55 protein-coding genes (2 of these 55 cut by a window edge) are annotated in these 57,671 nt (G+C 49.2%); 11 read left to right on the plus strand and 44 right to left on the minus strand.

Annotation, left to right across the window (positions count from 1 at the left end; translation table 11 throughout):
• From astD to KDN34_RS14130, 6 genes are all read right to left on the minus strand, one after another.
• Positions 1 to 749, minus strand: partial view of a succinylglutamate-semialdehyde dehydrogenase gene (gene astD, locus KDN34_RS14105; RefSeq protein WP_212594350.1) — the 5' portion only. The gene continues 712 nt to the left of window position 1, outside the view; the window shows 749 of its 1,461 coding nt (coding positions 1–749); it begins with the start codon at positions 747 to 749; the stop codon falls past the left edge of the window.
• Between the two features lie 10 nt (positions 750 to 759).
• A complete protein-coding gene (gene astA / locus KDN34_RS14110; RefSeq protein ID WP_212594351.1) occupies positions 760 to 1,779 on the minus strand; it encodes an arginine N-succinyltransferase in 1,020 nt (339 codons plus the stop codon).
• A gap of 99 nt (positions 1,780 to 1,878) precedes the next feature.
• Positions 1,879 to 3,096, minus strand: coding sequence for an aspartate aminotransferase family protein (locus KDN34_RS14115; RefSeq protein ID WP_212594352.1), 1,218 nt, complete (start codon positions 3,094 to 3,096; stop codon positions 1,879 to 1,881).
• A 418-nt stretch (positions 3,097 to 3,514) separates the two neighbouring features.
• Entirely contained in the window at positions 3,515 to 4,657 is a 1,143-nt protein-coding gene (locus KDN34_RS14120; protein WP_212594353.1) for an HDOD domain-containing protein, read from the minus strand.
• A 166-nt stretch (positions 4,658 to 4,823) separates the two neighbouring features.
• Positions 4,824 to 7,310 (minus strand): S9 family peptidase, encoded by a 2,487-nt coding sequence (locus KDN34_RS14125; protein WP_212594354.1) that lies wholly within the window; start codon positions 7,308 to 7,310, stop codon positions 4,824 to 4,826.
• A gap of 127 nt (positions 7,311 to 7,437) precedes the next feature.
• Complete coding sequence (locus KDN34_RS14130) at positions 7,438 to 8,034, minus strand: anthranilate synthase component II (RefSeq protein WP_212594355.1); 597 nt, start codon at positions 8,032 to 8,034, stop codon at positions 7,438 to 7,440.
• A 254-nt stretch (positions 8,035 to 8,288) separates the two neighbouring features.
• Here KDN34_RS14130 and KDN34_RS14135 point away from each other — a divergent pair, with 254 nt between their 5' ends.
• A complete protein-coding gene (locus tag KDN34_RS14135) occupies positions 8,289 to 8,858 on the plus strand; it encodes a LemA family protein (protein WP_212594356.1) in 570 nt (189 codons plus the stop codon).
• A gap of 58 nt (positions 8,859 to 8,916) precedes the next feature.
• Complete coding sequence (locus tag KDN34_RS14140; RefSeq protein ID WP_212594357.1) at positions 8,917 to 9,978, plus strand: hypothetical protein; 1,062 nt, start codon at positions 8,917 to 8,919, stop codon at positions 9,976 to 9,978.
• Between the two features lie 49 nt (positions 9,979 to 10,027).
• Here the strand turns inward: KDN34_RS14140 and KDN34_RS14145 are convergent, their stop codons facing one another.
• On the minus strand, positions 10,028 to 11,011 hold the full coding sequence (locus KDN34_RS14145; protein ID WP_212594358.1) for a DUF4382 domain-containing protein: 984 nt from the start codon (positions 11,009 to 11,011) through the stop codon (positions 10,028 to 10,030).
• Between the two features lie 336 nt (positions 11,012 to 11,347).
• On the opposite strand from KDN34_RS14145, the gene KDN34_RS14150 reads away from it, so the two are divergent.
• Entirely contained in the window at positions 11,348 to 12,469 is a 1,122-nt protein-coding gene (locus KDN34_RS14150) for an ISAs1 family transposase (protein ID WP_212593832.1), read from the plus strand.
• Positions 12,470 to 12,492: 23 nt separating this feature from the next.
• On the opposite strand, the gene KDN34_RS14155 is transcribed toward KDN34_RS14150, so the two are convergent.
• The 3 genes from KDN34_RS14155 to KDN34_RS14165 are packed head-to-tail and all read right to left on the minus strand — an operon-like array spanning position 12,493 to position 14,637.
• Positions 12,493 to 13,395, minus strand: coding sequence for a zinc metalloprotease HtpX (locus KDN34_RS14155; protein ID WP_212594359.1), 903 nt, complete (start codon positions 13,393 to 13,395; stop codon positions 12,493 to 12,495).
• Positions 13,388 to 13,711: a chaperone modulator CbpM gene (locus tag KDN34_RS14160; RefSeq protein ID WP_212594360.1), complete on the minus strand. Its 324-nt coding sequence runs from the start codon at positions 13,709 to 13,711 to the stop codon at positions 13,388 to 13,390. Before KDN34_RS14160 ends, KDN34_RS14155 begins: the two co-directional genes overlap by 8 nt.
• Positions 13,708 to 14,637, minus strand: coding sequence for a DnaJ C-terminal domain-containing protein (locus KDN34_RS14165; protein ID WP_212594361.1), 930 nt, complete (start codon positions 14,635 to 14,637; stop codon positions 13,708 to 13,710). Before KDN34_RS14165 ends, KDN34_RS14160 begins: the two co-directional genes overlap by 4 nt.
• 361 nt (positions 14,638 to 14,998) lie before the next feature.
• On the opposite strand from KDN34_RS14165, the gene KDN34_RS14170 reads away from it, so the two are divergent.
• Positions 14,999 to 15,559, plus strand: coding sequence for a DJ-1/PfpI family protein (locus KDN34_RS14170; protein WP_212594362.1), 561 nt, complete (start codon positions 14,999 to 15,001; stop codon positions 15,557 to 15,559).
• A gap of 68 nt (positions 15,560 to 15,627) precedes the next feature.
• Positions 15,628 to 15,903 carry a ribbon-helix-helix domain-containing protein gene (locus tag KDN34_RS14175; RefSeq protein ID WP_212594363.1) on the plus strand — a complete coding sequence of 92 codons (276 nt, stop codon included), beginning with the start codon at positions 15,628 to 15,630 and terminating at the stop codon, positions 15,901 to 15,903.
• On the opposite strand, the gene KDN34_RS14180 is transcribed toward KDN34_RS14175, so the two are convergent.
• From KDN34_RS14180 to KDN34_RS14225, 10 genes are all read right to left on the minus strand, one after another.
• Positions 15,904 to 16,554, minus strand: a complete 651-nt coding sequence (locus tag KDN34_RS14180; RefSeq protein ID WP_228730352.1) for a class I SAM-dependent methyltransferase — start codon at positions 16,552 to 16,554, stop codon at positions 15,904 to 15,906.
• A gap of 163 nt (positions 16,555 to 16,717) precedes the next feature.
• The gene (locus tag KDN34_RS14185; protein WP_212594364.1) at positions 16,718 to 19,018 is read right to left on the minus strand and encodes an immune inhibitor A domain-containing protein; all 2,301 of its coding nucleotides are present in this window, start codon (positions 19,016 to 19,018) and stop codon (positions 16,718 to 16,720) included.
• A 368-nt stretch (positions 19,019 to 19,386) separates the two neighbouring features.
• Positions 19,387 to 20,214 (minus strand): nitrogen fixation protein NifM, encoded by an 828-nt coding sequence (nifM, locus tag KDN34_RS14190; RefSeq protein WP_212594365.1) that lies wholly within the window; start codon positions 20,212 to 20,214, stop codon positions 19,387 to 19,389.
• Positions 20,187 to 20,714 (minus strand): nitrogen fixation protein NifZ, encoded by a 528-nt coding sequence (locus tag KDN34_RS14195; protein ID WP_212594366.1) that lies wholly within the window; start codon positions 20,712 to 20,714, stop codon positions 20,187 to 20,189. The genes nifM and KDN34_RS14195 overlap by 28 nt, the downstream gene beginning before the upstream one ends.
• 13 nt (positions 20,715 to 20,727) lie before the next feature.
• Entirely contained in the window at positions 20,728 to 21,060 is a 333-nt protein-coding gene (locus KDN34_RS14200; protein WP_212594367.1) for a nitrogenase-stabilizing/protective protein NifW, read from the minus strand.
• A 14-nt stretch (positions 21,061 to 21,074) separates the two neighbouring features.
• Entirely contained in the window at positions 21,075 to 22,226 is a 1,152-nt protein-coding gene (nifV, locus tag KDN34_RS14205) for a homocitrate synthase (RefSeq protein WP_212594368.1), read from the minus strand.
• A gap of 7 nt (positions 22,227 to 22,233) precedes the next feature.
• Entirely contained in the window at positions 22,234 to 23,478 is a 1,245-nt protein-coding gene (gene nifS / locus KDN34_RS14210; protein WP_212594369.1) for a cysteine desulfurase NifS, read from the minus strand.
• Complete coding sequence (gene nifU, locus KDN34_RS14215; RefSeq protein ID WP_212594370.1) at positions 23,468 to 24,394, minus strand: Fe-S cluster assembly protein NifU; 927 nt, start codon at positions 24,392 to 24,394, stop codon at positions 23,468 to 23,470. Before nifU ends, nifS begins: the two co-directional genes overlap by 11 nt.
• A gap of 535 nt (positions 24,395 to 24,929) precedes the next feature.
• The gene (locus KDN34_RS14220) at positions 24,930 to 25,364 is read right to left on the minus strand and encodes a hypothetical protein (protein WP_212594371.1); all 435 of its coding nucleotides are present in this window, start codon (positions 25,362 to 25,364) and stop codon (positions 24,930 to 24,932) included.
• 510 nt (positions 25,365 to 25,874) lie between these two features.
• Complete coding sequence (locus KDN34_RS14225; protein WP_212594372.1) at positions 25,875 to 26,288, minus strand: hypothetical protein; 414 nt, start codon at positions 26,286 to 26,288, stop codon at positions 25,875 to 25,877.
• 438 nt (positions 26,289 to 26,726) lie between these two features.
• On the opposite strand from KDN34_RS14225, the gene KDN34_RS14230 reads away from it, so the two are divergent.
• Entirely contained in the window at positions 26,727 to 26,975 is a 249-nt protein-coding gene (locus KDN34_RS14230; RefSeq protein WP_212594373.1) for a DUF6868 family protein, read from the plus strand.
• Positions 26,976 to 27,224: 249 nt separating this feature from the next.
• On the opposite strand, the gene fdxB is transcribed toward KDN34_RS14230, so the two are convergent.
• The 16 genes from fdxB to KDN34_RS14310 all read right to left on the minus strand — a co-directional run bounded on the left by fdxB (position 27,225) and on the right by KDN34_RS14310 (position 41,624).
• Complete coding sequence (gene fdxB, locus KDN34_RS14235) at positions 27,225 to 27,503, minus strand: ferredoxin III, nif-specific (protein ID WP_212594374.1); 279 nt, start codon at positions 27,501 to 27,503, stop codon at positions 27,225 to 27,227.
• Positions 27,504 to 27,537: 34 nt separating this feature from the next.
• On the minus strand, positions 27,538 to 28,035 hold the full coding sequence (locus KDN34_RS14240; RefSeq protein WP_212594375.1) for a NifB/NifX family molybdenum-iron cluster-binding protein: 498 nt from the start codon (positions 28,033 to 28,035) through the stop codon (positions 27,538 to 27,540).
• A complete protein-coding gene (gene nifN / locus KDN34_RS14245) occupies positions 28,032 to 29,402 on the minus strand; it encodes a nitrogenase iron-molybdenum cofactor biosynthesis protein NifN (protein ID WP_212594376.1) in 1,371 nt (456 codons plus the stop codon). The genes KDN34_RS14240 and nifN overlap by 4 nt, the downstream gene beginning before the upstream one ends.
• Positions 29,403 to 29,414: 12 nt before the next feature.
• Positions 29,415 to 30,830, minus strand: coding sequence for a nitrogenase iron-molybdenum cofactor biosynthesis protein NifE (gene nifE / locus KDN34_RS14250; RefSeq protein WP_212594377.1), 1,416 nt, complete (start codon positions 30,828 to 30,830; stop codon positions 29,415 to 29,417).
• Between the two features lie 211 nt (positions 30,831 to 31,041).
• Positions 31,042 to 31,311, minus strand: a complete 270-nt coding sequence (locus KDN34_RS14255) for a DUF6129 family protein (RefSeq protein ID WP_212594378.1) — start codon at positions 31,309 to 31,311, stop codon at positions 31,042 to 31,044.
• Between the two features lies 1 nt (position 31,312).
• Positions 31,313 to 32,008: a NifB/NifX family molybdenum-iron cluster-binding protein gene (locus KDN34_RS14260; protein ID WP_212594379.1), complete on the minus strand. Its 696-nt coding sequence runs from the start codon at positions 32,006 to 32,008 to the stop codon at positions 31,313 to 31,315.
• 14 nt (positions 32,009 to 32,022) lie between these two features.
• The gene (nifT, locus tag KDN34_RS14265) at positions 32,023 to 32,244 is read right to left on the minus strand and encodes a putative nitrogen fixation protein NifT (protein ID WP_212594380.1); all 222 of its coding nucleotides are present in this window, start codon (positions 32,242 to 32,244) and stop codon (positions 32,023 to 32,025) included.
• A gap of 63 nt (positions 32,245 to 32,307) precedes the next feature.
• Positions 32,308 to 33,879 carry a nitrogenase molybdenum-iron protein subunit beta gene (gene nifK / locus KDN34_RS14270; protein WP_212594381.1) on the minus strand — a complete coding sequence of 524 codons (1,572 nt, stop codon included), beginning with the start codon at positions 33,877 to 33,879 and terminating at the stop codon, positions 32,308 to 32,310.
• Positions 33,880 to 33,953: 74 nt separating this feature from the next.
• The gene (gene nifD / locus KDN34_RS14275) at positions 33,954 to 35,414 is read right to left on the minus strand and encodes a nitrogenase molybdenum-iron protein alpha chain (protein ID WP_228730353.1); all 1,461 of its coding nucleotides are present in this window, start codon (positions 35,412 to 35,414) and stop codon (positions 33,954 to 33,956) included.
• A 54-nt stretch (positions 35,415 to 35,468) separates the two neighbouring features.
• Positions 35,469 to 36,350, minus strand: coding sequence for a nitrogenase iron protein (gene nifH / locus KDN34_RS14280; RefSeq protein WP_212594383.1), 882 nt, complete (start codon positions 36,348 to 36,350; stop codon positions 35,469 to 35,471).
• 838 nt (positions 36,351 to 37,188) lie between these two features.
• A complete protein-coding gene (locus KDN34_RS14285) occupies positions 37,189 to 37,845 on the minus strand; it encodes a hypothetical protein (protein WP_212594384.1) in 657 nt (218 codons plus the stop codon).
• A 6-nt stretch (positions 37,846 to 37,851) separates the two neighbouring features.
• Complete coding sequence (locus KDN34_RS14290; protein ID WP_212594385.1) at positions 37,852 to 38,274, minus strand: STAS-like domain-containing protein; 423 nt, start codon at positions 38,272 to 38,274, stop codon at positions 37,852 to 37,854.
• Positions 38,267 to 38,968 (minus strand): ATP-binding protein, encoded by a 702-nt coding sequence (locus tag KDN34_RS14295; protein WP_212594386.1) that lies wholly within the window; start codon positions 38,966 to 38,968, stop codon positions 38,267 to 38,269. The genes KDN34_RS14290 and KDN34_RS14295 overlap by 8 nt, the downstream gene beginning before the upstream one ends.
• A 94-nt stretch (positions 38,969 to 39,062) precedes the next feature.
• Positions 39,063 to 40,184 carry an ISAs1 family transposase gene (locus tag KDN34_RS14300; protein WP_212593832.1) on the minus strand — a complete coding sequence of 374 codons (1,122 nt, stop codon included), beginning with the start codon at positions 40,182 to 40,184 and terminating at the stop codon, positions 39,063 to 39,065.
• Positions 40,185 to 40,269: 85 nt separating this feature from the next.
• Entirely contained in the window at positions 40,270 to 40,716 is a 447-nt protein-coding gene (locus tag KDN34_RS14305; protein WP_212594387.1) for a hypothetical protein, read from the minus strand.
• A gap of 599 nt (positions 40,717 to 41,315) precedes the next feature.
• Positions 41,316 to 41,624: a hypothetical protein gene (locus KDN34_RS14310; RefSeq protein ID WP_212594388.1), complete on the minus strand. Its 309-nt coding sequence runs from the start codon at positions 41,622 to 41,624 to the stop codon at positions 41,316 to 41,318.
• Positions 41,625 to 42,123: 499 nt separating this feature from the next.
• Here KDN34_RS14310 and KDN34_RS14315 point away from each other — a divergent pair, with 499 nt between their 5' ends.
• Together KDN34_RS14315 and KDN34_RS14320 are read left to right on the plus strand one after the other, a co-directional pair.
• On the plus strand, positions 42,124 to 42,336 hold the full coding sequence (locus KDN34_RS14315) for a hypothetical protein (RefSeq protein WP_212594389.1): 213 nt from the start codon (positions 42,124 to 42,126) through the stop codon (positions 42,334 to 42,336).
• Positions 42,337 to 42,355: 19 nt separating this feature from the next.
• A complete protein-coding gene (locus KDN34_RS14320) occupies positions 42,356 to 43,039 on the plus strand; it encodes a hypothetical protein (RefSeq protein ID WP_212594390.1) in 684 nt (227 codons plus the stop codon).
• An 80-nt stretch (positions 43,040 to 43,119) separates the two neighbouring features.
• Here KDN34_RS14320 and KDN34_RS14325 read toward each other — a convergent pair whose 3' ends face one another.
• From KDN34_RS14325 to KDN34_RS14350, 6 genes are all read right to left on the minus strand, one after another.
• On the minus strand, positions 43,120 to 44,043 hold the full coding sequence (locus tag KDN34_RS14325; RefSeq protein WP_212594391.1) for an IS5 family transposase: 924 nt from the start codon (positions 44,041 to 44,043) through the stop codon (positions 43,120 to 43,122).
• A 375-nt stretch (positions 44,044 to 44,418) separates the two neighbouring features.
• Positions 44,419 to 45,003 (minus strand): class I SAM-dependent methyltransferase, encoded by a 585-nt coding sequence (locus tag KDN34_RS14330; protein WP_212594392.1) that lies wholly within the window; start codon positions 45,001 to 45,003, stop codon positions 44,419 to 44,421.
• 107 nt (positions 45,004 to 45,110) lie between these two features.
• Positions 45,111 to 46,094, minus strand: a complete 984-nt coding sequence (gene acuI / locus KDN34_RS14335) for an acrylyl-CoA reductase (NADPH) (protein ID WP_212594393.1) — start codon at positions 46,092 to 46,094, stop codon at positions 45,111 to 45,113.
• A 173-nt stretch (positions 46,095 to 46,267) separates the two neighbouring features.
• The gene (locus KDN34_RS14340) at positions 46,268 to 47,308 is read right to left on the minus strand and encodes an IS481 family transposase (RefSeq protein ID WP_212594394.1); all 1,041 of its coding nucleotides are present in this window, start codon (positions 47,306 to 47,308) and stop codon (positions 46,268 to 46,270) included.
• Between the two features lie 293 nt (positions 47,309 to 47,601).
• Positions 47,602 to 49,326 carry a ubiquinone-dependent pyruvate dehydrogenase gene (gene poxB, locus KDN34_RS14345; RefSeq protein WP_212594395.1) on the minus strand — a complete coding sequence of 575 codons (1,725 nt, stop codon included), beginning with the start codon at positions 49,324 to 49,326 and terminating at the stop codon, positions 47,602 to 47,604.
• A gap of 256 nt (positions 49,327 to 49,582) precedes the next feature.
• Complete coding sequence (locus KDN34_RS14350; RefSeq protein WP_212594396.1) at positions 49,583 to 50,197, minus strand: YitT family protein; 615 nt, start codon at positions 50,195 to 50,197, stop codon at positions 49,583 to 49,585.
• Between the two features lie 491 nt (positions 50,198 to 50,688).
• On the opposite strand from KDN34_RS14350, the gene KDN34_RS14355 reads away from it, so the two are divergent.
• From KDN34_RS14355 to KDN34_RS14365, 3 genes are all read left to right on the plus strand, one after another.
• Positions 50,689 to 52,212, plus strand: coding sequence for an alkaline phosphatase (locus KDN34_RS14355; RefSeq protein WP_212594397.1), 1,524 nt, complete (start codon positions 50,689 to 50,691; stop codon positions 52,210 to 52,212).
• A 16-nt stretch (positions 52,213 to 52,228) separates the two neighbouring features.
• Entirely contained in the window at positions 52,229 to 53,860 is a 1,632-nt protein-coding gene (locus KDN34_RS14360) for an alkaline phosphatase (RefSeq protein WP_212594398.1), read from the plus strand.
• A 62-nt stretch (positions 53,861 to 53,922) separates the two neighbouring features.
• A complete protein-coding gene (locus KDN34_RS14365) occupies positions 53,923 to 54,624 on the plus strand; it encodes a hypothetical protein (RefSeq protein ID WP_212594399.1) in 702 nt (233 codons plus the stop codon).
• A gap of 53 nt (positions 54,625 to 54,677) precedes the next feature.
• Here KDN34_RS14365 and KDN34_RS14370 read toward each other — a convergent pair whose 3' ends face one another.
• Positions 54,678 to 56,777 carry a TonB-dependent siderophore receptor gene (locus KDN34_RS14370; protein ID WP_212594400.1) on the minus strand — a complete coding sequence of 700 codons (2,100 nt, stop codon included), beginning with the start codon at positions 56,775 to 56,777 and terminating at the stop codon, positions 54,678 to 54,680.
• A gap of 143 nt (positions 56,778 to 56,920) precedes the next feature.
• A protein-coding gene (locus KDN34_RS14375; protein WP_212594401.1) for a bifunctional diguanylate cyclase/phosphodiesterase crosses the window boundary here: on the minus strand, positions 56,921 to 57,671 show its 3' portion. It continues 2,348 nt past the right edge of the window; 751 of the gene's 3,099 nt are visible here — the last part of the coding sequence; its start codon lies off the right edge, out of view — the gene reads right to left on this strand; its stop codon occupies positions 56,921 to 56,923.

Below are 57,671 nucleotides of genomic sequence, written 5' to 3' on the forward strand. Positions count from 1 at the left end.
AGCGGGTTATTACCGCCCATCTCTAATGCCAAAATCTTGCCTGGATGACCACCAAATTGCTGATGCAATAAATGTCCGGTACGACTACTGCCGGTAAAGAATAGTCCATCAATACCCTCGTGTCCGGCCAGCGCTTTGCCAGTCTCAACCTCACCTTGAACCAGATTGATAACGCCAGCAGCCACACCAGACTGCTGCCATAACTTCACCATCAGCTCGGCGACTTTCGGAGTCAGTTCAGAAGGCTTAAAAATTACTGTATTACCGGCAAGTAAGGCCGGCACGATATGACCGTTAGGCAGATGCGCGGGAAAGTTATAGGGACCAAACACCGCGACTACACCGTGCGGCTTATGCCGCAGTACCGCTCGCGCCACCGGTAACGCGTTCTCACTGGTGCCAGTACGTTGCTGATAGGCTTTGGCTGATAGCGCAATTTTACCGATCATCGCCGTCACTTCCGTGGCGGTTTCCCATCGCGGTTTACCGGTTTCCTGGGCGATAGTCTCCGCCAGCAATTCGCGATGAACTTCTAACTGGGTGCGGTACGCTTCAACTTGTTTTAATCGTCCTTCAAACCCCAGCATGAACCAGTCAAATTGGGCAGATCTGGCGGCCGCGACCGCCGCATCGACTTGCGCTGACGTCGCTGCATTGCCTTGCCAGAGCTGTTCGCCGTTGGCTGGATTGAATGAGGCCATCGGATGACCATCACCATCTCTCCAGTTACCGTTGATAAACTGTGTCATGGGGTTTCTCCTAAATAGGTAATATCCGGACTTGTTGTCCTGCCTGTACCCGCAGTGCCTGGGCGAAGGCAGGTGACAAGGTGATATGGTTACTTTCGGCAGTGACATTGAGTCTTACAGCAGTGGCGCGGAAATCTGCCACCTGAGTGTTGGCAACAATATATGTGTCACCGTTGTCATCCATGGGGCCGACCAATACCGTTAACAAGCGGCTATCGCGCACCGCGCGGATCTCTTGCAGGGTGCACTCAACGGTGGGACCGCCATCGAAAATGTCGACATAACCGCGACAGCGGAACCCCTCAGCCTGCAACAAGCTCAGCGCCGGACGCGTATTGGTATGCACTTCACCGATCACTCGCTGCGCCGCTTCAGGCAACATGCAAACATACACCGGACTGCGCGGCATCATCTCGGCCATAAACGCTTTTTGCCCGAGTCCGGAAAGATAATCAGCTTCGATAAAATCGATACCGAGAAAATGCTGTTGTAACCAGCCGTAGAAGGGGGAATTGCCCGAGGCATCGCTGACACCACGCATTTCGGCAATCACAGTTTCACCAAAACGTGATGGATGCTGTGCCAGGAACAGAAAACGACAACGAGAAAGCAGGCGACCGTTGGTGCTTTTACGATAATCCTTACGCAGAAACAGTGTGCACATTTCTGCAGCACCCGTGTAGTCATGACACAGGGTTAGTGTTTCGACTTCATTGCGGACACCAATTTGCGCCGAATGATAAACTTCCGTGCCGAGACGATAGTGATAAAAAGCATCCTCCATGCCAACAGCACCTTCAATACCACAGGTACCCACCACCTCGCCGGTATCGGTATCTTCCATGACGAACAGATAACTTTCGTCATAAGGCTTGCTAACCGGTTTATTAAATGAGGCTTCCGCGCGATTAATCTTGGCAGTGAGGACTTCATCATTGACCGGTAACGACGTAAAGCCGTGGCCAGACGCTTCGGCAATATAACGCAGGGCGGCAAAATCAGACTGGCAAATAGGCCGGATTATCAACATGGTTAACTCTCCTGTGTCCCCACCGAGTTTCCGGTGTATCAACACACCGGAAACGGGGAATAAGCATAAAGGTCAGGGGCAAAGAACTTCCTGAACGCTTCAGGCTTCAACTATCTGAGCAACTGCTTTTTCCAGGCGGGCGATGCCTTCGGCAATGTCTGCCTCTGGGATGATCAGTGAGGGAGCAAAACGCAGAACGTTGGCACCGGCAACCAGCACCATCAGACCGTTATCGATAGCGGCCAGCAGGAAATCGCGGCTGCGGCCCTGATATTTTTCATTCAGCACGCCACCAATCAACAACCCTTTACCACGTACCTGTGAGAACACATGGTATTTATCATTAATACTGTTCAACCCATCACGCAGCAGCTGTTCACGATATTTCACACCGTCGAGCACTTCCGGGGTATTCACAATATCCATTACTGCATTACCGATAGCACAAGCCAGCGGGTTACCACCATAAGTGGAACCATGAGTCCCCACTTTGAAGTGTGCAGCAATTTCGCTGGTAGTCAGCATTGCTGCAATTGGGATACCGCCACCCAGCGCTTTCGCTGTGGTCAGAATATCCGGCACGATATCGGTCCCCATATAGGCATACAGATCACCGGTGCGGCCCATACCACTCTGCACTTCATCAAACACCACCAGTGCATTGTATTTATCCGCCAGTTCACGCACCTTACGTAAAAACGCCGGGTCACCGCTAATAATGCCACCTTCGCCTTGCAGCGGTTCCAGCATAATTGCGCAGGTCTTCTCGGAAACGGTTGCTTCCAGTGCTTCAATATCGTTATAAGGAATGTGGGTAATCGCCTGTGGCTTAGGACCAAAACCATCAGAATAGGCCGCCTGGCCGCCAACACTCACAGTAAAGAAAGTACGGCCATGGAATGCTTTATCAAAAGCAATGATCTCGTCTTTCTCTGGGCCATAGTTGTCAACCGCATAACGGCGAGCCAGTTTCAGTGCGGCTTCGTTTGCTTCTGCTCCTGAGTTAGCGAAATAGACCTTTTCAGCAAAGGTAGCATTCACCAATTTGGTCGCCAATGCCAATGCCGGTTCATTGGTCATAACGTTAGACAGGTGCCACAGTTTCTCACCCTGCTCTTTTAATGCATTGACCAATGCGGGATGACAATGTCCCAGACAGGTCACCGCAATACCACCAGCAAAGTCGACATACTCTTTACCTTCCTGGTCCCAGACCCGACTGCCCTGGCCACGTACCGGGATTATCGGAGACGGTGCATAATTAGGCACCATAACTTCATCAAACTGAGCACGGGTCAGATTCATTTTCACACTCATTCCTGAATATCCTTTATGATTTCAGACAGCGCTATAACCGCTGTCCCTTCGCAGTTAATCTCTCTTTGTCGTCTAGTATTACTGCGGATCGGTGTTTTAGATATGTGACATTAATAGCTAAATTGTGATCAAAATACCAGATTGATCAGGGCCGGCGCTTAACTCTTCGAAGGGTAAGTGCATAAAGATCTGATTTCAGGAAGTAAAAAGGCGATTAGCCGATATTTCCAGGCATAATTAGTCACAAAAAAAAGCAACCGAACCACAAATGTTTAACTATTCACTTTAAATGAATAGTTAAACAAAATAATAGCAGTAGTTGCTGTTAGGTAGAAGACACACTAGGAGAAAATACCAAATATTTTAAAGCGCCAATCAGGTCAGGCGTCAACTTGGCGTGCCAATCAATCTTGGTCGCTCAGAATAAGCTCAATTTACGATAATTCTGGCCTTGTAAACGGATAAGCTCCTGCTCACTCATAGCGTAGTAACTGTTAAGGAGCTGCTTGTCCCGAAAACTCAGTTGATGACTTTCATCAAGTAGTAAACTCTGTGCATAGCAGCTGGCTTTGGCGACCAGTTGAGCCAACAACGGCATCTGCTCAAAGCCCTGTTTGTCTTCCAACTCCTGCAACCAGGTTATCAATGCACTATCGGCAAATCCTAACGCCTGCGGCAGCTGCCAGTTAAGCCGCATCGCATGCTCTTGCACCTGCTGAAAAATCTCCAGTGCCGGGAATTCGCTGACAGCGACGGCGTCATACAACTCTTTATCCCGTGCTTTACTGGCTTCTTTGAGCCAGTTGCCACGCAGTTGTTCAAAGATTGAAGCGCCCATCCCTAATACCACAGAAGCCCCAAGCTGGCGCATCAACGACAGTGCATATAATAAGGCGCCATCCTGTTCATGTAATGCCGCTAGGACGCGGGTGGCAACGCCTTGGATCTGGGCGTAACGCCAGAGTTTACGATTGATCCATAACAACCCGGTATGTCCCAGCGGCAACCAGTGACGGCAGATATAAAATGGGATCAACAGTCTCAGGTTATCCATGCCGATATACCCAAGCACCAGTTTCAAATCAGACACCTGCAAGTCTTTATTTTGCGGTCTTCTGGCACCAAAAACCGGACTATTGACCATGTTAGTCAGATCGCGTACCAACCAGGCTTGACTGGCAACGGCAGGACGTAGTCGGTTTAAATCCAGTTGTGGTGAATGCAGCATCTCCAATAACAAGAGATGCTTATCTGATACCGGGCTGTGGCGCTGAATAATGTCGAGAGACGCCAGTTGGTTTGCCAGTTCCGTTTTCAGACTCATATGCAACTGACTATTAATCTGTTGCGCCAATTGTTTGGTCTGCTGCTTTTTTGCAATGCGCTCCATTGCCGCTTCGCGCTCGATTTCCAGCTTAAAAGCAATGGCTTCTAACTCTGGTTCTGGATCATCCCAGACCGGAGTGTTCGCTTGAGTTCCCAGAATTAATTGTTGCAGGAACTTCTGTTCCAGTGCTGCCACTGGCGCGGGCTTGAGTCCGCCTGAAACCGACGCTACCACCTGTGCTGTTTTCCTCTTGGCATTTGCCAGTAAAAATCTGAATTATTCGTTCATTTTATCTGGATTAATCATACTAAACATCAAGGATATTGAGTTAACTCTCCGCGAATCATAAAAAAACAGGCTCTAACTGAGCCTGTTTTCAATTGCCGTCCTGCTGAGGTGACTATTTTTTTAAATCGGTCTCAAACAGTCGCAGAATACGGCGATACTCATCCAGCCAACTGGAAGGCTGGCGGAAGCCGTGATGTTCAACCGGATAGTAAGCCATATCAAAGTGAGGATTTTCTAACTCGATAAGGTGCTGCACCATGCGCACACTGTCCTGGAAGAACACGTTATCATCTTCAATCCCCCCCAAAATCAACAGATGATTTTTCAGGCCTTGTGCGTGTTCAATCGGCGAACTACGACGGTAGGCAATCGGGTCATCGTCTGGGGTATTGAGAATATTCGAGGTGTAAGGGGCATTGTAATGAGCCCAATCTGCGACCGGGCGCAATGCCGCACCACACTGGAACAGATCCGGCGCGGTAAACAGTGACATGAACGTCAGGAAGCCACCGTAAGAACCGCCATAAGTGCCTACCCGTTGAGTATCAATGTTGGCATTTTTAGCCATCCAGGCAACGCCATCTTTCAGGTCTTCGACTTCCGGATGCCCCATATTGCGATAGATTGCGGTACGCCAGTCACGGCCATACCCCTTAGAACCCCGGTAATCCATGTCCAGCACAACATAACCATGCTGAGTCAACAGATTATTAAACATGAATTCATGGTAGTAATCAGAGAAGCCGTAATGTACTTCCTGCAAATAGCCAGCGCCATGGTTAAAAATGACTGCCGGGTATTTATCGGCGCGCTTGGCATCAAAACCTTGCGGCAGATACAGTCTTGCATAGACCTTTCCAGCGCCATGTGACGATGGCACTTCAATGATCTGCGGTGCCTGCCACGGATAATCGGCGAAGGCCTTACTGGTGTAGTGCGTCAGTTGTTTCAGCTCACCGCCAATCGGCTGCAGATACAGCTCATTGGGCTGAGTCAATGCTGACGCAGTCAACAGCAAAGTGTCGCCTTGGGGATTCAGTTGATAGTCAAGAGTACCGGTCCAGTGCGTCAGTTGTTCATCTTTACCATTTTGCAGATCCACCCGGTAAATATTGTACTTACCTGGGTGTCCCTTGTTGGCTTTGTAATAGATGTACTGGCTATCGGGACTAAGGGTGATATCACTCACCACAAATTTACCACTGGTCAGCGCTTTTTCTTTACCGGTTAACGGTTTCAGATACAGCTGTGAATAACCACTCTGCTCTGACAAGTAATACAGGGTGTCACTGCCCGGTAACCAGCCATATTGATTATGGTCATAGTTGATCCAGGCATCATCGTGTAAACGGTGCTGGGTCTGGAACTTACCTTTATTGAGATCCACCGTGGCAATCCAGCGATCCTTGTTATCGGTAGCTTCCAGCATCACCGCCACGGTGTCTTTTGTAGACTGCCATTGAATGGGGCTCTGATCCCACCCCCAATCTTCAATCAAGCGGATATTACGAACTTTTTTCTCACTCTTGTAGGTAGTGCCTTGCGCTTTGGCATTTTCAGCTTTTACCGCTGCCAGCACATCTTCGTCATATCCGCTCAAGCCTTCCAGGGTCACATCTTGCTGTTGGTGTGACTGCAGATCCAACACCACAAAACGCTGCCCTGGTAACTTATCTTCGGCGACTCGGGCACGCACCGGGACTAAACCTACATGGCCTTCAGGATCCAGATAGTTCGGCATCACATCGGCATCCGTGCGCCCTTTGTAGGTTTTATCTTGCAACACCAGGAACAGATAGCGAGCATCGGGTGACACACTGAGTTCAATCAGTGCATCTTTTTCCCCCAAATAAAATGGCTTCGCCGCCATGGTGGGATCTTGTTGTTGTAACTGATCTTTGTACTGTTCCAGCGCTTTGGCATTGTCATGCTGCTTTGCCACAAACTTAATCAAGCGCTGATTCTGCTTTGCCAGGAAAGTGTCCGGCTCTTTCACCGCTTCAGGCGCTTTGGCAAACTGAATATCTGCCAGCTGTTCCACCATTCCAGAGTCCTGATGGATGCGGTACACCTTGCTGCCCTGCCAATACACCAGATCACCATCATTCAGGAACCGCACCCCATCGATACTATCGTTTTGACGGGTTAGCTGTTCAATCTTGCCGCTGCTGAGCTGCTTAACAAACAGGTTGTTCTGATAAACATAGGCTTTACGAGTTTTGTCCTGATTGAACACCCCTTCACGTTGGGAGGCCAAGTGCAACTCGTTGAGCTGCAGCTCGTTAGTCACGCCATCCGCGACACTAAGACGATAATAGTTACGGAGTGGCGAAGCGCTGGGCTGACGGAAAAACAATACCGACTTGCCATCATCGCTCCAGTAAGCCCCGTCGGCACTCACCCCCATCCAATCGGGATCGGCCATGATCTGTTCTATCGTCAGAGGTTTATCTGCGGTAGGGGGAGCGACTAACGGCTGAGTGACCGCCGTGTGAGTCATCGTGGTTTGCTGAGCGGTGGTATTTTGTGTGGCCGCGCAGCCGCTAAGTACCGCCAGAGTCAAGGCGCTGAGCCCTATGTGACGCATGAGGGTTTTCATTCGCATTCCTTTTTATTGTGTGATTCTCCGGTGCCAGAGCCCGGAACAGGACTTGTCAACGACGCCTGTTATATCACATTGCGTACAGCGAGTGCGGATTGGACGCCGGGAAACTTGTAAAGGCTTGTTAGCGAGTGGCGCTGGCGGCAGGTATTGATGCTTTCAAGAAATTGGCCAGCAATTCATGGCCCTGCTGACTCATGATCGATTCGGGATGAAACTGCACGCCAAATAGCGCTAGCGCGGGTTGGCTGATGGCCATGATTTCTCGGCCAAACTGCGGGTCATCGAACCACGCATCCAGCACGAAATCTTCAGGCAAGGCTTCCACCAACAGTGAATGGTAACGGGTCACATTCAAGGGGTTCTGTAACCCGTGAAACAACCGCTCACCGCGATGCGAAATCAACGAGGTTTTACCGTGCATCACTCGTTGTGCACGAATGACTTTGGCACCAAAAGCCTGAGCAATCGCCTGATGGCCCAAGCACACACCCAATATCGGAATTTTCCCGGCTAGTTGTTCAATTAACGCCAACGAAATACCCGCGTCATCCGGGGTACAGGGGCCAGGAGAGATCACCAATCGCTCTGGCTGCAACGCCAACACTTCTGCCACCGTCAACGCATCATTGCGATGTACCACAGGTGAAGTTCCCAGTTGCTGAAAATATTGCACCAAGTTGTAAGTGAAAGAGTCGTAGTTGTCGATAACCAGTAACATGAACGGTAAATTCCCCTCTTTGTGCGGCGCGCATTTTATGGTATCGGTCGCGCATTTACCAGAAGGCAAAATTGACCAGCATCCTAAGCCTCTATTGGGACTAGCAATAACCAATTAAGCTTAACATCCCAAGCCGCTATAGATAGCAGGACGTTAATGGCATCCACGATGTTAGCTACCGATGATTCAACAATGTGAATGCAATCTGCTACAGTACCTAACAGTTGCGACATGCACATTTTTAAGGACAAAAAATGAGTGCTTTGATCATGCTAATCATCGTAGTAGCCGCAGTAGTGTTGGCTATCATCGTTATCCACAACAGCATTATTGGTCGTTATAACGCTACCCAGAGAGCCTGGAGTGACGTCATCGCCCAGGAGCGTCAAAAGAATAAGATTTTGCCGTCGCTGGAGCAGGTCGCAGCACAATACAGTGAATATGAAAAAGGACTGCTGGAAAAAGTCACTGCATTACGCAGTGCATTGGCAGCTCTGTCGGCCGACACCATTGACACTAAAGGACTCGCCAAAGCCGAAAGTCACATGAGCGAAGTGGTTAAAGGATTGAACATTGCCGTCGAAGCCTACCCCGAACTGAAAGCCAGCGAACTCTTCAGCAAATTGATGCGAGAAATTACCGAACAGCAAGAAAATATTGGCGCAGCGGTACGCATCTTCAATCGCAATGTTGAGTTGTTCAACAACGGTATTGAGGTGTTTCCCAACAATCTGGTCAACAGCACGTTTACTCATAAACATCGGCTGGATACCTTTGATGACAGCGAAGCCGCCGCAGGTTTTGAATACAAGCCTAATTTCTGATGACGCCGAGCCGGTAAGCTCACCTTTAGCCCATTGAAAGGATATCAATAGCGTTACTATGGCGATTTCTAACAATAAACGAGTCGACCAGTTATTACGGGCCATGAAGCAGTCGCTGCCAGGTGTTAACGACGAGCACAGCCTTTATGATCTGTTAAAGCCCGCATTGAGTTTCAAAGGCCCCATCCGCTACAACAATCGTTGGCCCTGGCTGATGACTGTAGCCGGACTCGTTGTGTTAGCCATTCTGTGGTTGTTGGATAGCAGCAAGCTGACTGGACTGCCAGATTCATTGCTCAATGGTTTAAATTGGCTGCTCTCACCACTGTATCGCTTGCCATTAGGCCCGTGGTCCCCATTTCTATTATTGACCGGTATTGGTGTCTGGCAATTGCTGTCTCGTTATCAGCGACTGCAAGGGCTCGCCGATGCGATATGGCGCAAAAACCTGTTGCTGGATAATCAGCTTCAGGAAATTCCGTGCCAACCTGAAGCTAAAGCCCGCGAGTTTGCGCGCAGTTTTTATGAGTTTAATCGTGGCAATCACAAGCGCAGCATAGACTGGTTATGCCAAGGCCACTACCAGGGAACAGAACATCAATTTGATTACCAGCTGTTCGATTTTCATTATGTGGACAAGCACACCACCACCACAACCGACAGCAAAGGCCGCAAACACACCCATACCACATACCGCCATTACCATCGGTATGGGGTGATTTTATCCTTTGGCTTTACTCAGGATCTCAACATTTTGGGTTACAGTAACAGCGGACAAACGGGCGTGAAATGGGAGCCAGCATCATTAGACTTTCGCAAGCAGTTCAAAGTGTTGGCTGGCTCAGAGATGATCGCATCAAAGTTTTTTAAACCCACAGTCGTGGAGCAGTTACAGCAATTAGGCCAGAAACTGCGTCAGACGAACCTAGAATTTAACCGCCAAGGCATACTGTGTCTTACCGTTGCCGACAGCGATTTTGCCAATGTGCCACGGCCTGTGGGACTGGAAGATGCAGAAGCATTTCTCACCGTGCTTAAACAACAGACCAAACTTCCCAAACTGACATTGGCACTGCATTGCGTTCACCAGTTGATGGTGTACACCGACAGTAATTTCTAACCCGATTAAAAAACATAGCCGCAGCTGTGTTTTTTACCGGTTAAACGCATTAACCACCGTGGTGCCCTCCATTGCCCATACCACATACGTGAATAGTTGCCTGACCGCCACTCGGGCCACCATCAATGGTCACAGCGCCGGCATCCGCGAAAATAACGAATGGGCCGTCAGTAATGTCATCAGATGCTGGATAATCCAGATGCCCCAGACAGGTGTAGCCAATACGATAAGTGGCCTCCGGCAGATACCCTAATCCAAAATACCAGTTACCGTCGTCATCCTGCTTTAGCGGTGCCACGGCAATAGGAGCCACCATGCCAGTGGCTGGCGCATCGTACACGTCGGCCATTTGGCTGAGGCTGGTCACGGTATCAGGATAGAGATATGCCAAATGGGTAAACTCGCCCCCCGCGGGTGCCAACGCCGCATAAGTCGTTTCACAATCGGCAATCCACTGTGGGTCCATCTCACCGATCAAATGCCCCATATAGAGATTATCAACTGACCAGCTATAGTCGTAACTCAGGTTGTAGTTGTAATCGTAGTCCCGATCCAGTCCCATATAGAGGCCAACTTCGAGCGTGTAGCTGTATTGATGGTTAGCACTGATATTGAAATTCATCAGTGGCAGTTTGCCATCCTGCACTTGTAACGCATGACGTCCCTGCCCATCCTCCACATAGCAGCCGTTATTACCATCGCCCTGTATCACCGTCATGTAGACATTCTGATATTGTCCCTCACTCAGCGGTAAACCATTGACCACGGTAATACTGTCCGCCCCCTGATAATTCATCAGATTAAAATTCATCTCACCCAGAGCGTAGCGATGTTCAATACCATTACCATCGGTCATCACCAGTTCGCCAAGCTGTAGGCCCACAGCAGTAACCCCGGTCATAGGTGAGTCGGAGATTGCCACCGACAAGGTGCCGGTTGATTGTTGAGTATCTGTCGTCGTGTTATCACTGCCGCCACATGCTGCCAGCAACACACATGCCGACACCATTAACCCATGCCAATAAGTCATCATCTTTTCCTCTGCTGTGAGCAATAATGCTTAACATAGTGCAATGGCAGAAGTTCAATTTGTTTATAAAATGAACAATTGATTTGTATCAATTTTGTTACAAATATCGTCAAGCGGCATGATTGCTAAATGAAAGGAACTGTCTTCAGAGCATTTACTCCATCGCCGAGGTACGAGTAATTGCACCTGACAACGACGGCAATGGTCGTTATGGGTATATCACTATCAATGGCAGGGCAAGATCACGAACATAATTTGAGCTATTAGACTGACATTCTCCCAAAGGGCTGGACGGTTCATACTGGCTGTGATCTTATACTCTCTTTTGTGGAGAGCCCTATGAACTCCGGTGCATTTCAACAGTTCTTTAGTACCTTAGAAGACCCTCGTCAGTCAGCCAAAGTCGAGCACCTATTCACTGATATTTTATTCCTCGTGGTTTGTGCCTCAATAGCTGGAGCACAAGGCTGGGAAGATATCGAAGATTTTGGCGATCTGCACTTTAACTGGTTTATCGAAAAAGGCCTGTTTAAGAATGGGTTACCTGTTCATGACACTATTGCTCGAGTCGTATCGAGAATAGATAGCGATCAGTTTCAGCATTGCTTTATCGACTGGATGAAGTCTGTTGTGGAGTTATCTGAAGGTCAGCTTATTGCGATAGATGGTAAACGGCTATGTGGTTCATATAATCGCCAGAATAGACTGTCAGCCATCCACATGGTAAATGCCTTCGCAACAGAAAATAATGTCGTGCTTGGGCAAGTTAAAACCGAAAGTAAGTCCAATGAAATTACCGCCATTCCCGCATTACTGGCGCTGTTGGATATTAAAGGTTGTCTGATATCGATAGATGCTATGGGATGTCAGACAGATATCGCTGAACAAATTATTGAGCGCGGTGGTGATTATTTGCTTGCCGTAAAAGGTAATCAAAAAGCGCTGCACGATGCCGTTCGTAAAGTTCTTTCCAGCGAGATTAACGAAGAAGTGCTTTGCTTAGAGAAGCAGCACGGACGTAACGAAGCCAGAGCCTATTGTGTTATGGACGCAGGCAGCTTAGCCGACGCCTTCCCAGAATGGAAAGGGCTTAAAAGTATCGGTGTTGCGCTGAGCTATCGTCGAACGAAAAGCGGTAATGAATCCCTTGAGTACCGTTATTACATCAGTTCAGCCAAACTGAGCAAGGCCCGTTTTGCCAATGCGGTACGCAGCCACTGGGCGGTTGAAAATAGCCTGCATTGGGTGCTGGACGCGTCGATGAAGGAAGACCAATGCCAAATATATAGAGGCAATGCGGCGGAGGTATTGTCCGGAGCAAGGAAGATAGCATTGAATATGCTCCAAGCGGAAACAACTCGAAAAATCAGTATTCCACGCAAACAGAAGCGTGCACACGGTAGCACTGATTATCTGGAGCAGGTACTAACAGCAGGTTTAAAGACGTTGGGTGATATTTAAGCATTCATGCTCTTACCCTGCTATCAATGGTGGAATGGATTATCAACATTGTCCGTACCCGTCTGGTACGGCCAACGTTGCTGCAACGCCAGTAAACGTTCAACTCGCTCCTTGGTTTCTGGATGGGTGCGTAACAGGGAAGGTACCGGCAGGGTGGCACCAGGCATGATCATACGTCGGAGCCAGCCCTGTTGCTGGCGTTCAATTTTACTCAGCGCACTGGCCAATCCTTGCGGATCACTGGTCATTCGCACCGCGTTCAAATCCGCCTCATACTCACGCGTCCGCGACAGCGCTAACTGCGCTAGTGTGCTGATAGTTGGCGCTGCCAGTAATAACAAAATCGCCCACCAGTTAATGGTCGCCCAGCCAAACATGATGAGCGGCAGATTCAGCAATAGCAGCAATTGTCCCATCATTGACAGCAGCGAAGTACCACGGCTGAACATATCGGCCAGGCTCATCACTTGCAGATCATTACTGCGTACATGGCTGAGTTCATGAGCCAGCACTCCGGCTAATTCGCGCCATTGCAACTGCCGCAACGCTGCATCAGTAATGGCAATCAATGGCCGTTGCTGACTCCCCACCGCAAAGGCATTTATCAGGGGATTGGGTAATAGAAACAGTTGTGGCATTACCGGTAACCCGGCAGTTTGCGCCAACTGCTGCACTAATTGCCATAGTGCGGGAAACTGCTGGGGCGACAGCGGCCTGGCATTGTACAGCCGCATCACCATCCAAGGTGAAACGGAACTGCGAAATAGCCACAGCATGACACCGGCCATCAGTAACAGCAGTAAACCGCTGCTACCGGCAAACAACCAGCCTAATAATGCCAAAAAACCAGCCATGCCCGACAACAGCAATGCTGAATGCCAGAAATTGCGTCGGGCATGTTGCTGCCACCGCACCCGATCAATCATCCGCCCCCTCCAGGCGGCGAATACGAGCACGTAATTGTTGCAGTTCATCCAACAGATCAAGCACTAACGCAACACCGGCAGTGTTTAAGCCTAAGTCCTGTTCCAACCGTCGCGCACGATGAATACGGGTGAGCGCGATGCCGCTGAAGCGCCAGTGTGTCGGGCGGTTACCGTGCGGCTCGACAATGCCATACTCCACCAGCTCAAACACCTGTTCAGGTGCCAAATGACAGGTTCGGCAGAGTTGTGCCAACGTCAATTTATAATGTTCATCCAGCACGTCTGCTGCATATAGTGTCAGCAAATCCTTACTCATGCTCTGCCTCCCCAATTGGCCCGAGGATCAAAGTTCAATGCGTCTTTGAAGGCGTTATAAGCCTGTTTGGCTGCCGCACTATTGGCTGCCGGTAACGCCACACTTAATTCCACATAAAAGTCGCCCGGCTGTTTTCCGGGGATGCCCTTGCCTTTGAGCCGCAAGCGCCGACCACCAGAAGAGTTGGCAGGAATTTTCAGATCAATACTGCCTTCCGGCAACGGTACGGTTACCGTCGCACCTAATGCAGCTTCCCACGGAGCAACGGGCAAGGTCAGGTAAACATCGCGGCCTTCGACCCGGTATAACGGATGCTGTCGGAACGAAACTTCCAGCAGCAAATCACCGTTAGCACCGCTGCCGATGCCCGGATTACCCTGTCCCGCCAATCGGATATGTTGCCCTGGCACCACACCTCGCGGGATACGTACATTCAATGTCCGGGGCTGCGCACCACCATCGCTTCCCAGCGTAATGGTGCGCGTTGTACCGCGGTAACTGTCTTCCAGATCGATCTGGATCCGCGCGCGAATATCTTCGCCTGGATAGTCAAAATGCGCCCGCGACTGGCGGGGACCCTGATTAAATCCACGGCCGCCAAACATTGACTGGAAGATATCGTCAAAGTCGAAGCCCTGAGCCTGTGGCCCGGCACCGCCCTGGTACTGGTATTGGTGGAATCCCTGAGATCCCGCCTGCTGAGCCGCTTGCCAATCCGCGCCATACTGATCGTATGCCGCCCGTTTTTCAGCATCGTGCAGCACATCGTAGGCTTCCTTTACCTCTTTGAAGCGCGCTTCGGCATCAGTTTCTTTACTGACATCGGGGTGATATTTACGGGCTAATCGATGGTATGCCCGCTTGATATCTTTATCTGAGGCATCCCTGTCGACGCCAAGGATCTGATAATAATCTGTGAACGCCATAATGCTCCAAACCTGTTTGAAGTGAATAAAACGCAGTCAACTTCAGTCATCGTGAAGACTGGCTGTAACATTATAAATCTGGGCATTATTTGCGCATTTTCAAGTTCTGGAACGCAAAAGTTATTGGTTATCGCCGCGGAGGCTCCATGTATTCTGAAGCAAGCGACAACAGAAAGGGTTGTCATTTTTGCTACATCGCTTATCAGCACCATTGGAGCTACTGACTACTCAGCCAATCAGAATGTAATACCTGGCCTTACAAATATCCGCAGACACTGGGCATCTGTAGTAATCTCTTATTACCACGGATGCCAAATAACTTGGTAAGTTGATCCAACTGCAAACGCAAGGAGAGAACGACATGGCTAAGGTATTGATTATTGCTGGTGATTTTGTTGAAGATTATGAACTTATGGTGCCATTTCAGGCACTTGGCATGGTAGGCCATAAGGTCAGTGTTGTCTGCCCGGATAAAGAGGCTGGCGATAAAATCAAAACAGCCATCCACGATTTTGAGGGTGACCAAACCTACACCGAAAAACCGGGTCACCTCTTCACCTTAAATGCCGATTTTGCGGGTGTTTGTGCCGAAGAGTTTGACGCCTTGTTGCTTCCCGGCGGGCGCGCTCCTGAATATCTACGACTCAATCCACAGGTCATCACGCTGGTACAGGCGTTTGCCGAACAGAAAAAGCCTATTGCAGCTATCTGTCACGGCGCTCAGTTGCTGGCGGCCGCCAAGGTGATAAAAGATAAGAAAATTTCTGCTTATCCCGCCTGTGCTCCAGAAGTTGCTCTGGCCGGAGCTCAATATGCGGATATCGAGGTGGATGATGCCGTCACGGATGGGCTGTTTGTCACCGCACCGGCCTGGCCAGCGCATCCTGCCTGGCTGGCGCAATTTAACAAGCTGCTGAATTAGACTAAAGATCTAATGACTTTTACCGCCCCCGGATTAGGCTGGGATCACCTGCCAACTGGGGGCGTAATATGTGCGAAATCTATTCCGGCACCGAAGCCGAACTGTTTGAACTGAAAGCCCGTTCTGTGCGCATTGATGGTGTCGTGACCAGCATTCGGCTGGAAGCCGTATTTTGGAAAGTCATCGAAGATATTGCCGAAGAGGCGTGTATCTCGGTGGCCGAGTTCCTGACGCGTATCCATCGAGAAGTGCTGGCTAAACGTGGCGAAATTGGCAACTTTACCTCGTTGTTACGGGTAGCCTGTACCACCTATCTCAACGGTGGCAAACGGCTAAGCCTCTGATCAGGGTTTACGTTGAGTTACCCGAAATAAACGTCTGGGTAAGCGCCCCTCTTCAAACTCTGCCAGCTCAGGTTGTTGATATCCCTGGGCCAATAATGCCACCTTGTCTCGACTGAAAAAGTGCACAATAAACCCATTGTTTTCATAAAGATCATCCCCTCGATGGATGCCTTTACCATAGTCAGCATCCCCAGTATGACGCACGGTGTAAATATGCAAACCACCTGGGCGCAGCACACGCAAGACTTCGCGAGACAACTGTTGCAGTTCAGCAGTCGTCAGTGCCATACAAAACAACATATGGGAAAAGCATGCATCAACGCTGTTGTCGGCCAAAGGTAAGGGTTGGCGCACATCATGACAGACAGCAGAAATCTGCCGTGCCAGCCCAGCTTGCTGCGCTTTGCTATTAATAGCCGCGACACCAGCGGTTGAGTAATCCAGCACCGACACATCAAAACCATTAGCGGCAAAGAATAACGTGTCACGCCCTTGACCAGCCCCAAGTTCTAATAATTGCGGTTTCCCCTCTTGCTGCAACCTTGCTGCCGCCCACTGTGCCGGAGCGCTGGCAGCACAGCCGAACATATCGCCGTTATTGTTGAAACTGTTATCCCAATGTTGCCGCTGTCCGTTCAAAATATCGTCCAACTGATACCTCCATCATCTGGTCCGTCATTGTCTGATCCAGATCATCGGCGAAAAAACATTGTAATACGGTGAGTAATCACCAATTTTGTAAAAGCAAAAAATCCGGCGATCTATTGAACGCCGGATTTTAAATTTCAGATGCGATATGCGATTGCTCAGTGCATTACTTGGACGTTGTCACCTCTACCTGCATAAATTCGCCTTGGGCACTGATACTTTTCACCCGGATAACCGTACCGGTATTCGGATTGATCACGCCAGCATTCGGTAATGCCGGATTCCAGTACTGCTGCATATCGTCAAAAATACTGACAGCTGGCAGACTCGGATGCCAGGAGGGCTGACTACGATAGTGCAGTTCCAGCGCATCCGTGTCATCTAAACCAAATGTTGAATCGTATGATTGTGCCCGCAGATTCCACGGCTGACCATCGGCGCGATACATCACCTCAGGATGCGCATCAATCGGCAGGATCAACCCTGACCCCGGATGAACACTGGTATTGTTGTCACTGGCCGAAGCATCCCAGTAGCTGATTAGCAAACCATCCTGATATGGATAGTGTTCAACCCAATCATAAAGTTGTGGATTATCCATAAAGCCAAAGTTATAGGGGCCATCTCGCAGACTATTATCATACCCACGATAATTACGGTACTCAGCAACATAGGCATTAAAGAATCCGCCTGTCGATAAAGTACCATTTGTTCGCACAAAACCACGGTAGCTCCAGCCATCATCGGCTTCAGCATCTTCCAGCGGTGCACCGGTCACCATGATATTATCAACTTGCAGTCCGGACTCCATCACCGCTTCGTCAGTCACATAACGAAAACCAATGAGCACCTCACCGGAATAGGCGGACAAATCGGCTGACAAGGTTACCCAAGCACCACCGCTGTTACCGGTAATACCATTACCCAGATTATTGCCATGCGGGTTAGTGTTAGTCGACTCGCTGGTTGCCACATTTTGCCAACTGGCCCCGCCATCAGTAGAAACAACTAAGTATGCATAATCCCAGTCCAGTTCAATGCTGTATTTGACCTGAGCGGATAGAGTCGCTCCGGCCGGCAAATCAAACACCTTAGACATAGCATTGTCGATAAGATTGCCCTGTCCGCTATACCAGAAATAGTCACCCGCATAGGGTGTACCTACAGCGGTCACCACCGTTTTATCAGGCAAGATGATAAACAGAGCCTGAGCCTGCTTGGTATTCGCGGTAGCTGGACCAAGTTTGTGTTCGGATTTGTCTCCGGATGCGGCCACCTCATAATTGAGCCAACCCAGCTGCAATTTTTCCCAGGCGCCCATATGCATCGGCTCCGTACCGATACCATTTTCCGGCTGGCCGTTACTCCCGTATGAGCCAGAGGACATCAGGGTCCAGAAGCCAGTCGAGTTTTGACCACCTGCAGTATCGTACAGATCAGGCAAGCCTAAATCGTGGCCGAACTCGTGTGCGAACACTCCGACCGCGCCATTTTCCGGCTCAATGGTGTAATCGCCAATCCAGTATTTTGACTGGCCAATACGCACACCGCCATAAGGTACTTGACTGCCATCATCCAGTGTTGGTCCATCAGCACCGATCGGTGTTAGCTGCACATACCAGCGATGACTCCAGATAGCATCGGAACCCAATGCACCGCCGCCAGTTTCCTGTCCCTCGCCGGCATGTACCACCTGAAAATGGTCGATATAGCCATCAGGCTCATTAAAGTTTCCATCGCCATCGTGATCATAACGATCCCAAACATCAAACTGACTGAGGTATTCATCTATCTCTTCAACGGTTTTTCCTGCCGCTAACTGGTTGTTATACCAGGCAGTTACGCTATCCCGAACAAACCACCAAGTGGTGTAACATACCGTACCGCCACACCAGTCTCGACCGTAATGTGCTGCGTTATAAGGCACCTGTACCCAGTTGGTGACATCACCATTCACAGCATAGCGATTAGCTGATAACTCTTTATAAAAATTGCGCATGGAGATGGCATCAGCAGCATCAGAGAACAATAACTCCTGATAATGCGTCTGACTGAAATCCGGGGCCCAGATGGTGGAGTTGTTAACACTGCGGTCCGGTTCGGGGATCTGGTTATGCAGTGGACCAGGCTGGCCGCTCTTAAGAATTGTGTATGGCGAATCTGCTTCGCCGAACTCAGCGATAACCGTCCAGATTGTGTCTTCGCCTTCGCGCATGAGTTCCACAAATTGCCCTTTGGCAACCTGATGGACTTTTTTGGCTTTTTGTTTGTTAGACAGTTGTTGTTCCAATGCCTGTTGCCGTAATGCACGACGATTCTGCTCTAACGGGTTAGGCAAATCGTCTTTATGGCTACCCTGCTGCACGGTCACCTCTTGTGTCGCTGCGATCACTGCTGGTGGAAGTAGCACAAAACAGGTGAACAACATGCTTACAGAACCAATCACTAGATTCTTTTGACTTCGCATAGATAATTCCTTGATAAACACATTCAAGTAAATGTGCTGCCTTCCGTGGCTGGAGCTAAGCCAACAAATCCACAAAGGTGCACTGTATGCCTACAGCTCAATACAGACTTGATAAGACTAGACGAAGAAATGAAGCACCGCAGAAAGACACATGTAACTTTTTTATAACAATTGTAAGTCAAAAAAATAACGATTTGATATGTCGTAAATTTTCGTTGTTAAGGTGAAATATTCAATAAAAAGGAATCGCTACTGGAGATTTATTTGTAGCGACTAGCGATATCAAGCGAGACAAATCACACCAACGGTAGCATTAGCCAGATTGACAAAAGCCACAGCGGTTATATGAGGTCAGCGCTTGAGTATGCCTATGCCATCAGAGTGTTGAGCCACTGCTTCTGCAGGTACTTTTTGGCGCGTTCATTATGGCGTTGCGCCAGTAGTGGAAACGCTTCATGAAAAGAGGCTACTTTGGCGGGTTTCATCTCGGTATACAGCACCAGATGAAACCCCAGTTCCGTCTCAATGGGCGCACTCACTTCGCCGGGTTGTAATGCAGGCAGCGCTGCAGCGATCTCCGGAAACAGTTTGCTTTCCTCACACCATCCCAGCAGTCCCTGCTCCATCGCACTAGGACATTCGGAATACTGCAGCGCCAGTGCGGCAAAATCTTTACTATCCGCCAGTTCGCGCACATGTCGGATGCGACTGCGCGCATTATCGGGCTGGTTTTCTGCGTAGTCGTTGTTTATCGTGATCAAAATCTGTTTCAGATACCACAAGCGACCGCGGCTGAATTGTTGCTGATGCGTCAGGTAGTATTCATAAGCTTGCTTACGTGATAACGGCGGCACATCGGCGGCAATTTTATCCAGGATCACTTCACACAATAACTCGTCATATAATGCTGCACGGAATCCCGGCTCAGAGAGTCCCTGCTTTGCCAATGAAACCGCAAACGCTTCTGCGGATTCAAAACGTGCGGCACACTCAGCGACTGCGGCATCCAGTTGTTGTGGCGCTAACACCACACCAGCGGCTTCTTTCGCACCAAGAATCGCCTGTTGTAATCGCCCGAGTTGCTTTACCTGCAACTGCACTTCTGTCTGCTGAGTGGCTGACAGAAATTCCGGATTAAGGTTGAAACGCTCAGTGGCGACTTTGGCGGTCAGATAGCGCTGCTTTTGCGTCTCCATCGTAAATCCTCTACGGTTGTATCCGGTTCCAACAACGCCCGGTCTGGCACTGTCACTTCAATGTCGTTAGCCAGCAAAATGTCATAGCTGAGGGTGCCGCTGTCGAGATCCCGGTGCGGCCATTGCACTTGCACCAACGCCCCTTTGTGCGCTACCACCGCACCTTCAATACTCAGGGATAACGCCAGTTGCGCAATATCCAGTGAGCGGAAACGACAAGGTTGCCAAGGCAATGCCGCATCGATCACTTCCACATCACGCAGACCAATTTGCCGGCCATTATGAGGAAAGAACACCTCATAGATGATCTGATCCTGCAAAAACCAGCCAAAGCTGCGCACCATGCCCACGGCGCCTTCTGCTACCAGCAGCTCACCCTTTTCCAATCCATAGAAGCTGCCATCGTTACGCACATCGCGAACGACCCTTACTTCACTGCCGTTATCGAAACGACTGTGTTCACTGTCTTCGACGGTATCAAACATTGCCGGAGTTGCCATACGCTAATTCCTGTCAGACACTACAGCCACTGCAATCGCCACAACCCATATCGGCAAATGCCAGCTCTTGCCCCATCGCTAACGAACCGTAAGCAATACGTACCGCTTTACGATGGTGTTCCTTGGTCAAGGGCGGATCGTAACGTTCGAGAATGGCGTGATACAGCCGCAAAATCTGCACCCGTTTGGTGGTGACTAATTCCGGGTCGTACTTAACGTTAAAGTAGTCCAGAAAATCCTCTGCTGTCTGCAAAGTCTCTGGCAATACTGTCGCTGCCGGGCCGCGACGGTTATGCCAGGAGGCTTCCGGTTCTACGGTGATATTTTCTACCTGAATGGTTTCCATGAAGATCTCCTTCGTTAGGCATCTGCATAAAGAGCATGAATAAATGGCTGCGCCAGCGCCCGTAAGTCGGCTTCGCGCGGTGAGCATTTACGGCTTTCCGACCACTGGCGTAACTGGCTGCGCAACTGTTCGCACTGCTGATCGCTCAGTTCGATTCCCAGACGGTGATACACCTCTAAAATGGCGCTAATGCCAGAATGCTTACCCAGCACTAAGGTGTGCTCGCGGCCCACTAACGCCGGCGCAAATCCCTGATAGTTGTTGACGTCTTTCAGTAGGCCGTCGATATGAATGCCAGACTCGTGGGTAAATACTGCGTCACCGACAATCGCTTTCTGTGGTGACACCAAACGACCAGAAGCCACCAAAGCGTACTGACATAACGCGGGTAACTGTGGCAGTGCAATCCCGGTATGGCCTTTATTCAACACTTGAAGTGCCACGGCCACCTCCTCCAGCGGCGCATTTCCCGCCCGCTCCCCGAGACCGTTGACCGTGGTATTGACGGAGGTGGCCCCGGCATCTATCGCTGCCAGTGTGTTAGCGGTCGCTAACCCCAAATCATTGTGAGCATGCATTTCGATCTGCAAATCGGTGTGTTGTCTGAGGCTAGCGATCATCTCGCGAGTACGAAATGGTTCGAGGATCCCTAATGTATCGGCAAAACGTATTCTGCTGGCCCCGGCAGCCTGTGCTACTGCAGCAACCGAGTGCAACATATCGGCATCAGCGCGAGAAGCATCTTCCATACCGACACACACCTGAAACCCCAGATCCAGAGCCTGTTTAACGTAACGATCACAACGGGCCAGCACCTGTTCTGGGTTGATATTCAGCTTGTGGCGGATCTGTTGCCGTGACACCGGGATCGACAAATCAACCCAATCCAGCCCCAGATTCAGTGCCTGACTGATATCCAGTTCGCTCATACGGCACCAGGCCATGGTTTTGGTCTGGGTCAGTGATGCGGTGATGGCTGCAATTGCTTCCTGTTCCTGCGCGCCCATCGCCGGAATACCCACTTCCAGCTCTGGCACCCCAGCGGCTTCGAGCAACCGCGCCAACTGCACCTTCTCATCGGTGGTAAACGCTACCCCAGGTGACTGTTCACCGTCACGCAGGGTGGTATCGTTAACAATTACGTTTGGCGGCTTGATACTACTCATAGACACCTCAGGCATAAGCCGGTGTAAACATCTCGGCGGAGCCGCAGTTATTGGCGTTGTCCCAATAGGGGGATAACATCCGCAGCCGTTCCACAATTGGCGGCAACTGCGCCAACACATAATCCACATCATCGTCGCTGGAGAAGCGTGACAACGAGAAGCGCAAGGTCCCGTGGGCGGCAGTGAACGGGATCTGCATCGCTTTCATCACATGCGAAGGTTCCAGCGAACCTGAGGTACAGGCAGAGCCGGAGGAGGCTGCAATACCCACCTGATTCAACATCAGCAGCAGTGCCTCTCCTTCAATATATTCGATGGCAATATTGCTGGTATTGGGTACTCGTTGCTGCGGATTGCCGGTAACAAAAGTGCTGGGAATACGGGCGAGGATCCCCTGCTCCAGACGGTCACGCAGCATCGCCAAACGGGTCATCTCTTGCGGCAATGCTTGATAGGCCAGTTCGGCAGCAACGCCCATGCCGATAATAGACGCGGCATTTTCAGTCCCGGCACGACGGCCACGTTCCTGATGCCCCCCCCGCAGCAATGGCCGGAAACGGGTGCCGCGGCGCAGGTATAAAGCGCCGACGCCCTTCGGCGCATGGAATTTATGACCGGAGATCGACAGCATATCGATGTCGGTATTCTGCACATTGATTGGGTATTTCCCGGCGACCTGCACCGCATCGACATGGAACTGCGCCCCGACTTCTTTCGCCAGTTTTGCCAGCATTTCTATTGGGAACAAGGTGCCGGTTTCATTATTGGCCCACATGATCGACACAATCGCCACTTGCTCACTCAGCGCCCGGCGATAGGCTTCCACATCGAGCCGCCCTTTACGGTCCACCCCAATCCAGTGCACCTTGTAGCCTTTACGCTCCAGATGCTGACACAACTGTATGGTGGCCGGATGTTCCACTACCGAGGTGATGATTTCCCGCCGTTCCGACATCGCTTCTACTGCCGACAAAATTGCGGTACTGGTGGCTTCGGTGGCACAGGAAGTAAAGACCACTTCGGTGCTGTATTCTGCACCAATCAACGTCTGCACTTTTTCGCGAGCCGCTTCCAGCGCGTGACCAACTTTGGCCCCCAACTGGTGGATCGACGACGGGTTACCATAGTAGTCGGCTAAAAACGGCCACATCGCCTCCAGCACTTTGGGGTCCAGTTTGGTGGTGGCGTTATTGTCCAGATACACCATCTCAATAGCGGTGTCCGGTTTGCGGATGAATGCTTCAACAGTCATAAGTGGCGTCCTTTTTCGCAACCGGTGTGGTCTCCTGTACCGGAAAAACGGTGTAAGGCTCGCCTAAGGCTTTCGAGATCTTCACTTCCACATTTGCCAGTGTCAGCCCCGACAATCCACAACCGGTGCAAGCGCCAGACATGGTGACAAACACCAGATTGTCTTCCACATCCACCAAGCGAATATCGCCACCATCGGCCTGTACTGCCGGCCGCACTTCGGCAATCACCTGTTCAATCACGGTGATTTTTTCAGCCAGCGCGGCATCAAATGCCATAGGAATGTCTTCTACTACCGCAGGGGCCTGCACCGCGACCTGCAACGGTTTGGCTGACGCGTCGCCCGCCATTTCGGCCAGACAGGCATCCAGTACCCACTCAATTTTTTCGTGACAGGAAGTGCATGCGCCGCCAGCCTTGGTGTAGTTGATCACTTCTTCCACGGTGGTAAGGCCATTGGCTTTCACCACTCGTTTGATCATCAGGTCATCGACCGCGAAGCATTTGCAGATTAGCTCACCTTCTTCATGGTCATCTTCCAGACTTTCCCCGCGATAATTCGCCGCGGCAGCATGTAAGGCTTCCATACCCATTACCGAGCAGTGCATTTTTTCCGGTGGCAGGCCATCTAGATAGTCCGCAATATCCTGGTTAGTCACCTTGAGTGCCTGCTCCAAGGTTTTGCCAATAATGATTTCAGTGAGAGCCGAAGATGAGGCAATGGCGCTACCGCAGCCAAAGGTTTGGAAACCGGCATCTTCAATAACCTCAGTCTCGGGATTGATCTTCAGACTCAGACTCAGCGCATCACCGCAACTGATGGAGCCGACATCGCCTCTGGCATTGGCATCACTGAGCAGTTTGGCATTTTTCGGATTGAAAAAATGCTGCTTCACTTTTTCGGAATAATCCCACATATACACTCCTTGCTTTATCTCCTTCGATGGGGCTGGTGAGTGACACCAAACCCCCAGGAGAAGCTCTGAAACCACGGTTGTGTATTAGGGATTGCAAATGTCACACCAGCAGTGTGCAACATTTAACCTGTTGAAAAATTGCGATATTCGTCAACTTTTGCACGCAAGCCAAATGTAAATTGTCTGTTAAAACTGACATTTGTCGGCCGTTTGTACCAAAGGCGACAATTTTGTAGCTTGGCGAATTGTCACACTCGCGACAAAGTGAATGGCCGCCGGTAAATGACGATGGCCGAAGAGAATCGGAGACAGCTTCGTTGGCAGGCGTTGGTACGAAGAGATAGGAGTAATGATGCTGAACAGAACTCCGCGAATGCAGAAGCATTTTTCTCAGTCACCACAAGGTTATTATGCACCAGGGCATTAACGCAAAAAGCCAATATTGGTCAGGGATAACTCACCGTTAAGGCTGAGCAATAGTGGCTTGATCGTTAAGCGCTGTAGCCGTCAGGCAATGCGGGGTAAGCGTGAGGAATTAGCCTTTCAGTCCCGGCTTGCTGGGCGTGTCAACTTTAAGCTGATCAAACTTGTAATGCTTATCGATGTGCTGGCCGTTGGCTGTGGTATCCACAATGGTCAGCTTATCGTCATTGGCCGCAAAGGTGATTTGAGCATCTGAGCTTTGCGTTTTCCAGGGACCTTTTTCAGTCGCCCAGATCGCTTTCGAGCCTTCAATTTTGCAGCGGTAAATATCGTGCTTCCAGTCATCCTGTTCATGGTATGACACGTAAACCAGTTTGCCGTTAACGTCATCCACGTTGAAAATGGACGGGTCTTTATTGAGCGCAGTTGCCACTGAGGCTCGGCAAATTTCTGCGTCGGTGAATTTCCCATTGCCCTGATGACAACCCGAGAGTAAGGCTGCCAGCAATACCGGAGAAAAAGTGAGTAAAGTAGTTCGAGTGGCCATATATCCTCCATAAGAGACAACAATGAGGCGCTTTGTAGTTGTTGGTGGCCGGTAGCAACCTCAATGCTAAAACAGAGAATCTTCAGTCTCTGCCTATATGACTAAAAAATAAATTAAAGAAACATGTTTTTTTGTTAATGTTCGGAAGAGTTACAGCATAGCCATTACATTTCTAGCAATGGCTATATTCGGCCAGAGTGGTCAGGACTTGCGGATCAGAGTCCCATTCAACACTCCGCGTCGAAAAGATTACGCGCTTTGGCAAAGTTAAACGTTTTATAAACCGCCATTGCTGTACCGGCGATAACACAGTGAAAAGGCTGATTTAGCACTCGCAACTGACTGATAGTAAAAGCCTAATTCCACATCACCAAGCCACAGGTCAATCACACACCATTGGTTATGCTACGCAGCAATGCTGTCATTTAGGTCGGGAAAATAATGCTGACACAATGACAAAAAAGAAGGCCTCGCCAACGCGAAGCCTCCTAGGAAATGATATCGGTGCGCTTATGAGCTTTTTAGCTGGGACAACTTATATTCGTTAGTAACTTGTTTGCCGTCCGCGGCAGTTTCGGTAATGGTGAGTTGATTATAGTTTGCGACGAAGGAGATTTTGCCTTCGGTTTGGTTCTGCCACTGCCCTTTAGTCGGAGCCCAGAGCACATGGTCACCATCAAGCCGACAACGGTAAATATTTTGTGAAGCATTCGCGGGATCAGTGTAAGACACGTACACCAACTTACCGTTTTTATCCACCAGACTGATGGTGGAAAGATCGTGTTGTAACGCGGTTGCCATCGAGGCTTTACAGATTTCTATTGCTGAAAACTTACTTTGAGTTTGCGCTGTATCACCGCAACCGGCCAGAACCAGTGCTGCTGCTAATGGTGAAAGCGAAACCAAAATTTTACTAAGTGTCATATATCCTCCAGGAATTAGCATGTGAACGTGCTAATAACATGAGAAATTTGCCATCAAATAAGTACATTTGTACCAAACCGGCTAACTGCCGACGGCAACATTCCCCCCACGGGTTTGTGCCAAAATTCGTCCGCTTTCACTGCTAGACGAGATAACCGATACAAATGCCCAAACGCATTAATACCTTGAATTACAAACTACCACTTCCACATTTCGTGCAAGCGTAGTGAACTCATTTATAGACATTCAAACCGCGATGTTCATCACCTATAGACTAAGGGCTAATAGCCTAAGGGGCGATTTATTAAAAATTTGTGAACGAGATGCAGAATATAAGTAAGTTTTGAAGTTTGTGGTCTGGACAAAGTGAGTAGAAAAGCTTCTGCATTTCCCGAACTATAATAGCGATACGGGCCACCAAGATTGGGACACGCAAGCATGTCACTTGAACAGATTACTGCGTTATTCCAATGGATGGCGCTAATTAATATCGGCTTGCTGAGTCTGTCAGCAGTGTTAGCCGCCGCCTTTAAACCTTTGCTGTTCAAATTACACGGTCAGTTATTCGGTCTGGAGCCACGACAGATTTCGGCGGTGATATATGGCTTTCTGGGATTCTATAAGGTGCTGATATTGGTATTTAATCTGGTGCCCTACTTGGCCATGCTGATCGTGAGTAATTACTGACTAATCCGGTATCAATTGATGATGTACTGCGGAACCCAGTTCCTTTCGTCGTAGATTCACTGGTTGCGTAGTCACTGGCGCCATCGAGGCTCGGGGCAAGATAGCAAGGCGTTGACTGCGTGGCACTCGGACCTCTGTGTAGAAGCGCGCTGCAACCAACGGATAATCATCAAACTAGCGCGGTAACGCCAGTTGCTGCTAAAAAATCACCGGCGGCAAGCAACTGGCGCGATCAGATGCCCCAATTGCCTATGCGGCAACTGCCGCGAAGCTCTGACAGACTTTCGGACATACCTTGGCGCAGGACTGGCAACCGATGCAATCGCCAGCGTCGGCGATTTCCATCACCATCATCACCTCTTCGCCGTAATCGTCTTCATCCGGCTCACGTTCCACCAGATCGAACACATTCCGGGAACAGACCTTAAAGCAGCGGCCACAGCCGATGCAGTTATCCTGATCTACTGCCTGGATAAATTGCGGTTCCCAGGTTTTACCGCCACGGGTAGTCCCCACGATATTGCTCATCACGCCTTCCTCTTATTGTCATTGATTAACACGCTTACCACTCTTCATCCATTAATGCTTGCAGTCGATCGCTGCAGTGTTCCTGTGGTTGTTCATCCAGTTGTTTCAGTGAACGGGCCAGCCAGCCCATCGGTGTACCGTTGAGTTCCTGACGAATATCGTCCAGTAACTGATGAATCTCACTGCCTTCCATCACCTTGACCGGATGGATCCCTTTATCCAGCAACTGGCGGATGGCGGAGGCACCGCAGGCGTTGCAGAAAATGGCCGAGCAGTTGCTCAGATCGCGGATCCGTGCTGGGAGCCGGTCATGGGTGCGACTGTCGTCTTCGGGATATTCGATGGCTTCGAGGATCGCCCACTGTTCGCGACCGATGCCATAAATCAGCACACTGCGAGCACTGCCAAAATGCTGATCGACGTGGCGGCGATCTAAGGTGGAAAACGCTACTTTGAGCCGAAACTCAGCATCCGGCAGCGGTTCCACATACAGCTTGCGTTCACTGTTGGATTTTGGGAAATCAGCACTCATGATGCGCGCTCCTTAGGCTGAACCTCGTCAGCGCCGAAGCGATAGGCACTGATATGCGGTGCCACTTCATCGTGATGGTGGCGCAGTTGCAGATTGGCGAGGGCAAACAGCCGCTCACGACAACCTTCGTAACCGAACTGACGTATGTCCATATTGCCGAACTGGTCGTGGCACGGATAACCGGCCCGCAGCACCGGTACTTGTGGTTCAAACATGCCCGCCGCGTGGCTGTTGCTGATAATGGTGGAGACCTGCGCGACCACAGGATTCAATGAGGCCAGATCGCCAATCACCACTTCGGCAGCGCTGAGTTCGGCTAACCCCGGCGCGTCTACCGTGGTGACAATACGTGGCACTCGAATGCCCATGCTGGCCAGCAGCTTGCCATATCCGATGGCGAGGTCCGGTTCCAGTGCCACCGCGATCTGTTCATTACTTAGCACAAAGTGGCAATCAAGCATGGCATCCTGCAACCGGCGACGGGCGCGGCCAATCCAGTCTGGCACCGGCTTACCACTCAACTGTGACAATGCCAGCACCAGTGCATCCATCTGGGCGATATCCATGCCCATATCCAGACTGATCAGCGGGATATCGAAGCGTTGCTTGAGCCAAGTCGCGGTGGGTAACAATGAACGCCCCAACACCAGCGTGGCACAGCTGTCAGCCATCAGTTCGATTTCCAGAATCGAGGTGCCGCCAGTGGAACAGGCAGAATAGTCGCTGTCATCCAGATGCCCATCGAGCGACAACGACAGATCCGGCACCATGATGGCATCCAGCGCGAAAGCCTCGAGATAACCTTGTAAGGTTTCGATATCAGCAGCGGTCATGCCGATAGAGCACAGCACATTGACCTGTTTACGTTGTTTCTGTCTGCCACTGGGTGGCTGCACCGTCTGCCGCACCACCGCATCGACGCAACTAGCAAAGCCGGTTTGCATCGAGCCGCTGAAGTCCGGCGTGCTCATATTGATGATGCGCGTCGCGGCATACTGTGGATATTGGCGGCGAAAATCGTGGATCACCCGATACGTATCGGTGCCCTGCATTTCGGTGAGGCCGGTGGTCATCACCGTGATTAACTGCGGCGCTTCTTTTTCGCAAAGGGTTTTCAGCGCTTCAAACAGGTTTTCATCACCACCCATCACTGCGGCGACCTGATCGATGGCGGTGTTCTGCAATGGAATGGGTTCACGCAGATGCTGGATCAGATACACTTTAGCGAAAGCACCACAGCCCTGAGAGCCGTGCAGCAGCGGAATGGTTTTCTTCAGTCCCATGCTGGCCAGGGTCGCCCCGGTGGCGGGACTGGTTTTCAGCGGCTGGGTCACCAGCGGCGTGTTCTGTTTAATGATGGTCGCCATGACTGCCTCCGCTTATTGACCGTAAAGTGCTGCAACAGGCTCAGCACCGGCATTTTGTTCCCAGGGCGCATGACTGCGCACGGCCCCCCAGATTGGGCTATTGAGCGTCCGCACCAACTCTGCCGCCAGAGTGATCATCCCCTCGTAGCCTGCATAGGCGTGGTGCCGTTCCTGATTGATGTCGAGAAACGGCAAGCGGCCTTTCAGCGCGGTATACATGTTGCGGCCACCGGCAATCATCAAGTCAGCATTATGCTGACGGCAGGTGTTGAGCAATAAGCGGGCACCACCTTCGTCCAACATCAGCGCGTTTTCGCCCATGATCTCAGTGATGCGCTGCTTATCGGCCTGGGTGGATTTTTTAGTGCCGGTAGCCACCACTTCAATGCCGAGTTCATTGAGTGCGGAAATCACAGACCAGGACTTAACGCCGCCGGTGTAGAGCAGCGCCTTTTTGCCTTCGAGTTGCTCACGATATGGCCGTAGCGCGGCGCGCACCCGGTCTTCTTCGCGGGCAATCACTTGTTCAACATGGGCATTGAGTTTGTCATCATGCAGTAATGCGGCAAAGTGACGCAGCGCAGCCGAGGTGTCGGATATGCCGTAGAAGCTACCTTCAAACCACGGGACGCCCCATTGTTCTTGCAGCAGCCGCGCAACGTTGATCTGCGCCCGCGAACACACCACCATCGCGGCATCGGCGCGGTGCATGGTCTGAATTTGGTGAAACTGGGTATCGCCCGCCATACAGCACAGTACCCGCAACCCCAATTCTTCAAACAATGGCGACACATGCCAGAATTCACCAGCAATGTTGTATTCACCAATCAAGACAATGTCGTGCACCTGGCGACTGGGGTCGTGTTTCATCAAGGGTTTGGCTGGCGGCTCGGCGGTGCCGACCACATGCTTGATCATCACACTGCCCGCGATACGGTTACCGAAGTTTTTGTTGCCATAGAACCCGGCAGCATCTACCGGCACCACCGGAATACCCCAGCGTTGCTGCGCCAGTTTGCAGATAGCGGCAATATCATTGCCCTCCATCGCTGGCACACAGGTCATATACACAAACACTGCCGGTGGCTGATGTTGTTCAATCAGCTGCTTGATGGCGTGTAACAGACGTTTTTCGGCGCGCCCCATAATCACGTCTTGTTCATTGAGGTCAGTGGTAAACCCTAAGCGAAACAGGTTGGAGCCGATGGCGCGGGTACCACGGTTGTTCCAGCTGTTACCAGCGCAGGCGATAGGACCATGAACGATGTGACCGACATCGGCAATCGGCAACAGACTGATTTGCGCGCCGTCGAAACAGCAGCCACCAGCTGTAGCACCGGGCTTGGGACGGGAACAGCCACTCTTTTTGCCACTGTTGTGTTCACAGGCTGGCTCATCCTGTAGCAGCCGGATCTCGGATAGTTTCATGGCGCCTCCCTCAGTGATTACTGCCATTGTCTGAGCCGATTGTCGGACAGACCGGTGTCTGGGAGTGGTAGTGCAAATACAGAGCCAATAGCTAACTCATTGTTTTGTTTTAATTGTCAGCTTGTCGTCAAACCAACAAAAAAAGCCTTTGTCACGTTTGCGACAAAGGCTAAAACTTGCAGCCAATGCAAGATACTACGTTAAAAACACTTCACGACTCATGAAGCGCCACAAGGATGCCAGAACTCTGTTCCGGCCACGGGGTGAGACTGGCACAACCTGTCGCTGACAGGCGTACCAGATGCAGATCGAAACCATCGAAAGTCAGATAGGGCTCGCGTTCTCCGGTGTCATCTTCACTGCATAAGGTGAAGCGCCACTGGGGGTAAGCAGCCCGCAACCGGGCCAGCAGCGCCTCGTCAATCGTGGACTCACGCGCAATCCGTGAGCCAATAGTTTCTATTTCGCGATCAAGTGTCATCTCAATCCTCCTCGAACTGCAGCGCATTCTGACTGGAGGTGATCCCCAGCAGTTTGCAGATCCAAGGGGGTGGGTTGTGACTAATCACCTGACTCAGTTCTGTTAATGCCTCTGCCGCTGGCACCGGTACCGTGTTCTTGACAGGATGGATATTGGCACGAGTGACTTTTGCCGCCGCCGGCCCACCGATGGACAAGGTAAACAGCAGCTGACAGCCCTTCAGCTTATTCAGCATATATTCGGCGCGGGCCTCGCCCTGCAGGCCGCCATCAATATTGTGCACATCCAGCAGCTGATGAGCATAGGCATTCACTTCATACACCAGCACCCGCATACAGGAACCATAATGACCATTGATCATTTCGCCCTGATTGGAGGTAATCGCCACCGTGAGCTTGGGGCCGACTAACGGCGGTAACAGGCACAGTTGCGGCGCATCCAGTTCCTCCACCTCATTATTGGTGAGGATTGCCAGTGCCGACGACACATCGCGGCGGGTCGGCGTCTCGCTGAGCGAAGACACCATCACCCGAAACGATTTAGGTGAAATACCCGCCAGTTTTTCTGCGGACAGGGGTTCGCCCAGATGCTGCAGCAGCAGATCCAGCAGCGAGCCTAAGCCCACTTCCGGCAAGCTCCGTACCGCCAGGGCAATGCGCAAGGCGGCTTCATCTGAAATCAAAGGTTGTTGCATCATCACCCGCCCCTCCTTTACGCGGCCTGTAGCCGTTTTGCGCGCACGGTAATCGGTAACCTTTCCGGAGCTGGTATCGGATCGATATAGTAAATAGCTCCACCCGCCAAATGCACTTCCCCCCCCCACTGCTCGGCAGTGTCAAATTCAAAGTGAGTGATCGCTTCTTCCAAATCCTTTTTCGGCAGGTACAGACACAGCGCGCCCTGCTCGTTGTACTGAATCATCACGTTCGCCATGGTTTTTCCCTCAAGCAGTCGCCAAAAATATTGCCGGTGACATCGCTGTCACCGGCGTTTTGCTTAACGCACCAGGTCAAAGGCAAAATCAGTTTTGCCCAGTTCCATGGTGTCGCGGTCCAGCTTGGCCAGCACTTCGTTCACCAGCGTAGTGAGGATGTACATGGCCCCTTCGTAGCCCAGTGTGGACTGACGATGCAGGTGGTGACGGTCAAAGATCGGGAAGCCGATACGTACCAACGGTACTTCAAACTCAGCGCCCTTGGCTTTGGTATCACGCTCGATGAACTTACCGTAAGAGTTGCCGATCATCAGATCTGGCTTCTCGGTAAACATCAGCGAACGGAAGTGCCACAGATCCTTACCGGTAAACACCTGAGCGTCTTTGCCGTAAGGGGTTTCAGCCAGCATCGCTTCCAGCTGCTTACGCCAGCGCTTGCTGCCGTTATGACACAGTACGTGTTTCACTTCGCAGCCCAGCTCGGTGAGGAACTTACACATACCGGTCAGGTAGTCTGGGTCACCAAACAGCGAGATAGTCACGCCGTGCAGCCATGTGTGAGAGTCAGTCATCATGTCCACCAGACGGCCACGTTCCTTAGTGATAGACGCAGGAATTGGCTTACCGGTCAGCTCAGACACTTTCATCACAAAGTTGTCAGTCCATTCCAGACCCATTGGGATCTGCAAGTCTGGTACCTCCTGCTTCCAGGTATCAGTGACAAACTTTTTGGTTTTTGACAGCTGATCGGGTTGCAGCAACAGCGTGCTGATGGCGTTGGGAGCATCTTTCAGGTCAGCAATTGGGGTACCACCGGCATACATGCGATATTCGCCATCGGCTGGAGTATCCAGTACTTCTGAGGGGTCACACAGGAAGGAGTAGTCCACATCCATCTCTTTCAGCATGCGATGGATGACGCGATAGTTGCCAAGGTAGGTTTCAAAGCCCGGCACAATGTTGATTTTGCCGTTGCTGCCTACAGTCTTGTCAGCCATCTCATTGAGAGTGAAATAGCGTAGAAAACCTTCAAACATCCCATCCCACCCGGTGACATGGCTGCCCACAAAGCTTGGTGTATGGGCAAACGGCGTTGGCACGCTTTCAGGCAGATGACCTTCTTTCTTGGCGTTACCAATGAACGCATTGAGGTCATCACCGATAACTTCGGCCATACAGGTGGTGGATACCGCGATCACTTCAGGCTTATAGAGCGCATAAGCGTTTTCGAGACCAGCGAACATGTTTTTCTGGCCACCGAATACCGCAGCGTCTTCAGTCATAGAGTCGGAGACACAGGCGACCGGCTCTTTAAAGTGACGGTTGAAATAGGTTCTGAAGTAAGCCACACACCCCTGGGACCCATGCACATATGGCAGGGTATTTTCAAAACCCAGGGCACACAGTACCGCACCCAATGGCTGACAAGCCTTGGCGGGATCAATGGTGATGTGCTTACGGTTAAAGTTAAGCTCTTGGTATTCCTTGGTTGTCGTCCAGTCAAACACCTCTTTGACTTTGTCGGCATCCACGCTTTCTTCAAAAGCGCCACGCTTGCCAGCGAGCAGCTCCTGATATTCCGGTTGCCGGAATAGGGCATAACCGGTTTTGATATCTTCAACTTTTTGCGTCATGACTCTTCTCCTGCCGTGCCACTAATCCGTGAACCCCGGCTCGGTTATCCGGGCTGAACATTGCTCAGCCTGTCTTATGCTGACTTTTTCAAAGTGTCAGCTTCCGCCTTAACCCAAGGGGCTTTCATTTTGTGCCAGCACGGGTTGTTGATCGTCAGGTCCATATCGCGGGCGAAAATGGCAAAGCCATCGACACCGTGGTAAGGGCCGGAGTAATCCCAGCTGTGCATTTGGCGGAATGGGAAGCCCATTTTCTGGAATACATACTTTTCTTTGACGCCGGAACCGACTAAATCCGGTTTCAGTTTTTTGACGAAGGCTTCCAGTTCATAGGCACTGGCATCGTCAAACAGCAAAGTTGCTTCCTTTACTTCAGGCACGGTTTTGACATAGTCGTCGTTGTGAGCGAATTCATAGCCAGCACCCACAATTTCCATCCCCAGATCTTCATAGGCACCGATGATGTGACGTGGGCGCAAACCACCGACGTACAACATGACTGTTTTGCCTTCCAGACGTGGACGGTACTTGGCAATCACCTGATCCCATTGAGCTTTGTAGCGCTTGATGACTTCTTCCGTCTGTGCCTTGATCTTGTCGTCAAAGAACGAGGCAATTTTGCGCATAGACTCTTCGATTTTGGTGGGGCCAAACAGGTTGTATTCCACCCATGGTATGCCGTTCTTCTCTTCCATGTAGCGCACGATATAGTTCATAGAACGATAGCAATGCACCAGGTTGAGTTTGACGTGTGGGGTGTTTTCCATTTCAGCCAGCGTGCCGTCACCGGACCACTGTGCGACCACGCGCAGACCCATATCTTCCAGAATGATGCGGGAAGACCAGGCGTCACCACCGATGTTGTAGTCACCAATAATGGCGACGTCATAAGGCGTGGATTCAAACGCTTTATCAGCGGATTTTTCCAACACGTGATCACGGATGGTATCGTTAGCGATATGGTGACCCAGCGATTGAGACACACCGCGGAAACCTTCACAGCGTACCGGCACAATGGTTTTGCCGATTTCAGCGCCTTTGGTTTTGGCCACCGCTTCAATATCGTCACCGATAAGCCCTACCGGACATTCGGACTGGACCGAGATCCCTTTAGACAGCGGAAACAGTTGTTCCAGCTCATCAATGGCCGCCGCAAGTTTCTTGTCGCCCCCGAACACAATGTCGCGTTCCTGGAAATCGGTGGTGAAGTTAAGGGTGCCGAAACTGTCTACCCCGGTAGTACCAGAATAGTAGTTACGACGACCGGCGCGGGAATACTGGCCGCAACCGATAGGACCATGGGAGATATGGATCATATCTTTGACTGGACCCCAAACGACCCCTTTGGAACCGGCGTAAGAACAACCACGAATGGTCATTACCCCGGGCAGGGATTTACGGTTAGAGGTCACACACTTACTACCGGCCTGCTCTGGGTCGTTAACTGCCAAATGCTTGGCACGATCCTTTTTCGCTGCCGCCGGATAAACCTCCAGTACCTCGTCAATCAAGGCCTGGGTTTCTGCTTTGCTCATCGACATCGCTGGTTCCTCATTAACTGATGCAGGAGAGGATGAAAACCACTGACCTTAGGCCGCGTTTTCTTCCGCCGCAGTTTTACCGATGATGGTTTCATCTTCCTCTTCGAGGATACCGAACTCCATCAGCAGGTCTTCCAGTTCATCCATGGTGACCGGCTTAGGTACCACGAACATTTTGTTATCGATGATCTTGCGCGCCAGGGTGCGATATTCATCCGCCTGCTTGCAGTTAGGATCGTATTCGATAACGGTCATACGGCGGATTTCAGCACGCTGTACGATGTTGTCACGAGGAACGAAATGGATCATCTGGGTACCGATCTTGGCCGCCAGCGCCATGATCAATTCATCTTCACGGTCAGTATTACGGGAGTTACAGATCAGCCCGGCCAGACGTACGCCACCGGTGGCTGCATATTTACAGATGCCTTTAGAGATGTTGTTAGCGGCATACATCGCCATCATCTCGCCAGAACAGACGATGTAGATTTCCTGCGCTTTGTTTTCACGGATGGGCATGGCGAAACCACCACACACCACGTCACCCAGCACATCGTAGAATACGAAGTCGAGGTCTTCTTCATAAGCGCCTTCTTCTTCGAGGAAGTTAATCGCAGTGATCACCCCACGACCGGCACAACCTACACCTGGCTCTGGACCACCGGATTCCACACAACGCACATCGCCGTAACCGATTTTCAGTACGTCTTCCAGTTCGATGTCTTCCACAGAACCGGCTTCTGCTGCGGTTTCCATGATGGTGTTCTGCGCTTTGGAGTGCAGGATCAGACGAGTAGAGTCAGCTTTAGGGTCACAACCGATGATCATGACTTTCTTACCGAGTTCGGCCAGAGCCGCTACCAGGTTCTGGGTAGTGGTGGATTTACCGATCCCCCCTTTCCCATAAATCGCACATTGACGAATTGCCATAATGGTTCCTCCTGTGTTGGACAAAAACAATTCAGGACTCGTAGTGCGAAAATTAAGCCAATTAACAAAAATTAAACATAATGTTGAATTTAAAGGATTTTATTTATTGTTAGTTAACCAACAATGGGATGGGCAGATAACAAAACTCCGAGAATTGTCGTGTTTGAAACAAGTTTGTTAGTCTGCTGGGTCAGTTGAGTTTGCTTGTGCGGCGGACTTGTCACATTGGTGGGTGGATGACTCAGGTCATCCTGCGCGGAGTTTATCACTGCGTGATTGGATTGATATCGTTACGCAATGGCAAACTGCGTTTGCGAAAGTCGTGGAACTGCTCGTTCCACACCAGAGCCAAAGGGCGATGCTCGTCCCTCGCCCTTTGGAAACCCGACGACGCCCCACGGCGCTGACCACTCCTCGGCTTTATGCTGAAAATGGCTACACTCAGGATTCACGGCTTTCTATCCTTGAAAGCCATCCCAGCTCGGCTATCCCGGCCTCGCGCTCACAAACTTGAGACGTTGTCTCGTTCGCCCATGCTCAACCTTCGCGCTTCGACATCTGCCGGGCAGGAGGCCCAAATGCCGTGAAGGACATGGATATCCGAAAGCGGCCATGCCTCAGCTACGCCATTTTTAGCAACATCCTCGGCAGCGCCGAAGGAGAAATAGTGTTGCCTGCTAACACCTAGATATTAGGTTTCAAGGTAGGTGCTTGGGGAAAGATTAATTGCTAAGTGGCATCAATATTCGTTTATAACGGTAGTGAGTTTTAGTCTTCCATTCCGAGGCAAAGGCGATTGAAGTGGCTAAAAATATTGATGCAACTACATAAACGATATTTATATTGACTCTGAGTACTTTATTAGAGTTTGTTTCAAATCCTCACATTTTTTTATTGTTTTATGAGCTAAAGGTACATTTATTTTTCTATTCACAGATTCAAAATCTTCACCAGTTGCCAAATCATAAATTTCACCAACTAGATTATTTATTATTTCCTTATCGCCACCATTTTCATCTGATATTCTATCCAACATGCTATTAGAGCTATTTTTAATAATATCAAACTTCGTCTTTATAATTATTTCCAATTCTGTCTTTCTGTCTCTACTTGAGTTTTTTCTTATTGTATAATTACTTGACCAATACTCAATCACTGCATTTTCAAAAACTTCTAAATTTTTTAAAGTTAACACTGCAAAATGAGACAATCTATTATATTTTCTTATTTTTTTCCAAAAATAATAATTAAGAAAATATGCAATCAATGCAGCACTTACTGAACTAATTAGACCTGATGTAATAGATAGTGGATATGAGCCTGACGGTATTGTATTTGAACTAGCTTGCTCTAATTTTTGAACTCTATAGTTCAATAATTCCAAGCTATTTTTGTAACCATCCATAACTTTTACATTCCCTAAATCACAGGAATTACATTTAAAAATGACAGCATGTATATTATGATTAAATTTATTAATACTATCATTTTTCATCGTTTTCTAATCCTTTAGAATATCAGCTACAAATTTTTTATCTATAATTGATTTAAATACACCTTGTTTAATAGCAAGATCTTTTGTTGATACATATTTTTCTGAATTATAAAGAGCTTGTTTAATATACTGCTCTATCTTATTTTGGTAAAACTTATAATCATCCGTCTTACAAGTTGTAACTATTTTGCTTAAAACCTCATCACTAGTAAAATATCCATGTTTTATTAGTCCACCGAAGGCCTCAACTAAGAATGATGAACCATAACCATCAACATTTTTTTCAATATCTATTTCAATTTTATCTTTTTTTTCTAACAATGGTTTAAGCACCTCTTCGCGGAACTCTTCTCCACTACCATCACCATCGGTATAATACCTACCAGAAGGATCACTTGAAAAATTCATTCCAATCAATATCTTATCCATTGCTCGGCTCTTTATTATCTAACGTTACACTCCATATGATAAGTGTACCACACAATGGAAGATCAAAGCTCGCGGTCTTTACATGCTCCTTATTGTTATCTAATGTAAATTTATACAGGCCCTTGTAACTTAAAATGGAAATATATCCTTGTCCTCTTTGTTTTATAAACTCTATAAGATCTTGTAACCCTTTTCCTCGATCATTTTTTTCTGTACTTGTTCTATCAATACTCATTGCTGCTTCTAATAGTACTTTATCAGACATTTTTTCGATAACATTAACACCTGTTTTAGTTAAAAAATTAAGCACTCTTTCATATATCTTTGACGCGGGAAGTGATTTTGGAATTCCCACTCCTTGATCATAAAAAGCAATTTTCATTTCTCTAGAACTATTATTAAACGACCCAGTTAAGTACCATGATTTATCTATAAATACATTTCCTTCTGGATAAGCATGATGAGTTACATTTGTAACAGCCTCTGAAAGTCCACTATGTAAAAATGTCCATTTCAAAATATCATCACCCACTAATGAAAATATTTCTCTTTTTAGTTCAATTTTTTTCGATTTTGCATCATCAGGATCAGAGCAAAGCCCCCTCATATATCTAACAAAATTGAGATCTGTTGTGTATTTTTCTATTTTATTTAAATCTAAAGGTTTGTTATCAAACAAATCAAAAAAGCCCAACTGACATAACTGCTTTAAAATTTGATCATTCCATGTTTCTGTAAATGGTATTAGTCTCCTATTGATTATTGAATCAGGGTAAGAGCATGAATGCTTAAATATCACCCAACGTCTTTAAACCTGCTGTTAGTACCTGCTCCAGATAATCAGTGCTACCGTGTGCACGCTTCTGTTTGCGTGGAATACTGATTTTTCGAGTTGTTTCCGCTTGGAGCATATTCAACGCTATCTTCCTTGCTCCGGACAATACCTCCGCCGCATTGCCTCTATATATTTGGCATTGGTCTTCCTTCATCGACGCGTCCAGCACCCAATGCAGGCTATTTTCAACCGCCCAGTGGCTGCGTACCGCATTGGCAAAACGGGCCTTGCTCAGTTTGGCTGAACTGATGTAATAACGGTACTCAAGGGATTCATTACCGCTTTTCGTTCGACGATAGCTCAGCGCAACACCGATACTTTTAAGCCCTTTCCATTCTGGGAAGGCGTCGGCTAAGCTGCCTGCGTCCATAACACAATAGGCTCTGGCTTCGTTACGTCCGTGCTGCTTCTCTAAGCAAAGCACTTCTTCGTTAATCTCGCTGGAAAGAACTTTACGAACGGCATCGTGCAGCGCTTTTTGATTACCTTTTACGGCAAGCAAATAATCACCACCGCGCTCAATAATTTGTTCAGCGATATCTGTCTGACATCCCATAGCATCTATCGATATCAGACAACCTTTAATATCCAACAGCGCCAGTAATGCGGGAATGGCGGTAATTTCATTGGACTTACTTTCGGTTTTAACTTGCCCAAGCACGACATTATTTTCTGTTGCGAAGGCATTTACCATGTGGATGGCTGACAGTCTATTCTGGCGATTATATGAACCACATAGCCGTTTACCATCTATCGCAATAAGCTGACCTTCAGATAACTCCACAACAGACTTCATCCAGTCGATAAAGCAATGCTGAAACTGATCGCTATCTATTCTCGATACGACTCGAGCAATAGTGTCATGAACAGGTAACCCATTCTTAAACAGGCCTTTTTCGATAAACCAGTTAAAGTGCAGATCGCCAAAATCTTCGATATCTTCCCAGCCTTGTGCTCCAGCTATTGAGGCACAAACCACGAGGAATAAAATATCAGTGAATAGGTGCTCGACTTTGGCTGACTGACGAGGGTCTTCTAAGGTACTAAAGAACTGTTGAAATGCACCGGAGTTCATAGGGCTCTCCACAAAAGAGAGTATAAGATCACAGCCAGTATGAACCGTCCAGCCCTTTGGGAGAATGTCAGTCTAATAGCTCAAATTATGTTCGTGATCTTGCCCTGATTATTGAATTCCATTTTGAAATTTCAGCTGTTAGAACTAAAGCAGCTGATGTAGATATTTTCTTTAAGTTCTCAAATCTTATGTGCCTCAACTTATATGCTGATTTAGGGATCTTTCTATTCTTAAAATCTTCAAATAACTTAGTACACTCACGAATTGCATTTAAAGTTACAACTGTATTATGGTAATTTCTATTTAAATCCATACTTTCTGGTAGAAATATCTCAATATCATTCTTCTTATTTCGTTTATTAAGTACTAATCCTTTTTTAATATATGCATCAATCATATTATTATGATTTTTATAGCTCTTTATTTCTTTTTTAACTACTTTGAATTTTAATGTCTTTTTTATAGTATTTTTTCGATTACGTAATTCCCTAATTACATCTCGTTCTCGTTCTTTTATGGTTATTTTTCTCATAAAAAATCCCTTTTTCTTTTACATTAATTATTAAGCTTTCAATTTTCAATATTTTTTATCGATAATTGTAAAAAAGTAAGATAGGGTTCAGCCACCAATTTAATTCCAGCTAACACATTGAATTTTCAGGTAACACCAATTCCCCTTTGGTGCTGCCGCAAGCGTTGCTGAAAATGGCGTAGCCGAGACATGGCCGCTTTCGGACATCCATGTCCTTCACGGCATTTGGGCCTCCTGCCCAGCAGATGTCGAGGCGCGAAGGTTGAGCATGGGCGAACGAGACAACGTCTCAAGTTTGTGAGCGCGAGGCCGGGATAGCCGAGCTGGGATGGCTTTCAAGGATAGAAAGCCGTGAATCCTGAGCATAGCCAGATTTTCAGCATAAGCTGGCGGAGTTGTCAGCGCCGTGGGGCGTCCTCGGGGTTCCAAGGGGCGGGGGACGAGCATCGCCCCTTGGCTCAGGTATGGAGTGAGCAACTCCACGACTTTTCGCAAACGCAGTTTGCACATAGGCGCAGCCTATTTAGTCGTAGTGTGAGCACGAAAGCTCACGACTTTGGCAACCGCAGGTTGCATAGGCTGCGCAAGCCTATCCATTATCAGTCATCTGGCCCTAAAAGGGTAAACATCAAATTTTTCCGCATATCCTTAAGCACTACCCCTTTTTTCAGCATCGCTGTGCTTAACCGCTTTTGCCACTTCAATAGATCTGGCGCTGCCGCCGCTAACACTGGTTCATTCTCAAACTGAAAATACAACAGCAACGAACCGGGAAATAACTGGTACTCAACGGTAAACCAACATTGCACCATGCCGGGGATTTCCGCACGCGCTTGTGCTTCAAGGGCATCCGCAACGGTCTGCACAATCGTTTGTTGTTTTTGTTGTACGTTAGAGAGCTTTTTCATGGTTAAAGCCTAGTTGTTGAAGCCCAAGTCAGGGGCAAAAGTTCCACGCCACGCCGTATAAGTTGGGCATTTTACATGTTTTTAAAAGTGACCACAGCCATCGAGCAGTCTTGGCATGTACAGTTAACAATGAGGACAGCGAATCTCGGATAACACACTGAATTTTCAGGCAGTACCAATTCCCTCGCCGCTGCGTAGGCGCATCGAGTAATCGATTCATTCGCCGTTCACACACCTCCATGTTCTCCACGGCATTAGTACATCCTGTACGTCGATACCTCAAAGCTATGCTAAGAAATGAACTTCAAATCAGTGCGATTTGTGAAGATGGCAAACCAGGAAAAGCCCCCTAGATTATCTATAAAATATCAATTAAATCATAATATTAAATGAATTTAGAAATTATATGTAACATCATATAGATTGCAAAAGACATTCAAAAATACAACATTAATTCAACATAAAAGGAATTAGGAAGCATAAATACAAAGGAGCTACTATGGGTTCAAAAATAGTTACATTGTCATTTCTTTTTGTTGCTGCTTTCGCTGGGTATTCATATGCAGAAAGCACGGTTACCACCATAAAAGGTACATTTCGTTGTGAGACCGCCTGCGTTGTAACTGCAGACGGCTCAGTGACAGATGCTGCTGGCGGAACAGTTTGGAAAAAAGTTGCACCACAAGCACCTAAAGAAACTAAAACGAAGTAACTGATTTTGAGGAGTAGCTATGAAGAAATTTTTTATTTCTGTATTAGTCATTTTAATTTTCTCTTTCACGTATTATTTTTATACAAAAAACAATACAGAAGGAGTAACATCAGTAACATATAGTCAAGAATCATCTACAGCCAATGAACAGCCTTCAGATAATACGCCTTTTATAAAAAACGCTTCATTAAGCAATGAAGTAGATAATACTGATAAAAAAAATATCTATAATAAAAACAACTTAAGTAGTGAGCATCAAAACCAAAGTAAGCTAGTAAAGATAGATTCATTAGATGAAATTGTGTCAAGTAATGATAACCAAGAAAATTTTAACTCCACCATAATAGAAGATTTAAGTATCAATCAGTTAAGTATATTAGTAAGCAATTTAGGACAAAATTTAACTAGTAATAGCGCAGCAGAAAAGCAAGACTCTATTCAAGACGATCTCAATATTTTATCTAATACAAATAAAAGCTTACTAATAAACGATTTTCAATGCTCTGATAGTGTATGTGGATTGATAATTAATTCCTCTAATAATAACATTAAAGAAATAGAAGATTATTTAGATCAAATTACCAAAACAAATAGTTTTAAAAAATACTCAAAAGGTGGAACATTAATGATAAAGAAAAATAATGATGAGTATTACGGGATAATAGTCACATCATTATCAAACAACAGTATTTCAATTAAATAGCTATTTCAACATTGTTGATACTCATGGCTTTGTTTCCTAAATCGATCCAGCGAAAAAAACTCCCTATGATTGTTTAATTGTTAAACTACATAGTGAGTTTTGGGCATGCCTAGCCCTGTGAGTTTGTTCAACGCCTTTATCATCGCGTAAGTTTCTCCTACCTGAGCGTTATAATTTCGCAGGCTTAATCTGCCACCAAGTAGTTGCTTAATCCTGTACATGGCAGTTTCTGAGATTGACCGACGATGGTAACCATACCGTTTTTTCCACTGTTTATTTGAACCATGAAGCTGTTGCCAACTGACCGCTAAGTTACGCGGATGACCTTGTTCCCAGAGCGCGGCACCTTCCCTCGGTGGAATGAGTACCAAAGCCCGTTTTCTACGAACGGCATCGTGACAGGCTCTTGTGTCGTAAGCACCATCACCTGAGATATTGCGGATTTTGCGATGGGTTTGCTTGAGCAAATTCGGCATAACTTCAGCGTCAGTGACACCGGATAAACTCAGTTCCGCAGCAATAATTTCATGGCTATGTGTATCGACGGCAATATGCAGTTTACGCCATACACGGCGCTTGCCATCTGTGCCATGTTTCTTCACTTTCCACTCACCTTCGCCATAAACCTTCAAGCCTGTCGAGTCGATAGCCAAGTGCTCAATCGTGCCACGCGTCTTGGTTTTAAAAGCAATCTTGACGGTTTTCGCGCGTTTGCTGATGCAAGTGTAGTGTGGGCATGAAAGCGGAATATCTGCTAGTTTAAAAACAGAGTTGATAAAGCCTTGTAACGCTCGCAGTGGCATAGAGAAAACACGTTTAACCATCAGCGCGGTGGTAATAGCTAAGTCGCTAAATACGTGTGGGCGACCTTTCCTTGGTTGCTCGGCCTTAGCTTTCCACTGGGCGATAGCGTCCTCATCAATCCAGGAGGTAAGTGAGCCACGATTGATCAGGGCTTGATTGTATTGCTTCCAGTTGGTTGTTTTATATCGAGGTTTTGGCACGATTGATGGGGGAGTTGATAGGCTATGCCGATCAGATCAGCCTCTATCGTTTTAGTTCAACCGATTTAGGAAACAAAGCCTCATGGATGACGAATCAGTGCGATTTGCGAAAATGACAAACCATAAGCCCGTAGCGTTTCGCGACGTGGGGCGTCGTCGGGGTTATAAGGGCGAATACTCATCTACGATGAGTGCGCTTATGAGCGCGAGCCATGGATGGCGAGCTGGCCGTTAAACATGGATGTTGTTGCGGGACGAGCATCGCCCTTTGGCTCTGGTGTGGAACGAGTAGTTCCACGACTTTCCGCTAACGCAGTTTGACATAGGCGCAGCCTATTTAGCCGTAGTGTGAGCACGCAAGCTCACAACACTCAATCACTTTTGTGCTAACAGCTGCAACACTGCACCAGTGCCTGTGTGTTTAACACCTTCAATCACCTGCCGATCTAACGCTTGCAGATGCAAGATATTCAGCGCCGCTAACTCGCTAGCAACTTCATCTTTATCCAACAGCATTTCTACGGCCTTGGGGCCGCCAGTGCCGAACTGTAACTGTCTTGGGGTATAACCTTCTAGCAGGAATACGCCGCCCGGTTTCAATCCATCAATCACTTGTTGATGCACGCGTTTACGCAGCGGTGCTGGCAGGTGACAAAAAATAGAGACGATAGCGTCCCACTGATTTTCACCAAAGCTGAACTGCGCCAGATCGGCCTGAATATAGTCAACGCTGACCCCATATCGCGCCGCCAGTTTCTTCGCTTTGGCAATGCCGACGGCGGACAGATCGACGGCGGTTACCTGATAGCCCTGTCGTGCCAGATAGACTGAGTTACGGCCTTCGCCATCACCGATACATAACACCCGCCCCTGAGGCAGATCACTGCTGTGTGCCAGCAAAAATTCGTTGGGTTCACTGCCGTACACATACTGCTCGGCACTGTAGACATCATCCCACATACTGCTTCCTTGGTTTTTGTAACAGTCACTGCAACCATAGCGGCGACCATGGTCGCCTTCTATAAATTTTTTCTAATGTATCATAAATGACAAACAACCGCACACGCTTAACGATTGACGTCCACCAGCACCCGCCCCTGAACTTTTCCGGCCAACAAATCACTGGCGGTGGCAATGGCTTCGCGCAGGCCGATTTCACGGGTGTTGTGATCGAGCATGGTTCTCGGCAGCCATTGGGCTAACTGCTGCCAGGCGGCAATGCGTTCGGCCTTAGGGCGGGTAACGCTGTTAATGCCCAGCAGACTGACACCGCGCAAAATAAACGGCGCGACCGTTGCCGGAAAATCCATGCCCTGAGCCAGACCACAGGCAGCCACGGCACCATCTGCTTTGGTGGCGGCGCAGGCATTGGCCAGCGTATGACTCCCGACCGAGTCCACCACCGCCGCCCAGCGCTCCTTGGCTAAAGGTTTCCCCGGTTGGCTCAGTTCGCTGCGATCAATGATGGCGCTGGCACCTAAGGCTTGCAGCGCATCCGCCAGTTCAGGACGCCCGGTAGCTGCGACCACCAGATAACCTTTGGCAGCGAGCAAGGCAATGGCAAAAGTACCGACACCACCGTTAGCACCAGTCACCAGCACTTCGCCTTTTTCGGGGGTCAACCCGTGTTTTTCCAATGCCATGATGCACAGCATGGCAGTGTATCCGGCAGTACCAATCGCCATGGCATCTCGTGCCGAGAAAGCATCCGGCAGCGGGATCAGCCAGTCGCCATTAAGGCGGGCAAACTGTGCCAGGCCTCCCCAGTAATTTTCACCGACGCCCCAGCCGTTCAGCAGCACTTTGTCACCGGCCTGATAATCTGGATGAGCGCTTTCAATCACGGTGCCCGCGAGATCGATCCCCGGCACTAACGGGAATTTACGCACCACCGGCCCTTTGCCGGTGATCGCCAGTCCGTCCTTGTAATTGAGCGTACTGTAAGCCACTTGAACCAACACGTTTTCGGGTGGCAATTGCTCGGCTGACAACTGCTGTAATTCACAGCGGTAACCTTGTTCATCTTTATTGATTATCAATGCGTTGAACATCTAGAACTCCCTGATCCAGGCGGTAAATGTGTGCAGCAGTGTAACCAGATTTGCATGCAGAAATGAAGTTAGCGATTAGTCCCATCAATTGAAGCCATTGGGTACTAAGCGTTAAGGTGTACTAGCTCAGACCTGATCTGACAGTTACCCATTTTTCTGGTGCCTCCGTCAGATTAGATTTGAGCTAAATTCTTTTCAGCCCAAATCGCTTTCCCATCAACGAGTGTCGCCATTGGTGTTCGGCCACAACACATTTTTCCCTGATGAGTCCGTTCATTGTTGTAATACGCCAGCCATTCGTCCAGATCTTTTTGCAGTTCCTCCATATTTCCGTAAAGCTTTTTACGAAACGTTACCTGATAAAACTCATTCAAAATCGTTTTATGGAAGCGTTCACAGATACCATTGGTTTGCGGATGACGCGCCTTAGTTTTGGTGTGCTCTATGTCGTTAATCGCTAGGTACAACTGATAGTCGTGTTGCTCTACTTTGCCACAGTATTCTGTTCCTCGGTCAGTCAAAATACGCAGCATGGGTAATGCTTGAGCCTCAAAGAACGGCAGCACTCGGTCATTGAGCAAATCAGCCGAAGTGATAGGCGTTTTCGTTGTGTACAGCTTGGCAAATGCTACCTTGCTATAGGTATCAACGAAGGTCTGCTGATAGATGCGACCAACACCTTTAAGATTGCCGACATAGAACGTATCTTGCGAGCCCAAATAGCCTGGATGGAAGGTTTCAATTTCACCACAAGCTTCATCATCCTGTTGCTTGCGTTCCAGCGCTGCGACCTGCGCATCTGACAAGATAATACCTTCTTGCTCGACCTTGGCTTCCAAAGCCTTTAAGCGCTTTTTGAAGTTCTCTAAATCGTGCCGCAGCCAGATAGAACGAACACCACTCGCCGACACAAATACGCCTGTTTTGCGCAGTTCATTACTGGTGCGTGATTGGCCGTGGGCAGGAAATGCTATCGCATGTGCGATGACGGCTTGTTCGGTTGCATCATCGACACGGTTCTTAAGGTTAGGCGCTCTTCTGGACTGATTGATAAGCGATTCAACACCACCACTTTCAACCAATTCCTGGTAGCGATAGAAGGTGTCTCGAGATACGCCCATCACCTTACAGGCCTTAGAAACGTTTCCCAGTTCTGCTGCGAGATTGAGTAAACCCGCTTTGTGTTTGATAATCGGATTGTTAGTATGAAGCATGAGAGTTGCCTTATGTTTTGATTTAAGATTCGACACCTTTATCAAAACGGGTAACTCTCATCTTTTCAAGATGATGTGTCAGATCTAGTCTGGACTAATACAGTTAAGGACTATCACCACAGCAAGCACCGGTGACTAGGAGTGCAAGGGGGCTCAATGAGCTGCGATGATTGGATAGAGGCATTAGGCCAAGCATGCCAGCAGAATTGAGCAATCGCGAACCCAAAAATAATCCGGTGAGGTCACCGGATTATCTACGTTGTCGTTAACTGAGTGGGACAGGCAATAAGCGCCTAACGGAACCAGTTGGTCTTACTCAATTCGACAATTTCATCGCCACGGCCGTTGATGATGGCTTTCATCATATACAGGCTAAAGCCCTTGGCGTGTTCAAACTTGATTTGTGGTGGCATTGCCAGTTCCTGCTTGGCGGTATCTACTTCGACCACTACCGGGCCTTCATCATCAAACGCATCCCGCAGCGCCTGTGGCAAGGCTTGCGGATCGGTCACATGAATGCCGCGCACACCACACGCTTCCGCAATGGCTGCAAAACTTGGGTTTTGCAGATCGGTATCGTGTGACAGATAACCACCAGCCTTCATTTCCATCGCCACAAAGCCCAGAGAACGGTTATTGAACACCACCACTTTGATCGGCAGTTTAAGCTGGCGCAGAGATAACAGGTCGCCCATCAGCATTGAGAAACCACCGTCACCACACATGGCGATCACTTGCCGCTGGCGATTTTCCGCCTGAGCCCCCATCGCCTGTGATAAAGCATTCGCCATAGAGCCGTGGTTAAACGAACCAATCAGGCGCCGTTTACCATTCATCTGCAAATACCGCGCAGCCCAGACTGTCGGGGTACCAACATCGGCGGTAAACACCGCATCTTCGGCAGCGGTTTCACTGATCAACCGTGCCAGATATTGTGGGTGGATCAGGTTGTGAGAAGTTTTCCCATTGGCCAGATCATCCAGATCTTTACGCGCGTCATGGTAGTTTTTCAGGCACTGATCCAGATGGCTACGTGAGCGGCCTTCGTCAATCAATGGCACCAATTCTTTCAATGTGTTTTTGACATCTCCCAGGACGCCAAAATCAATCTGGCAATGACGACCGAGTGACGCAGGATTGTTGTCCACCTGCAGAATGGTGGCTTTTTCCGGATAGAACGCCCGATAGGGGAAACTGGTGCCTAACAACAGCACCGTATCCGCCTGCCGCATCGCGTGATAACCGGAGGCAAAACCAATCAGACCGGTCATGCCGACATCGTAAGGATTGTCATATTCCAGATATTCTTTGCCGCGCAGCGCGTGAACAATAGGTGCCTGCAGTTTGGCTGCCAGCGCCACCACTTCATCGTGCGCTTCGGCACAACCGGCACCGCACAGCAGTGTGATGTTATTGCTGCTATTCAGCTTCTGCGCCAGCGTTTCAATGTCTGCTACGGCAGGTGTATAGGTGGCCGGCTTTGGCAGACTCCATTTAGGATTGACACCTTCCGGCATCGGCTTCAAAGCGACATCGCCCGGCAGCACGATCACCGCCACATCACGATGCAATATGGCCTGGCGCATAGCAGTCTCAAGAATGTATGGCATCTGCTCTGGATTGGAGACTAATTCACAGAACACACTACATTCTTTAAATAATTCCTGAGGATGGGTTTCCTGAAAATAGTTAGTGCCGATTTCAGCCGATGGAATATGAGCAGCTATCGCCAATACCGGCACGCGGTTGCGGTGACAGTCAAACAAGCCGTTGATCAAGTGCATATTGCCGGGACCACAGGAGCCCGCACACACTGACAATTCCCCGGAGATACTGGCCTCGGCGCCCGCAGCAAATGCCGCGGTTTCTTCATGCCGAGTCCCCAGCCACTCGATAGTACCGATTTTTCGTAGACTGTCGCTGATACCATTCAGAGAGTCACCGGTGACGCCCCACATCCGTTTAACACCCGCTTTGCTAAGAGTATCTGCAATGAAATACGCAATGCTTTGCCCCATAACGATATACTCCACTATTTAATATCACTAAAAACAGATTTTTAATTCAGTGATTCATTGTTTAATAGATGAATAGATTAAAATTCTCTTACCACACACATCATCCTCTCGTTAAAAAGTGTGCGCAAGATCAAATTTATGGGTTCGTTAGGGTAAGTTTTTATATCGATATAGCGTTGAATTCTATTCAGGCATAAAAAAGGCCCTTCAAATGAAGGGCCGGAATGAACTTCTCAAAGATTGAGAAACTCAGGGTTCAGAGTCCGCTGTAACGACCAGGTTTATGGTTAACAGCGAGAACAAAATTTGTCACAACGGCACCGAATACCGACAGTGCCAGCAGCCATGGGCTGATGATAAAGAACGAGGCAATCACGATTGAAGAATCCAATACCATCTGAAATTTGCCCGCGCGGATATTGAATTTATCCTGCAAATACAAGGCTAAGATATTGAAACCACCAAGGCTCGATTTATGTCTGAACATAATCAACATGCCTGCGCCCAACAACAATCCACCAATAACTGATGAATAGAACACGTTCACTTTGGAGAAGCCAAGTACCATCTCCATGTGATCACTCATGACCGACACAACGACGATGGAGACAAAAGTCTTGATGGTAAAAGCTTTACCCATCCGGCTCCATGCCAACCAGAAAAACGGCACGTTGAGTAACACAAACCACTGTCCAAATGTCAGTGGTGACAGGTGGGTTAATAATAGGGATAACCCCGCAGTACCACCTGTAAGTAAACCGGCCTGACGTAGAAAAAACACGCCCAGCGATACAAAACAGCTGCCGATAAAAATGGCAGAAATATCCTCGAGCAAGGAATGTCCCTGCTTGGGAGTTTGTATAGTTTCCATGAAAACACCGTTATTATAATGATTAAAATTGCACTAGAAGTGCCATTTTAGTCACCACTTTGCATAAAAAGATAGCGTCAGAATAAATCTGGCATCCGCGGTAGTGGCAAAATTATTGAACACGTTTGTAACATTCTGGTGCAATCAAAGAAAGTACGTTTTTGAGAACAATGAATTCTAAAATGTAGCAAATATCGTCTACAGCCATTGATTTAACTTATATTTACAGATAAACAATATAGTAAATTTATGGTTGATTGCAGCAAATTTCTGCAGCTAACAACGTTAACACAGTGGTGATTTCTACCAATTTTACACATTCGCTAAAGTTCACCCTGCCTTTTTCATCTATCTGCATAAGTGCCAGGTATCATCCCACCAAAATATTTAACAGTTAAGAAACATTAGTGTCATCTAAATCTTCCAAAATCGGTGCTGACCGGACAGATTGCCGGCACAAAATCACTACAGGAAATCACGCGAGGATAGCAATGAAAACCCGACCACAGGTTCTGACCGTGTTGGCTGCAGCGATGGCAAGTGCGTTTGTTTGCCACACCGCAAATGCCACCGTTTTGCCGACTTCTCAGACACAAAGCAGTTGGTTCACCGCAGGCGCTGACGCAGTAGCCGCCAAGGTTGCCGAAGTTCGTAACACAGGCACCGCCAAAAACATTATTTTCTTTGTCGGTGACGGTATGGGAGTTTCCACGCTGACTGCTGCCCGCATCTATCAAGGGCAAATGGCAGGGCATACCGGTGAAGAAAATCGCCTGAGCTTTGAGAGCTTTCCATACAGTGCACTCTCAAAAACTTATTCCGTGAATCAGCAAACGCCGGATTCAGCGCCGACCATGACTGCGATGATCACCGGCGTAAAAACCGAAGATGGCATGCTGTCGGTTTCATCAGACTCTATTCGCGGTAACTGCCTTTCCAGCAAAGGTAATGAACTGAAAACGGCACTGGAATTAGCAGAAGATCTGGGGAAATCCACCGGCGTTATCTCCACCGCCCGTATCACTCACGCCACCCCGGCCGCTACTTATGCGCATACACCAGAGCGTGACTGGGAGGCCGATACCAATCTGACCAAAGAAGCTGTCGCCAATGGCTGTCACGACATCGCTTACCAACTGGTGATGGATGCACCGGGAGACGGTCTGGAAGTCGCACTGGGTGGCGGCCGCAGTTATTTTCTGCCTAATACAGTGACCGATGGCGAAGGCGCCAAAGGTCGCCGCGCCGATGGTAACGATCTGACTGCCGCCTGGAGTGAAAAATTCTCTAATGCGGTCTATGTCTGGAATAAAGAAGCGTTTGATGCGGTTGATACCAGTACCACGGACCATCTGCTTGGATTGTTTGAAGCTTCTCATATGCAGTATGAAGCGGATCGTGCCGACGATGTGGCTGGCGAACCGTCATTGGCCGAAATGACCAGCAAAGCCATCGATATTTTGGCGAAAAACGACAAGGGCTATTTCCTGATGGTAGAAGGTGGCCGTATTGACCACGCCCACCACGCTGGCAATGCTGCTCGCGCCCTGGAAGATACGGTTGCGTTGTCTGATGCTGTGCAGGCGGCAATGGATAAAGTCGATTTACAGAACACCCTGATTATTGTCTCGGCTGACCACAGCCACACCTTTACCATTGCCGGTTATCCGGCCCGCGGCAATCCTATTCTCGGACTGGTGCATGAGCCGAATGATGAAACCATCAGCACTGCGCCTTCGCTGGCGGCTGACGGTCTGCCTTATACCACACTCGGTTATGCCAATGGTCCGGGGGCCAAACAAGGCGCGCGTGAAGACCTCACCGCCGTAGATACCACGGATGTGGAATTTATGCAGCAAGCACAAGTGCCGCTGAGCAGCGAAACCCACGCCGCGGAAGATGTGGCCATTTACGCCACCGGTCCGGGGGCCTGGCTATTCCAGGGCAACGTTGAACAGAACGTCATTTTCCATGTCATGAACCAGGCGGGCGCTCTGGGTGGCAGCAAGTACTGATTTGAGGGATGCAAAAATGAAATTGAAAGCAATTGTACTGGCCATGATGACCCTGTCTGCACTGACATTAGCGGGTTGTGGCAGCGATGGTGAAAAAGGGGCAACTGGAGCAACAGGTGCTACCGGCGCCGATGGCAGTAATGGACAAGATGGTACTGATGGTCGTGATTATACCGCCGCCAACGAGTGGTTTATGGCGGGGCAGGATGCAGTCACTAAAGCCAGCGGCAACAGCATCAGTGACTCGGCTGGCAAAGCTAAAAACATCATCCTATTTGTGGGCGATGGTATGGGAATTTCTACGCTCACCGCCGCCCGTATCTATCAGGGCCAGCAGCAAGGCAAAAGCGGTGAAGAAAACCGCCTCAGCTTTGAAACCTTTCCCTATTCCGGACTGGTGAAAACCTACTCTGCCAACCAGCAGACACCGGATTCCGCGCCAACCATGACGGCGATTGTCACCGGTGTCAAAACCAAAGATGGCATTATTTCAGTATCGGATGCCGCAGTGCGTGATCAGTGCAGTACCAGCACTGGCCATGAGGTGATGACCGCCCTGGAGCTAGCAGAAATTGCCGGCATGAGTACCGGGATCATTTCTACCGCACGCCTGACCCATGCGACACCGGCAGCGACCTACGCCCATTCAGTCGAGCGTAACTGGGAAGCTGACAGCGATATGCCGCAAGCGGCGTTGGATGCCGGCTGTAAGGATATCGCCTCACAACTGATTGATTTCCCTTATGGTGATGGTCCGGAAGTCGCGATGGGGGGCGGCCGTACCTACTTTATGCCGAATACCGAAACTGATCCTGAATATGGTCGGGCCGGTCGTCGCAATGATGGTCGGGATCTCACCACAGAGTGGACCAGCAAATACAGTGACGGCGCTTATGTGTGGAATCGTGCCCAGTTTATGAGTGTCGATACCAACAGTGTTAAACATCTGCTCGGTCTGTTTGAAAACAGCCATATGCAGTATGAAGCAGACCGGGTCAACGGTGATGGTGCCGGGGAGCCATCGCTGGCCGAAATGACCAGCCGCGCACTGGATATGCTGAAGCAAAACGACAGCGGCTATTTTCTGATGGTGGAAGGCGGCCGTATCGACCATGCGCACCATGCGGGTAACGCTGCGCGGGCGCTGGAAGACACGGTGGCATTGTCTGACGCGGTGCGCGTTGCCATCGAAAAAGCCGACAAAGACACGCTGATCCTGGTGACTGCAGACCACAGCCATGTGTTCACCATTGCCGGATATCCCGTGCGTGGTAATCCGATTCTCGGTCTGGTACGCGGTGTCGATGCGAGTGGTGCTGCCGCGACAACCTACAGTACCGACAGCAACGGCATGCCATACACCACCTTAGGTTACGCCAATGGTCCTGGCTTTGGCTTCGGTAGCGCCGCGGTCAATACTGACAGCAACCGCCCCGATCTGAACCTGTATGCAGTGACCGACGTTGATTACCGTCAGGAAGCCACGGTGCCACTGGGCAGTGAAACTCATGCGGGTGAAGATGTCGCCGTCTATGCCAAAGGGCCAGGCGCGCAACTGGTCACCGGTTCAGTGGAACAGAACATGTTATTCCATGTGATGAACTATGCCGCCAATCTGGTGGGTCGTGCAGAAGCGGCACAAAACTAATGCCCTGCCCTTGCAGGAACAGCTACCTCACGTAGCTGTTCCTTTTCGATTGGAGTTATTCGATGAAAATTCTACCAATGCTGCTGCTCCTGTGTCCCGCTCTCGTCAGTGCGACTGAGTTCTGTCCCGATGCCCGCCCAACGGACGCCTGGGGCGTCAGTTACCAACTCAGTGGCGACAAGCAGGGAACCTTGCTGTTATTGCGTCAGCAAGCGCAAACGGCTTTTTACAATCCACAAAACCAAATCGCCGAATGGTGGCGCTTTGATAATCCGAAACATCCGCAATTCAGCCGGGTATTTGGTGAAGCTAAGCGCCGCATCGATTACTACGCTGGCGATTTACGCACTCTGGGCGTACGGGTGTCTCAGGCCGAAATCGAGAGCTTTACTTCAGAACATCTGCGACAGGTGCTGACCAAGGTGCCCCAATCGAGCTGTACCACTGCCGAAGCCTACGAAGGTGAATATCAGCAGGTACATTATCAGCTGTTATGGAGTACCACTTTAGGTCTGCCTTTAGTGCTGGAAACCGAGGTCGGGGGCAAAGTCAGCCGCTGGCAAGCACAGCAACTGCTCACCAATGACACCGTGAAACAACAACTGCAGCAATGGCAGCGCTATCAACGCACTGATTTCGCAGACGTGGGTGACAACGACCAAGACCCATTTCTGGCAAAAATGATCAATCAGGGGTTTGTTGAACACAGTGAACATGCGGCATATGACAGTCATGGCCATCCACTGGGCAATCATGGCCATTAAGCGCCAACAGGTAAAAGCCGATGTCTACACATCGGCGTTTACTCTATGCAGACTTAGAAATGGTAGGTAACAGAGGCATAGACCCGGCGGTGTTCACCGGGGAACAGACCGGTCCGGTTAATCAAACCACTTACCGCGTAGGCTTTATCAAACAGGTTTTTGATGTTGAGCTGGAATTGCCATTGCCGCCAATGCGTTTGCCAGGAAGCGTCAAATACCGTGTAGGGTTTAATCCGCCCACCTTCCTGATCAAACTGTTCACTGACGTAATCAGCCCCAAACGCAATTGCTGAATCAATCGCGGCAATATCATAACGTGTCCATAAGCCCAATTGATGTCTGGGGGCATTGGCAAAGCGGTTGCCATAGGTACGGCTGATACCATTAGTGGCATCCTTTACCACGGTATCGTTGTAGGCATAGTTCAGATTCAATACCCAGTGTTCGGTGAGATCGCCCATCAGATCCAGCTCTACCCCTTGGCTGCGGACTTTACCCAATGCCAGCAGCTTGTCAGTATCGTCCGGGTCTGTCTGCAGAATGTTTTCCCGCACTATGTGATAGGTCGCCAAGTTGAGGTTTACCGCGTTATCAAACCAGAAGCTACGGATGCCGGCTTCTGCCAGCTGGCTTTCCTCTGGATCAAACGGCCCGCCCTTGCTACTGAGTTGGCTGCCAGCATCCTGAGGCACAAACCCTGTTGCCCAGGTAACATACGGGTGTAAGTGGTCATTGATCTTATAGGTACTACCGATGCGGTAACTCAACCCGGTATCATCGTAGTTGTCGCGAGTTTCTTGAATATTATCAACAATTTTGTCATCAAAACCATCGAGGCGTAATCCTGCCAGAACATCCCAAGCGTCAGTGATCCGCCACTGATCCTGCAGATATAAACCGTATCGCACTGCGGTCGTATCTGAATCCGTATTCAGCTTTAACTGGTAACTGTCGACGTCAGTCACGCCGTATTGAGGGTCGGTATAACTCAGACCTAACACGCCACCAGAAGCCGTGGCCCGCAGATAATAGAAGCCCTCTTTTTGCCGAAAAATGTCACCGCCAAAGAGCAAGGTATGTTGGCCTAACTCTGCAATCAAATTGCCGGTAACTGAACCCGCTTGGGTGTCGCGGGTTTGATCGCGATATTGACGTTCGGTCCAGTCAGCAACACCATCACCATCGGTATCGTCCATACTCACGGGTTCGTGATATTTCTGTACCTCCGTGTTTTCAAAGTAACGGACCGTGAGATTACCACTGAGCCAACTGTTCATGTCGTGGTCGAGTCGCGCCTGATAAACCGTGGCATCTAACTGTTGATAGTCAGACTGTTCATTGCTATTCCACTGCATGCTGGCGAGAAAATTGCCATCTTTATCTGCGGGGATCCCTCGTAGACGTGCACCGCCATAGTTTTGATGCACATCAGTGAGTTGCAGCATCAGCGTGGTGCTATCGCCCATATCGAAGGCATATCCGGCATCAATAATCCGGTTACCTTGATCGGTATTGTAGCGGTAAGGATTCTCGTGATCCTGATAAACGCCCAGGCGATAACGCTGGTCGCCACTGTCGGTGACGGGGCCGGTTAACTCCATGCTACCACTGACAAAATCGTCGTTACCGACTCCCAGTTTGATGCTGTTGTTACGCTGATAAGCCGGCTTTTTCGTGACATAGTTGATCAGTCCGCCGGGGGAACCGGCACCATAAATCGCGCCGCTGGGACCTTTTAGCACCTGTACTTGCTGGATATTAAACAGTTGCGGAATGGCAAAACCGTTAAACGGATCGCCGCGAACACCGTCATAGAGAATTTCGTCCTGATGAAAACCGCGGAAAGTGACAGCCGAGTAGGCATACTGACTGACGCCACTGATGGAACGATACAGATCTGTCACTTCCAGCGCCGCCTGATCTTCTATCAGACTTTCCGGCAGGATCTGAATTGACTGAGGTGTACGTTCAATCGGGGTGTTGGTGCGGGTTGCTAAGGAACCATCGTCCTTACGATAAAGCGACTGAGCACGACCGGTCACCGTAAGACGCTCCATACTGGCATCCTGACGGGTAGCACTGTCGTCAGCTAGTCCCGGCAATGAATACAACACACTAATAATCGCGAGATAAATGGGAGAGATAGGCTTCATTTCGTATCCTGAATATAAGCACCTCATAAATTTTGATGCGATCGTAAATGATAGTAGTTATCATTTCAATTAATATATTCAGATAAAGCGACGCCCAATCTCAAACGGTGAGATCACTAACCGTGGCAGCAGAAAGCGAGGCTTTAGTGTGGCTGAGAACTGAAATAGCGCTGTTGGAATTGAGCCGCTGTCACCGGCTTAGAAAACAGGTAGCCCTGGAAATAGTCACAGTGCAGATTACGCAGATAAGCCTTCTCTTCGATGGTTTCCACCCCTTCCGCGACCGTATGTAAGCCCATCGTGATGCTGAGTGAAATAATGGCGCTAACAATCCCTTGTTTCTTCGGATTATGATGAATATCGGTCACAAACGCTTTATCGATTTTCAATGTATCGATAGGAAAATCATACAGATAGGCAAGACTAGAATAGCCGGTACCAAAATCATCAATCGAAATACTGACGCCGATGTGCTTTAACGCTCTTAAAGTATTGACGGTATAGTCCAGATCGCCCATCGCCACTCGTTCCGTCACCTCCAGTTCTAACCATTGCGCAGGCACCTGATAACGATCCAGCAGGTAGATAATCTCATCAACAAATTGTGGACGCTGAAACATCGGCAGAGACAGGTTGATGGCAATCGGGCATGGCGTAAAGCCTTGCTGCCGCCAATCACTGAGCTGACGGATGGCCGCCTCGAGCACCCAACGGTCGATCATGACAATCTGCCCGGATTCTTCGGCCAGAGGAATAAAATGCCCAGGTGCCAATTCACCCCGCTGCGGATGATACCAACGAACCAAGGCTTCAGCACCAATCAGGGTGTCGTCCTGAATATTCACCTTTGGCTGGAAATGCAGACATAACTCATTGTTATTAATCGCTAATGCG

The sequence above is a fragment of the Shewanella yunxiaonensis genome (genome assembly GCF_018223345.1).
GTDB classification, from domain to species: Bacteria; Pseudomonadota; Gammaproteobacteria; order Enterobacterales; family Shewanellaceae; genus Shewanella; species Shewanella yunxiaonensis.

What these genes read in the sequence shown, in the direction of transcription:
- KDN34_RS14305 (WP_212594387.1), bottom strand. Translation starts at nt 40,716, where the DNA reads ATGAGAAAAATAACCATAAAAGAACGAGAACGAGATGTAATTAGGGAA.
- KDN34_RS14165 (WP_212594361.1), bottom strand. Translation starts at nt 14,637, where the DNA reads ATGGCGTTCACAGATTATTATCAGATCCTTGGCGTCGACAGGGATGCC.
- KDN34_RS14135 (WP_212594356.1), top strand. Translation starts at nt 8,289, where the DNA reads ATGAGTGCTTTGATCATGCTAATCATCGTAGTAGCCGCAGTAGTGTTG.
- nifE (WP_212594377.1), bottom strand. Translation starts at nt 30,830, where the DNA reads ATGAAACTATCCGAGATCCGGCTGCTACAGGATGAGCCAGCCTGTGAA.
- KDN34_RS14310 (WP_212594388.1), bottom strand. Translation starts at nt 41,624, where the DNA reads ATGAAAAAGCTCTCTAACGTACAACAAAAACAACAAACGATTGTGCAG.
- nifS (WP_212594369.1), bottom strand. Translation starts at nt 23,478, where the DNA reads ATGACTGTTGAAGCATTCATCCGCAAACCGGACACCGCTATTGAGATG.
- KDN34_RS14355 (WP_212594397.1), top strand. Translation starts at nt 50,689, where the DNA reads ATGAAAACCCGACCACAGGTTCTGACCGTGTTGGCTGCAGCGATGGCA.
- KDN34_RS14370 (WP_212594400.1), bottom strand. Translation starts at nt 56,777, where the DNA reads ATGAAGCCTATCTCTCCCATTTATCTCGCGATTATTAGTGTGTTGTAT.
- KDN34_RS14300 (WP_212593832.1), bottom strand. Translation starts at nt 40,184, where the DNA reads ATGAACTCCGGTGCATTTCAACAGTTCTTTAGTACCTTAGAAGACCCT.
- nifT (WP_212594380.1), bottom strand. Translation starts at nt 32,244, where the DNA reads ATGGCGAACGTGATGATTCAGTACAACGAGCAGGGCGCGCTGTGTCTG.
- KDN34_RS14155 (WP_212594359.1), bottom strand. Translation starts at nt 13,395, where the DNA reads ATGATTGATCGGGTGCGGTGGCAGCAACATGCCCGACGCAATTTCTGG.
- KDN34_RS14290 (WP_212594385.1), bottom strand. Translation starts at nt 38,274, where the DNA reads ATGGATAAGATATTGATTGGAATGAATTTTTCAAGTGATCCTTCTGGT.
- KDN34_RS14125 (WP_212594354.1), bottom strand. Translation starts at nt 7,310, where the DNA reads ATGAAAACCCTCATGCGTCACATAGGGCTCAGCGCCTTGACTCTGGCG.
- nifK (WP_212594381.1), bottom strand. Translation starts at nt 33,879, where the DNA reads ATGACGCAAAAAGTTGAAGATATCAAAACCGGTTATGCCCTATTCCGG.
- KDN34_RS14320 (WP_212594390.1), top strand. Translation starts at nt 42,356, where the DNA reads ATGAAGAAATTTTTTATTTCTGTATTAGTCATTTTAATTTTCTCTTTC.
- KDN34_RS14315 (WP_212594389.1), top strand. Translation starts at nt 42,124, where the DNA reads ATGGGTTCAAAAATAGTTACATTGTCATTTCTTTTTGTTGCTGCTTTC.
- KDN34_RS14115 (WP_212594352.1), bottom strand. Translation starts at nt 3,096, where the DNA reads ATGAGTGTGAAAATGAATCTGACCCGTGCTCAGTTTGATGAAGTTATG.
- fdxB (WP_212594374.1), bottom strand. Translation starts at nt 27,503, where the DNA reads ATGAGCAATATCGTGGGGACTACCCGTGGCGGTAAAACCTGGGAACCG.
- KDN34_RS14145 (WP_212594358.1), bottom strand. Translation starts at nt 11,011, where the DNA reads ATGATGACTTATTGGCATGGGTTAATGGTGTCGGCATGTGTGTTGCTG.
- KDN34_RS14350 (WP_212594396.1), bottom strand. Translation starts at nt 50,197, where the DNA reads ATGGAAACTATACAAACTCCCAAGCAGGGACATTCCTTGCTCGAGGAT.
- KDN34_RS14365 (WP_212594399.1), top strand. Translation starts at nt 53,923, where the DNA reads ATGAAAATTCTACCAATGCTGCTGCTCCTGTGTCCCGCTCTCGTCAGT.
- KDN34_RS14160 (WP_212594360.1), bottom strand. Translation starts at nt 13,711, where the DNA reads ATGAGTAAGGATTTGCTGACACTATATGCAGCAGACGTGCTGGATGAA.
- KDN34_RS14230 (WP_212594373.1), top strand. Translation starts at nt 26,727, where the DNA reads ATGTCACTTGAACAGATTACTGCGTTATTCCAATGGATGGCGCTAATT.
- KDN34_RS14340 (WP_212594394.1), bottom strand. Translation starts at nt 47,308, where the DNA reads ATGCTTCATACTAACAATCCGATTATCAAACACAAAGCGGGTTTACTC.
- KDN34_RS14225 (WP_212594372.1), bottom strand. Translation starts at nt 26,288, where the DNA reads ATGACACTTAGTAAAATTTTGGTTTCGCTTTCACCATTAGCAGCAGCA.
- KDN34_RS14140 (WP_212594357.1), top strand. Translation starts at nt 8,917, where the DNA reads ATGGCGATTTCTAACAATAAACGAGTCGACCAGTTATTACGGGCCATG.
- nifM (WP_212594365.1), bottom strand. Translation starts at nt 20,214, where the DNA reads ATGGAGACGCAAAAGCAGCGCTATCTGACCGCCAAAGTCGCCACTGAG.
- astA (WP_212594351.1), bottom strand. Translation starts at nt 1,779, where the DNA reads ATGTTGATAATCCGGCCTATTTGCCAGTCTGATTTTGCCGCCCTGCGT.
- KDN34_RS14330 (WP_212594392.1), bottom strand. Translation starts at nt 45,003, where the DNA reads ATGTGGGATGATGTCTACAGTGCCGAGCAGTATGTGTACGGCAGTGAA.
- KDN34_RS14260 (WP_212594379.1), bottom strand. Translation starts at nt 32,008, where the DNA reads ATGATGCAACAACCTTTGATTTCAGATGAAGCCGCCTTGCGCATTGCC.
- KDN34_RS14175 (WP_212594363.1), top strand. Translation starts at nt 15,628, where the DNA reads ATGTGCGAAATCTATTCCGGCACCGAAGCCGAACTGTTTGAACTGAAA.
- KDN34_RS14195 (WP_212594366.1), bottom strand. Translation starts at nt 20,714, where the DNA reads ATGGCAACTCCGGCAATGTTTGATACCGTCGAAGACAGTGAACACAGT.
- nifU (WP_212594370.1), bottom strand. Translation starts at nt 24,394, where the DNA reads ATGTGGGATTATTCCGAAAAAGTGAAGCAGCATTTTTTCAATCCGAAA.
- KDN34_RS14200 (WP_212594367.1), bottom strand. Translation starts at nt 21,060, where the DNA reads ATGGAAACCATTCAGGTAGAAAATATCACCGTAGAACCGGAAGCCTCC.
- nifH (WP_212594383.1), bottom strand. Translation starts at nt 36,350, where the DNA reads ATGGCAATTCGTCAATGTGCGATTTATGGGAAAGGGGGGATCGGTAAA.
- KDN34_RS14150 (WP_212593832.1), top strand. Translation starts at nt 11,348, where the DNA reads ATGAACTCCGGTGCATTTCAACAGTTCTTTAGTACCTTAGAAGACCCT.
- KDN34_RS14255 (WP_212594378.1), bottom strand. Translation starts at nt 31,311, where the DNA reads ATGACACTTGATCGCGAAATAGAAACTATTGGCTCACGGATTGCGCGT.
- KDN34_RS14170 (WP_212594362.1), top strand. Translation starts at nt 14,999, where the DNA reads ATGGCTAAGGTATTGATTATTGCTGGTGATTTTGTTGAAGATTATGAA.
- KDN34_RS14240 (WP_212594375.1), bottom strand. Translation starts at nt 28,035, where the DNA reads ATGAGTGCTGATTTCCCAAAATCCAACAGTGAACGCAAGCTGTATGTG.
- KDN34_RS14220 (WP_212594371.1), bottom strand. Translation starts at nt 25,364, where the DNA reads ATGGCCACTCGAACTACTTTACTCACTTTTTCTCCGGTATTGCTGGCA.
- KDN34_RS14360 (WP_212594398.1), top strand. Translation starts at nt 52,229, where the DNA reads ATGAAATTGAAAGCAATTGTACTGGCCATGATGACCCTGTCTGCACTG.
- acuI (WP_212594393.1), bottom strand. Translation starts at nt 46,094, where the DNA reads ATGTTCAACGCATTGATAATCAATAAAGATGAACAAGGTTACCGCTGT.
- nifD (WP_228730353.1), bottom strand. Translation starts at nt 35,414, where the DNA reads ATGAGCAAAGCAGAAACCCAGGCCTTGATTGACGAGGTACTGGAGGTT.
- nifV (WP_212594368.1), bottom strand. Translation starts at nt 22,226, where the DNA reads ATGAGTAGTATCAAGCCGCCAAACGTAATTGTTAACGATACCACCCTG.
- nifN (WP_212594376.1), bottom strand. Translation starts at nt 29,402, where the DNA reads ATGGCGACCATCATTAAACAGAACACGCCGCTGGTGACCCAGCCGCTG.
- KDN34_RS14130 (WP_212594355.1), bottom strand. Translation starts at nt 8,034, where the DNA reads ATGTTACTGGTTATCGACAACTACGACTCTTTCACTTACAACTTGGTG.
- KDN34_RS14285 (WP_212594384.1), bottom strand. Translation starts at nt 37,845, where the DNA reads ATGAAAAATGATAGTATTAATAAATTTAATCATAATATACATGCTGTC.
- poxB (WP_212594395.1), bottom strand. Translation starts at nt 49,326, where the DNA reads ATGGGGCAAAGCATTGCGTATTTCATTGCAGATACTCTTAGCAAAGCG.
- KDN34_RS14185 (WP_212594364.1), bottom strand. Translation starts at nt 19,018, where the DNA reads ATGCGAAGTCAAAAGAATCTAGTGATTGGTTCTGTAAGCATGTTGTTC.